At 63.1% G+C, this 49,191-nt stretch carries 51 protein-coding genes and 1 riboswitch; of the genes, 31 read left to right on the top strand and 20 right to left on the bottom strand.

The genetic code is table 11. The features are described 5' to 3' along the window. The 5 genes from ASE89_RS11225 to ASE89_RS11245 all read left to right on the top strand — a co-directional run. Positions 1 to 1,118 (top strand): type IV secretory system conjugative DNA transfer family protein (locus tag ASE89_RS11225; RefSeq protein ID WP_056677676.1); only part of this gene is annotated, 1,118 nt, incomplete at its 5' end. 702 nt (positions 1,119 to 1,820) lie between these two features. After that, a complete protein-coding gene (locus ASE89_RS11230) occupies positions 1,821 to 2,696 on the top strand; it encodes a replication initiation protein (protein ID WP_031392895.1) in 876 nt (291 codons plus the stop codon). A gap of 547 nt (positions 2,697 to 3,243) precedes the next feature. Further along, positions 3,244 to 4,329, top strand: a complete 1,086-nt coding sequence (locus ASE89_RS11235) for a sulfite oxidase (RefSeq protein WP_031392894.1) — start codon at positions 3,244 to 3,246, stop codon at positions 4,327 to 4,329. Further along, on the top strand, positions 4,329 to 4,769 hold the full coding sequence (locus tag ASE89_RS11240; protein WP_051916165.1) for a YidH family protein: 441 nt from the start codon (positions 4,329 to 4,331) through the stop codon (positions 4,767 to 4,769). Before ASE89_RS11235 ends, ASE89_RS11240 begins: the two co-directional genes overlap by 1 nt. A 239-nt stretch (positions 4,770 to 5,008) precedes the next feature. Beyond that, a riboswitch (Fluoride riboswitch) is annotated at positions 5,009 to 5,085 on the top strand. A 23-nt stretch (positions 5,086 to 5,108) separates the two neighbouring features. Then, positions 5,109 to 6,473, top strand: coding sequence for a voltage-gated chloride channel family protein (locus ASE89_RS11245; RefSeq protein ID WP_055879823.1), 1,365 nt, complete (start codon positions 5,109 to 5,111; stop codon positions 6,471 to 6,473). A 9-nt stretch (positions 6,474 to 6,482) separates the two neighbouring features. Here the strand turns inward: ASE89_RS11245 and ASE89_RS11250 are convergent, their stop codons facing one another. The 6 genes from ASE89_RS11250 to ASE89_RS11275 all read right to left on the bottom strand — a co-directional run bounded on the left by ASE89_RS11250 (position 6,483) and on the right by ASE89_RS11275 (position 12,632). Beyond that, positions 6,483 to 6,959 (bottom strand): hypothetical protein, encoded by a 477-nt coding sequence (locus tag ASE89_RS11250; RefSeq protein WP_031392891.1) that lies wholly within the window; start codon positions 6,957 to 6,959, stop codon positions 6,483 to 6,485. Between the two features lie 13 nt (positions 6,960 to 6,972). Next, entirely contained in the window at positions 6,973 to 8,217 is a 1,245-nt protein-coding gene (locus tag ASE89_RS11255; RefSeq protein WP_200910541.1) for a molybdopterin-dependent oxidoreductase, read from the bottom strand. A gap of 106 nt (positions 8,218 to 8,323) precedes the next feature. After that, the gene (locus ASE89_RS11260; RefSeq protein ID WP_056677679.1) at positions 8,324 to 9,475 is read right to left on the bottom strand and encodes a TDT family transporter; all 1,152 of its coding nucleotides are present in this window, start codon (positions 9,473 to 9,475) and stop codon (positions 8,324 to 8,326) included. After that, positions 9,472 to 10,344, bottom strand: coding sequence for a LysR family transcriptional regulator (locus ASE89_RS11265; protein ID WP_031392888.1), 873 nt, complete (start codon positions 10,342 to 10,344; stop codon positions 9,472 to 9,474). Before ASE89_RS11265 ends, ASE89_RS11260 begins: the two co-directional genes overlap by 4 nt. An 88-nt stretch (positions 10,345 to 10,432) precedes the next feature. After that, positions 10,433 to 11,416, bottom strand: coding sequence for a malate dehydrogenase (locus tag ASE89_RS11270; protein ID WP_031392887.1), 984 nt, complete (start codon positions 11,414 to 11,416; stop codon positions 10,433 to 10,435). Positions 11,417 to 11,462: 46 nt separating this feature from the next. After that, positions 11,463 to 12,632: a hypothetical protein gene (locus tag ASE89_RS11275; protein WP_051916164.1), complete on the bottom strand. Its 1,170-nt coding sequence runs from the start codon at positions 12,630 to 12,632 to the stop codon at positions 11,463 to 11,465. A 261-nt stretch (positions 12,633 to 12,893) separates the two neighbouring features. On the opposite strand from ASE89_RS11275, the gene copM reads away from it, so the two are divergent. Further along, the gene (gene copM / locus ASE89_RS11280; protein ID WP_031392885.1) at positions 12,894 to 13,274 is read left to right on the top strand and encodes a CopM family metallochaperone; all 381 of its coding nucleotides are present in this window, start codon (positions 12,894 to 12,896) and stop codon (positions 13,272 to 13,274) included. Beyond that, positions 13,271 to 14,689 carry a YncE family protein gene (locus ASE89_RS11285; RefSeq protein ID WP_056677682.1) on the top strand — a complete coding sequence of 473 codons (1,419 nt, stop codon included), beginning with the start codon at positions 13,271 to 13,273 and terminating at the stop codon, positions 14,687 to 14,689. The genes copM and ASE89_RS11285 overlap by 4 nt, the downstream gene beginning before the upstream one ends. Before the next feature lie 350 nt (positions 14,690 to 15,039). On the opposite strand, the gene ASE89_RS11290 is transcribed toward ASE89_RS11285, so the two are convergent. From ASE89_RS11290 to parA, 3 genes are all read right to left on the bottom strand, one after another. Continuing rightward, positions 15,040 to 16,389, bottom strand: a complete 1,350-nt coding sequence (locus ASE89_RS11290) for an IS1182 family transposase (RefSeq protein WP_236701726.1) — start codon at positions 16,387 to 16,389, stop codon at positions 15,040 to 15,042. 248 nt (positions 16,390 to 16,637) lie between these two features. Further along, positions 16,638 to 16,907 carry a ribbon-helix-helix domain-containing protein gene (locus ASE89_RS11295; protein ID WP_031392883.1) on the bottom strand — a complete coding sequence of 90 codons (270 nt, stop codon included), beginning with the start codon at positions 16,905 to 16,907 and terminating at the stop codon, positions 16,638 to 16,640. A gap of 1 nt (position 16,908) precedes the next feature. Continuing rightward, entirely contained in the window at positions 16,909 to 17,586 is a 678-nt protein-coding gene (gene parA, locus ASE89_RS11300; RefSeq protein ID WP_031392882.1) for a ParA family partition ATPase, read from the bottom strand. A 201-nt stretch (positions 17,587 to 17,787) separates the two neighbouring features. Here parA and ASE89_RS11305 point away from each other — a divergent pair, with 201 nt between their 5' ends. The 4 genes from ASE89_RS11305 to ASE89_RS11320 all read left to right on the top strand — a co-directional run bounded on the left by ASE89_RS11305 (position 17,788) and on the right by ASE89_RS11320 (position 20,631). Next, the gene (locus ASE89_RS11305) at positions 17,788 to 18,258 is read left to right on the top strand and encodes a hypothetical protein (RefSeq protein ID WP_031392881.1); all 471 of its coding nucleotides are present in this window, start codon (positions 17,788 to 17,790) and stop codon (positions 18,256 to 18,258) included. Positions 18,259 to 18,404: 146 nt separating this feature from the next. Further along, positions 18,405 to 18,968, top strand: coding sequence for a recombinase family protein (locus tag ASE89_RS11310; protein ID WP_056677686.1), 564 nt, complete (start codon positions 18,405 to 18,407; stop codon positions 18,966 to 18,968). Positions 18,969 to 19,576: 608 nt separating this feature from the next. Continuing rightward, positions 19,577 to 20,059 (top strand): helix-turn-helix domain-containing protein, encoded by a 483-nt coding sequence (locus ASE89_RS11315; RefSeq protein WP_056677689.1) that lies wholly within the window; start codon positions 19,577 to 19,579, stop codon positions 20,057 to 20,059. Beyond that, on the top strand, positions 20,059 to 20,631 hold the full coding sequence (locus ASE89_RS11320; RefSeq protein WP_056677692.1) for a PIN domain-containing protein: 573 nt from the start codon (positions 20,059 to 20,061) through the stop codon (positions 20,629 to 20,631). Before ASE89_RS11315 ends, ASE89_RS11320 begins: the two co-directional genes overlap by 1 nt. Positions 20,632 to 20,852: 221 nt before the next feature. Here ASE89_RS11320 and ASE89_RS11325 read toward each other — a convergent pair whose 3' ends face one another. The 4 genes from ASE89_RS11325 to copC all read right to left on the bottom strand — a co-directional run bounded on the left by ASE89_RS11325 (position 20,853) and on the right by copC (position 25,136). Continuing rightward, entirely contained in the window at positions 20,853 to 21,236 is a 384-nt protein-coding gene (locus ASE89_RS11325) for a MerR family DNA-binding protein (protein WP_055763348.1), read from the bottom strand. Further along, entirely contained in the window at positions 21,233 to 23,707 is a 2,475-nt protein-coding gene (locus ASE89_RS11330; RefSeq protein ID WP_082451432.1) for a heavy metal translocating P-type ATPase, read from the bottom strand. The genes ASE89_RS11325 and ASE89_RS11330 overlap by 4 nt, the downstream gene beginning before the upstream one ends. Positions 23,708 to 23,833: 126 nt before the next feature. Continuing rightward, the gene (gene copD / locus ASE89_RS11335) at positions 23,834 to 24,763 is read right to left on the bottom strand and encodes a copper homeostasis membrane protein CopD (RefSeq protein WP_055763342.1); all 930 of its coding nucleotides are present in this window, start codon (positions 24,761 to 24,763) and stop codon (positions 23,834 to 23,836) included. Between the two features lies 1 nt (position 24,764). Next, on the bottom strand, positions 24,765 to 25,136 hold the full coding sequence (gene copC, locus ASE89_RS11340) for a copper homeostasis periplasmic binding protein CopC (protein ID WP_055763339.1): 372 nt from the start codon (positions 25,134 to 25,136) through the stop codon (positions 24,765 to 24,767). A gap of 122 nt (positions 25,137 to 25,258) precedes the next feature. Here copC and ASE89_RS11345 point away from each other — a divergent pair, with 122 nt between their 5' ends. The 14 genes from ASE89_RS11345 to ASE89_RS11415 all read left to right on the top strand — a co-directional run bounded on the left by ASE89_RS11345 (position 25,259) and on the right by ASE89_RS11415 (position 35,364). Further along, positions 25,259 to 25,531 (top strand): hypothetical protein, encoded by a 273-nt coding sequence (locus tag ASE89_RS11345; protein WP_055763369.1) that lies wholly within the window; start codon positions 25,259 to 25,261, stop codon positions 25,529 to 25,531. Next, positions 25,528 to 25,968, top strand: coding sequence for a periplasmic heavy metal sensor (locus tag ASE89_RS11350; protein WP_055763336.1), 441 nt, complete (start codon positions 25,528 to 25,530; stop codon positions 25,966 to 25,968). The genes ASE89_RS11345 and ASE89_RS11350 overlap by 4 nt, the downstream gene beginning before the upstream one ends. Then, positions 25,965 to 26,558: an RNA polymerase sigma factor gene (locus tag ASE89_RS11355; RefSeq protein WP_055763333.1), complete on the top strand. Its 594-nt coding sequence runs from the start codon at positions 25,965 to 25,967 to the stop codon at positions 26,556 to 26,558. The genes ASE89_RS11350 and ASE89_RS11355 overlap by 4 nt, the downstream gene beginning before the upstream one ends. 43 nt (positions 26,559 to 26,601) lie before the next feature. Next, on the top strand, positions 26,602 to 28,539 hold the full coding sequence (locus tag ASE89_RS11360) for a copper resistance system multicopper oxidase (protein WP_056405756.1): 1,938 nt from the start codon (positions 26,602 to 26,604) through the stop codon (positions 28,537 to 28,539). Continuing rightward, positions 28,536 to 29,747: a copper resistance protein B gene (locus ASE89_RS11365; RefSeq protein ID WP_055763326.1), complete on the top strand. Its 1,212-nt coding sequence runs from the start codon at positions 28,536 to 28,538 to the stop codon at positions 29,745 to 29,747. Before ASE89_RS11360 ends, ASE89_RS11365 begins: the two co-directional genes overlap by 4 nt. After that, on the top strand, positions 29,744 to 30,490 hold the full coding sequence (locus tag ASE89_RS11370; protein WP_268795171.1) for a PepSY domain-containing protein: 747 nt from the start codon (positions 29,744 to 29,746) through the stop codon (positions 30,488 to 30,490). Before ASE89_RS11365 ends, ASE89_RS11370 begins: the two co-directional genes overlap by 4 nt. Positions 30,491 to 30,526: 36 nt before the next feature. Further along, a complete protein-coding gene (locus tag ASE89_RS11375; protein ID WP_235516307.1) occupies positions 30,527 to 30,916 on the top strand; it encodes a DUF305 domain-containing protein in 390 nt (129 codons plus the stop codon). Between the two features lie 54 nt (positions 30,917 to 30,970). Further along, positions 30,971 to 31,414, top strand: a complete 444-nt coding sequence (locus ASE89_RS11380; protein WP_055763320.1) for a DUF411 domain-containing protein — start codon at positions 30,971 to 30,973, stop codon at positions 31,412 to 31,414. A gap of 173 nt (positions 31,415 to 31,587) precedes the next feature. Further along, complete coding sequence (locus ASE89_RS11385) at positions 31,588 to 31,920, top strand: ArsR/SmtB family transcription factor (protein WP_055763316.1); 333 nt, start codon at positions 31,588 to 31,590, stop codon at positions 31,918 to 31,920. Between the two features lie 11 nt (positions 31,921 to 31,931). Next, positions 31,932 to 32,360, top strand: coding sequence for an arsenate reductase (glutaredoxin) (gene arsC / locus ASE89_RS11390; RefSeq protein ID WP_082446616.1), 429 nt, complete (start codon positions 31,932 to 31,934; stop codon positions 32,358 to 32,360). Continuing rightward, entirely contained in the window at positions 32,360 to 33,646 is a 1,287-nt protein-coding gene (locus tag ASE89_RS11395) for an arsenic transporter (RefSeq protein WP_055763311.1), read from the top strand. The genes arsC and ASE89_RS11395 overlap by 1 nt, the downstream gene beginning before the upstream one ends. Then, positions 33,643 to 33,966: a YnfA family protein gene (locus ASE89_RS11400; RefSeq protein ID WP_055763308.1), complete on the top strand. Its 324-nt coding sequence runs from the start codon at positions 33,643 to 33,645 to the stop codon at positions 33,964 to 33,966. The genes ASE89_RS11395 and ASE89_RS11400 overlap by 4 nt, the downstream gene beginning before the upstream one ends. Then, a complete protein-coding gene (arsH, locus tag ASE89_RS11405; RefSeq protein WP_055763304.1) occupies positions 33,966 to 34,724 on the top strand; it encodes an arsenical resistance protein ArsH in 759 nt (252 codons plus the stop codon). The genes ASE89_RS11400 and arsH overlap by 1 nt, the downstream gene beginning before the upstream one ends. A gap of 451 nt (positions 34,725 to 35,175) precedes the next feature. Then, a complete protein-coding gene (locus tag ASE89_RS11415) occupies positions 35,176 to 35,364 on the top strand; it encodes a hypothetical protein (protein WP_041394287.1) in 189 nt (62 codons plus the stop codon). A 244-nt stretch (positions 35,365 to 35,608) separates the two neighbouring features. Here ASE89_RS11415 and ASE89_RS11420 read toward each other — a convergent pair whose 3' ends face one another. The 5 genes from ASE89_RS11420 to ASE89_RS11440 form a co-directional block, all read right to left on the bottom strand. Continuing rightward, positions 35,609 to 36,295 (bottom strand): ZIP family metal transporter, encoded by a 687-nt coding sequence (locus ASE89_RS11420; protein WP_055763298.1) that lies wholly within the window; start codon positions 36,293 to 36,295, stop codon positions 35,609 to 35,611. Positions 36,296 to 36,298: 3 nt separating this feature from the next. Next, positions 36,299 to 39,532: an efflux RND transporter permease subunit gene (locus tag ASE89_RS11425; protein ID WP_056677697.1), complete on the bottom strand. Its 3,234-nt coding sequence runs from the start codon at positions 39,530 to 39,532 to the stop codon at positions 36,299 to 36,301. 3 nt (positions 39,533 to 39,535) lie between these two features. Beyond that, on the bottom strand, positions 39,536 to 40,705 hold the full coding sequence (locus ASE89_RS11430) for an efflux RND transporter periplasmic adaptor subunit (protein ID WP_055763292.1): 1,170 nt from the start codon (positions 40,703 to 40,705) through the stop codon (positions 39,536 to 39,538). Further along, on the bottom strand, positions 40,702 to 41,967 hold the full coding sequence (locus tag ASE89_RS11435; protein ID WP_055763290.1) for a TolC family protein: 1,266 nt from the start codon (positions 41,965 to 41,967) through the stop codon (positions 40,702 to 40,704). The genes ASE89_RS11430 and ASE89_RS11435 overlap by 4 nt, the downstream gene beginning before the upstream one ends. A 420-nt stretch (positions 41,968 to 42,387) precedes the next feature. After that, positions 42,388 to 43,050 (bottom strand): cation transporter, encoded by a 663-nt coding sequence (locus ASE89_RS11440; protein ID WP_055843156.1) that lies wholly within the window; start codon positions 43,048 to 43,050, stop codon positions 42,388 to 42,390. 69 nt (positions 43,051 to 43,119) lie between these two features. On the opposite strand from ASE89_RS11440, the gene ASE89_RS11445 reads away from it, so the two are divergent. Beyond that, positions 43,120 to 43,524 carry a MerR family transcriptional regulator gene (locus ASE89_RS11445; RefSeq protein ID WP_235516308.1) on the top strand — a complete coding sequence of 135 codons (405 nt, stop codon included), beginning with the start codon at positions 43,120 to 43,122 and terminating at the stop codon, positions 43,522 to 43,524. A gap of 49 nt (positions 43,525 to 43,573) precedes the next feature. On the opposite strand, the gene ASE89_RS11450 is transcribed toward ASE89_RS11445, so the two are convergent. Then, positions 43,574 to 44,302 (bottom strand): DUF6118 family protein, encoded by a 729-nt coding sequence (locus ASE89_RS11450; RefSeq protein ID WP_192143182.1) that lies wholly within the window; start codon positions 44,300 to 44,302, stop codon positions 43,574 to 43,576. A gap of 61 nt (positions 44,303 to 44,363) precedes the next feature. After that, entirely contained in the window at positions 44,364 to 47,336 is a 2,973-nt protein-coding gene (gene traA / locus ASE89_RS11455) for a Ti-type conjugative transfer relaxase TraA (RefSeq protein ID WP_056677703.1), read from the bottom strand. A 174-nt stretch (positions 47,337 to 47,510) separates the two neighbouring features. Between traA and ASE89_RS11460 the strand changes: the two genes are divergently transcribed. The 5 genes from ASE89_RS11460 to ASE89_RS20395 all read left to right on the top strand — a co-directional run. Beyond that, on the top strand, positions 47,511 to 47,840 hold the full coding sequence (locus ASE89_RS11460) for a conjugal transfer protein TraD (protein WP_056677704.1): 330 nt from the start codon (positions 47,511 to 47,513) through the stop codon (positions 47,838 to 47,840). 13 nt (positions 47,841 to 47,853) lie between these two features. Continuing rightward, positions 47,854 to 48,078, top strand: a complete 225-nt coding sequence (locus ASE89_RS11465; protein WP_056677708.1) for a conjugal transfer protein TraD — start codon at positions 47,854 to 47,856, stop codon at positions 48,076 to 48,078. Next, positions 48,078 to 48,479, top strand: coding sequence for a hypothetical protein (locus ASE89_RS11470; protein WP_056677710.1), 402 nt, complete (start codon positions 48,078 to 48,080; stop codon positions 48,477 to 48,479). Before ASE89_RS11465 ends, ASE89_RS11470 begins: the two co-directional genes overlap by 1 nt. Then, a complete protein-coding gene (locus ASE89_RS11475; RefSeq protein ID WP_056677713.1) occupies positions 48,479 to 48,760 on the top strand; it encodes a hypothetical protein in 282 nt (93 codons plus the stop codon). Before ASE89_RS11470 ends, ASE89_RS11475 begins: the two co-directional genes overlap by 1 nt. Positions 48,761 to 48,816: 56 nt before the next feature. After that, positions 48,817 to 49,191: type IV secretory system conjugative DNA transfer family protein (locus ASE89_RS20395; protein WP_236701727.1), on the top strand; the 375-nt coding region annotated here is incomplete at its 3' end.

The following is a 49,191-nucleotide window of genomic DNA, read 5'->3' on the forward strand; positions in this document are numbered from 1 at the left end:
CCTCCCGCGCGCGTGCCGCCAAGGGCCAGGTCTGGTGCCTCGATCCATTCGGCGTGTCGGGTCAGCCCCCTGCCCGCTACAATCCGCTCGACCGGCTCGATCCCGCCAGCCTCGATCTCGCGGAAGATGCCAACACCCTCGCCGACGCGCTGGTGCATGACGCGCCGGGGCAATCGGGCGAAGCCCACTGGAACGAGGAAGCCAAGGCTCTGATCGCCGGGCTGATCCTACACACCGTCATCCACGAACCTGCCGATCGCCGCGTGTTGGCGACGGTACGCGACAAGTTGACGCTCGCCCCCGCCGGCTTTGCCGCGCTGCTGGCCGATATGCAGGACAGCGTCGGCGCCGGTGGCCTGATCGCCCGCGCCGCCAACCGCCAGCTCGGCAAGTCCGATCGCGAAGCAGCAGGCGTCCTGTCTTCGGCGCAGCGCCATACCCACTTTCTCGACAGCCAACGCATCGTCGCCAGTACGGCCGCGTCCGATTTCACCTTCGCGGGGCTGAAGGACACGACAGCCACGGTGTTCCTGTGCCTGCCGCCCGATCGGCTCGATACTTATGCCCGCTGGCTGCGGCTGCTGGTGAGCCAGGCCGTCACCGACATGGCCCGGTCCACCGCCCGCCCTGCCCGGCCTGTTCTGTTCCTGCTCGATGAGTTCGCCGCGCTCGGCCGCCTCGAACCTGTCGAGCGCGCAATGGGGCTGATGGCGGGTTACGGCCTCCAGCTCTGGCCGATCCTTCAGGACATGCATCAGCTCAAAGCCACCTATGGCGAACGCGCCGGCACGTTCATGTCCAACGCCGGCGTAATCCAGACGTTCGGGGTCAACGATCATGCGACCGCCGACATGCTCTCGCGCACGATCGGCGACACGACGATCGAATACGATACCGTCAGCACGTCACGCGGTACGGGCTGGGGCGAAAATCGCGCCGGGCCTTCGGAGAGCGTCAGCGGGCACGTTTCGGCCCGCCGGCTCGCCACGCCAGACGAAATCATGCGGATGCGGCCCGATCAACTCCTGCTGCTGCGCCAGGGTGAACACCCGCTCGCAGTCGAGAAGATCCGTTATTACGATCAACGCGAGTTCACCGGCCTGTTCGATCCTGCGTGACGATGCGCGAAAGGTGAGTTTTGGGGTAGCGCCTCACCTTCCGAAGGTGACGGAGCTGGTGATCGGATTGACGATCTACGAAACCGATCGCGAAGGAGCTGATTTAAGCACCAACAGCGAGGTTCGGTGCTGCAAGGGTGCGGATCGTGGCAAAGCCCTCTTCCCTGCCCTCATGGCGCTCTTGGTCGGCTCTGGCGTAGTATCTGGTCGCCAGCTCGCCTTTCTTCTTTTTCCGCTAAGCACGCGGCGTTTGCGCCGCTCTGGTGACAGCGCAGCCGGCACGAGACGAATAGTGCATCGGCCATTAGGCCGATTCCATCTGCCTATTCTGACGGTGGTTATCCACAGGCTCGCCACCCCAAAGCTCACCTTTCGCCGTTCAGATTCTCTAATTCTTCTGATTCAAGATTCAGAGCCCTGAAAGGTCCGTATTTCTGCCGAAAAATGACTCCAACAGTGAGCGTTGGGGTCGATTCGCGTGAGTTTCGGGGTAGCATGCGGTGAGCTTTGGGGTCGGTAAAAGTGAGTGTTCGGGCAGGGTCCAGTGAGTGTTGGGGTACCCCAATGGTTGGGTTAAAAGGATCGGTGAGTTTTGGGGTATCCGCCTCTCTACTCCTCGGGGGAGCTGAAACATTTGCCTAGCTCACTTTTCGTGATTAGGGTGAGTTGGTAAGTTCCTCTAGCTCACCGTTGGTCAAGCCTATGTCGCAACCTGCCGTGGTCGATATGACATTCCGCACGCTGGCCCAGAAGGGACGTGGAAATCCTTTTGATCCCGCCAACTACGGTGAAATCGTCAAGCCCGGCGAGTTGGTCGATATTGTAGAGCTAAGCCCCCTCACCCTCGCGGATCGCCGTATCTACAACCTGCTGATCGCCAATGCCTGGGAACGCATTGGCGAGCCGATCATCCATCGCATTGCGAAATCCGGACTGAAAGGGACGCACCAAGGCAACGAGCGCATAGAGAGTTCACTGCTGCGCCTCATGGGCACCATCGCGATCGTCACGATCCGCAAGGATGGCAAGAGCTACAAGCGCCGTGTCCAGCTGCTCGGCCCAAGTGATGAAAGCCTCGAAAAGGACGGCTTCCTTCACTATCGTATCCCAGAAGAGCTGATCGAGATACTGCGGAACAGTCAGGTTTATGCCCGTCTCAAGACGCAGGTAATGTATTGCTTCGAGTCAAAATACGCACTTTGTCTCTATGAAATGATCGAGCGGCGCATTGGTCTCGAATACAAACAGAAAGAGGAGTTTACGATCGAAGAGCTGCGCGGCCTGCTTAACGTGCCTGAAGGTAAACTCGAACGCTTCGCTGATATGAACAAATATTGTCTGAAGGTGGCTGTCGAGGAAATTAACAAGCTTTGCCCCTTCTATGTCGATTTCACGCCGATCAAGAACGGGCGCAAGGTCGAACGGGTGGCACTCCACTGGTTCCCAAAAACGTCCAGCGGCAAGCGCGACGCACAGAACCTGATCGACCAGCACAGCATTGTACGACGGGCAAAGCTGCGCGGCGGAATTCCCGAACTGCCCGTGCTGGTAGATTTCAGCGCGTCGGCCCAAAGGTGAGCCGCTACCCCAAAACTCACCGATAGGCTTTGCTACCAACCTCTACATGCCAGACACGTGTTCACGTTCCATCGTGTTCTCGTGCTATCATGTTCACATGCCAACAAGTGGGCTGGCGGATTCCGGGGTGCCCGTTACAGATGCCGGGCATTCACCCAGCCCTTGCATGTTCCACTCGGGACGGATCATTCGGATCGCCCCCTCTTCGGGGTCGGTACATAGAACGGACCCAGATATACGTTAAGCGCCCTCATCCGGGTTCAGGCGGCGCAAATCACCCGTTTGTCGCGCATCTGCGATGGCGACAGGGTTTTCCGTCATCCCTAGTACCTAGCGACGACTTTTGGGACAAAGCCGTCGTAGCAAGTCCAGCCACATCGCGACGATCTACGGGAAAGGCTGTCTGGCGCTCGGCGCCTTTCGCGCGACGGCATGGTGATCGCTCCACCGCCGTCTAGAAAGGGATAGGCTATCGAAAGAGTCTGGGTGACATCGCCCAGCAAAACGATCGATTTCGCTACTGATTTCATCATGGTAGGCCGCTTGCATGACCGCATCCGATCGCGCCGAACAGAATCTGATCCTCCGCTGTCCGGAGCCGCTCAATGCGGAAACGCCCCCGGATAAACTGATCACGTCCTTCCTGACGCCGCAGGCGAACTTCTACATCCGCAGTCACGGACCAACGCCGGAACTGGCCGACGATCATCGTATAGCGCTGGACGGCTTAGTCGACCGCCCGCGCTCCTACACGGTTGCCGAACTTCAAACGGCATTTGCGACCCGGACAGTGACCGCGACCATGCAGTGCGCCGGCAATCGTCGGGCACATCTTCAAGACGTGGAAAAGACTTCGGGCGATCCCTGGGACGTGGGCGCGATTGGCAATGCGGCGTGGACCGGCGTCGCACTGTGCGACGTGCTCGCCGCAGCCGGCATCCAGGACGGCGCGTCGTTCGTCGGCACTACGGGGGCCGACAACGTGGATGTCGATGGTGAGACGGCACCGTTCGGTGCCTCGATCTCGATCGCCAAGGCGCTAGAGCCCGACGTGCTGATCGTCTGGGCCATGAATGGCGAGGCGCTGGCCCCCGAACATGGCGCACCGCTGCGGCTCGTCGTGCCGGGTTATGCGGGCGTTCGTAGCGCCAAGTGGCTGACGCGCATCGAGGTGCGCGATCGCCCGTCCGATGCGCCGATCCAGGCTAAGGACTACAAGCTCTTTCCGGCGTCGGTAGCGAAGGAGGACGCAGACTGGGATCGGGGTCTGACTATCGAGGAGATGCCGCTCAATGCTGCGATCTGCGCGCCGGTGGACGGCGCGCATGTCAGCGCCGGCGCGTGCGAAATCGCGGGTTATGCGGTCGCCTTCGGCCGAGCGGTCACCCGCGTCGAGGTCTCCGTCAATGGCGGCACCGACTGGCTGCAGGCGGAACTGACTGCAAAACCCGATGCGCCTTGGAGCTGGACGCAGTGGCACGTCACGGTCGATCTGTCTCCCGGACTCCACGTCCTGATCGTGCGCGCCGTTGACGGTGCCGGGCAGATGCAGCCCGAACGGCCCGAGCCGATCTGGAACTTCGCCGGCTATCTCTCGACTGCCTGGCATCGCATCGCCGTTACCGCTGGCTGATGGACGCGCCGCACGACGCCGATCGGGCCCATGCGAAGCTGGCGGAGAGCGCGAGCAAGCTGAAGGACAGCGCAGTCCAGCAGGTGGACAGCGCCGACCGTCGCACAGAGCTTGCCGCGGACCGCACAATCCTCGCCGGCGAACGCACCTATGCTGCCTGGGTGCGTACCGGACTGGCGGCGCTCGCTTCCGGTATCGGCGCGCGCGCGCTGCTCAAGGACGTCGTGTTCCCGTGGCTGGCGACGGCGACCGGGACCATGCTGATCTTGTTCAGCGCCTTTTGCTTCGCCGCTGCGGTGTGGCGAGAGATGGGCGCAGGCGCCCCGCCGCCACGACCGGACATCAAGCGCCTGCCAGCGACGTTGCTCCTAGTGATGAACGGGTTTCTCATGCTCGTGTCACTGGCCGCGCTCGTCGGCATCTGGACGGCACGCTCGTAGCAGCCATCCCTAGGTTTGCTGCGAACCGATCAGACCCCGCAGCGCATCCGCGGCTTTCGTGCGGTATCGCCCCCTTGTGACGAAGCCCGAAAACGACGTGGGCCAAAGCCGATCGGTCCCGCATGCAGCGTACCCGGGGTCGGTACATATAACGGGCTCAGATAGACGCTGCCGACTGGCCGGTCCGAGCATTTGCCCGACCAACATGCCCATTGACGGTTGGGGCAAACGTCTAATAGATCGACTTTGGCAATGGATTTCTGCCGGGCAATTTGGCCGAACCGCTCTGATAAGAGCTGATGATTCCTACTTGGCGCCTTCAGGCAGCAAGGAGGAATTGTGCGCGCTACCTTTCGCAATCTCGTCGGCACGCTGAACGTCGCGGCATTCATGCGCGATCGTCACGACCATGCGATCTCTGTCCTGCGCTGGGCGCTGATCTTGCTGCCCATGGCGGCACTCGTCGGGACGCTATGTGCGGCGTTCCTGCTGAGTCTCGATACCGTTACGCGACTGCGGTTTGCATCGCCTTGGCTGCTCTATCTGCTACCGGTGGGCGGGTTCGTTGTCGGATTCCTCTACCATGTCACCGGGCGCACAGTGGAAGGCGGCAACAATCTGATCGTCGAGCAGGTCCACGAGCCTGGCGGCGGGGTGCCTCTGCGGATGGCGCCGCTCATCTTCTTCGGCACAGTGGTGACGCATCTTTTCGGTGGCTCGGCCGGACGTGAGGGCACCGCCGTCCAATTGGGTGGAAGCCTTGCCAGCGGTTTCGGCCGCGCGCTCCGCCTCGATGCGGGCGGCACGCGCATCCTGTTGATGACGGGTATCGCAGCCGGGTTCGGCGCGGTCTTCGGCACGCCGATCGCAGGCGCGGTCTTCGCGCTCGAAGTGCTGGCGATCGGCCGCGTTGAATATTCCGCGCTAGTGCCTTGCCTCGTTGCAGCGCTAGTCGGCGATTGGACGTGCCTCGCCTGGGGTATCCATCACGGTGTCTACCCGATCGGTGCGTTGATACCGGTCGATGCGCTGCTCGTGACGAAGGCGGGTATTGCGGGGATCATATTCGGACTGGTCGGTTTGGCCTTCGCCGAAGCCAACCACGTGGTCGGGGGATGTCTGAAGCGGATCGTCCCCTATGGTCCGCTACGTCCAGTGATCGGCGGGGTCGTCGTTATCGCGCTCGTCTTCCTGTTCGGCACGCGCGACTATCTAGGCCTGGGTGTCCTGGCAGCGAGGCCCGAGAGCCTTACCATCGCCAGCTTCTTCGGACCAGACACGCATCCGTGGAGTTGGGCGATCAAGCTGCTGTTTACTGTCGTCACGCTCGGTGCGGGTTTCAAAGGCGGTGAAGTCACGCCGTTGTTCTTCATCGGCGCGGCGCTCGGTAACGCGCTGGCGCCTTTCTTGGACGTACCGACGGGCCTGTTCGCCGCGATCGGCTTTGTTGCGGTCTTTGCCGGGGCTGCCAATACCCCGCTCGCCTGCACCTTCATGGGGATTGAACTGTTTGGCGCCAGCTATGCGGTGCCGATCGCCGTCGCCTGTTTCGTGGCCTATCTCTGCTCGGGCCACAATGGCATCTACCTGTCGCAGCGCGTTGCGATACCCAAGGTGCCCGCGAACGGCCTCGCGCCCAATGCAACACTGCGCGAGACACGTACACGCCGCACAGCACTTCGCGCGCAGAACCGCGTGTCGTGAGTGATGGGCTTAGCCTGATCCCCCCGATACGTCGGGCGCAGCCTTCGGATCGGGGTCTTGCGCCTTGCCCTTCGCGGCGCCCGGCTGCTTTGCGCTCATGGCGGTCAGATAAGCGACGATCGCCGGCACGTCAGCCTGTGCAACAGGAGCCTTGTAGACCTCGCGCATCTTGGTGACCTCCGCGGTCCACTGATCGGAGGAGAGTGGCGGCTGGTTCAGCGCCATGCTCGCCGAATGACACGAGGTGCAGTTGGCGTTGATGACGTCGGCATGCGGGCCGGCGGGATATTGCCCTTCGTCGGTCGGGAGATCGACCGAGGTGGACGCCAGCGAGAAGCCGCGCGCCGAAACGCTTGGCGGCGGTGGTGCGGTCGGGGCGGCAGGCGGCGGGGCGATGCGGCTGTTCGGGGCACCGATCGCGAGTAGAAGAACGACGGTCGCGCCGACGAACCCGAACGACAGCGTGCCGATGGAAGGCGTTTTCATGGGGGAGCGCTCCTCAGCCGACGACGATGTTGGTGGTTTCGATGTTGCCGCGCATGAACCCGCCCGGGTTCCAGATCGGCGTCATCGGCTGCGCGATGCCGGCGGTGTTCCAGCAGCGCGACATCAGTCTGGTCGGGCCCGCATGGCTGAGCGGCACCTGCGCATCCCAGCGGCGGAAACTGTATTTGCCGTGATCGGGGCCAAGCGTCGTCTTGTACCAGCTCTTGCCGTTGTCGGTCGACACATCGACCTTGGCGACGCCGCAATCGCCGCCCATCGCGATGCCGCCCAGCGGGATTGACCGGTCAAACGCGATCACCTGCCCTTCGTCGAGGCTCGTGACCCAACTGCGCGGGATCATCTTGTTGATCGGGACGGCCGGGAAATCCTTCTGGCCAGGCCGCACGTTCGCGCCTGGAGTGTCAGGGATCTTGTACGCCTTGGCCATCCAGTAACCGTCGTCGGGCGCGGCAAGCACCTCGATGTCGTTCAGCATCTTGACCCAATAGGTCGAATACCAGCCGGGTACGATCAGCCGGACCGGGAAGCCGTTGAGGAGCGGCATCTGTTCACCGTTCATCCCGAAGGCGAGCATCACTTCGCCGTCGCGTGCGTGGTCGATCGACAGCGACTTGGCAAAATCCGGTCCACCCGCGACCACCGGCTGGTCGAGCGCACCGAACCGCACCGCGACCGCGCCCGGCTTCACGCCGGCGATATCGAGCACGTCGCGCAGGCGCACGCCGAGCCATTTGGCGTTGCCCATCGCCCCGTGACGCCACTGCGCACCGGCAACAGGGGGCTGGAACAGCGCACGCGAATTGCCCGAGCATTGGTTGATCGCCGCCAGCTCGACGCGTGGCAACTTCAGCAGTTGCGCGAGCGAGATCGACAGCGGCCGCGTGACCGCGCCGTGCACCTTGATCCGGAACGCCTCGACATCGATCGCGGTCGGAATGTCGGCCCAGTGCCAGCGGACGAAGAACTGGTCGTTCGGTGTGAAGACGTCGCCATTGAACACGCTCATCGGCGTTTCCAGCAGCGGCGGGTGGATCCGCTGGAGGATCATGCTGCCCTTGCCGGGGAACGCACTGGTTATCGGCCGTTCCGATGGGCCACCCGGAAGATGCAGGTCGACCATGCTCTGCGCCAGCGCGGGTGCGGCGATCAGCGCGCCGCTGCCGATCGCAGCCTCTGCGAGAAAGCGACGGCGGTTCGTCGCCTGCGCCAGTTTCATATCCAGGCTGTCCACCAGCATTCTCCCTTCGATGTCATGCTCTTATGCGCGATCCGTCCGACGGTCTGCCCGGTACGGGTCGATCGGATGGGCCGGTTCGATCCGGCAGGACGATCAGTTCGGCCCATCAATTGGCTTGGGCGATGCAGGGCGACACGAACAGGTTTCCGCGCCAGCCGCCTGCGACCGTCTTGGCGCCGACCAGCAGCCACATCGCTGCGAGCGCGATGGTGAGGATGGTGCCGACGATCCCGAAAAAGCCGAGCTGGAGCGTCGTGCCGAGCTTGAAGGTGGCGACAGTGTAGACGCCGAGCGGGAAGGTGTAGCCCCACCAGCCAAGGTTGAACGGGATACCCGCGCGCCAGTAGCGGATCGTGATCAGCGTCGCGAGCGCCAGCCACCACAGGCCGAAGCCCCAGAGCAACAGCCCGGCGATCGTGCCGATCCCCTGCGCTACCGCGCCGATCTGGCCGAGGCCGTTGGCGGCGAGGATCGCGGGCGCGTCGCGACCGAGCACCAGCATCCCGAGCGCACCGGTGCCGATCGGACCGAGCGCGAGCCAGCTCGAGGCGGCCATGCTCTCGTGCGGCAGCTTGTGGAGAGCCATCCGCAGGATCAGGATCGCGAGAATGCCGAACGCGACCGGCACCGAATAGGCCCACAGGACATAGGAGGTCGCCAGCACCACGAACTGATGATGGGCGTCCGCCAGATGCGGTGCGAGCAGGCCTCCGCTCGCGCCTGCGACCTCGGCCGCGACCACTGGCAGGAGCCACACCGCGGTCATGCCGTCGAGCGAATGTTCGTGCCGGGTAAACATGAGGTAGGGGATCGCTACACCGCAGGCGAGCGACATCGCGACGTCGATCCACCACAATGTCTCGGCGATCGGGATCACGCCGGCGCCGAACCGCGGCAGGCCGAACGCCAGGAACCCGTTGATGATCGTCGCGAGGCCCATCGGGATCGTACCGATGAACATCGATACGGTGTTGTGCCCGAAGATCCGCCGCGCCTCGTGCCCGAACATCGTCCAGCGCGCGGTGTAGAGCCCGGCGAACAGCGTGAAGAGCGCGATGTTGAAATACCACAATGCCTCGCCGACCGGGTGCAGCGACGTGCCGACGCCCGGCACCTGCGGTAAGGCCAGCGCCAGGATACCGGTGCCCATGGTCGCGGCGAACCAGTTGGGCGTGAACTGCCGGATCATCTCGCGCGGTGAGTCGAGCCGGCTGAGCGGCTTCAGGCCATCAAGAACGGGTTTCAGATCGGCGGTCACTTGCCAGTCTCCTTGATGAGATCGGTCAGCGCATCGGCCGCCCGGGTACGATAGCGCTCTTTGTGCCGCAGCGCGTAGAACGGACGCCGCGGCAGACCGAGCGGCAGATCGTGCAACGTTCCGGCCGCGATTGCAGGTGCGACGACATGCTGCGACAGGACCGCGACGCCTGCGCCAGCCTCGACCGCGCTACGTACCGCCTCGTTCGACGGCAGGGTCAGCGCGGTGGTGAGGTCCGACGGATCGACGCCGCGCTGGCGCAACACCTCCTCGAACGACGAGCGCGTGCCCGATCCCTGTTCGCGGACGATCCAGCGCGCGGCGCGGATCCAGTCCTCGTCGATCGTGTCGGCTGCGCGATCGCTTACCAGCACCATGCGGTCGTTCGCGACCGTCCAATGCGCGAGCGCGGGCTCGTCGATCACACCCTCGACGAAGCCGAGCTCGACCGCACCGTCGAGCACGCGCGCCGCGGCCCCCTCGGTGTTGTCGATCGCCAGTTCGATTGAGATCGCGGGGTAGCGCGCATGGAACGCCGCCAGCTGGCGGGGCAGCCAATAGCCTGCGATCGTCTGGCTTGCGACCAGCCGCAGTGTGCCGCGCTCCAGTCCTGCATATTCGGCCAGTGCAAGTTCCGCGCTGGCGGCACGGCCAAGCACTGCGCGCGCGTCGACCAGAAACATGCGGCCCGCTTCGGACAGTTCGATCCCGCGGCCGACCCGGTGGAACAGCGGCACGCCGTGCCGAGCTTCTAGCGCGGCGATGGCAGCGCTTGCGGCTGACTGCGTCACATTGAGCGCTTCGGCAGCGCGCGTCATGTGCTCGCGCTCTGCGACACCGACGAAAATCCTGAGTTGTTCGAGGGTCATGCCCGATCTCCTTGCCCCAATGATAGGGAAAGGAGATCAATCGCACCAACCAAAGATTACAGTCATTCCAATCAGATATACCGATCGTTCATTTCAGAATGTCGATAACCGCCTCACGTTCATCGACCAGTTCGGCAATCGTGCGATCGAGCATCGATCGCTGGAACGGATCGAGGGTCAGGCCTTCGATACGCGCATACCCACCGCTCATGCAGTGCACCGGCACGCCGCACACCAGTCCTTGCGGGATACCGTAGGAGCCATCTGACACCACGCCCATCGACACCCAATTATCGCCTGCGCCGTGCACCCAGTCGCGCAGATGGTCGATCGCTGCATTTGCGGCCGACGCGGCCGAGGACGCACCCCGTGCTTCGATGATCGCGGTTCCGCGCTGCGCAACGGTGGGGATCAGGGTTTCGCGGTACCAGGCCTCGTTTCCGATACGGTCGGCAAGCTTTTGGCCATCGAGTTCGGCATTCCCCCAGTCGGCAAACATCGTCGGCGAATGGTTTCCCCAGACGACGAGCTTTGTAATCGCATCGACACCTACACCCGCCTTGGCCGCAAGCTGTCCCTGCGCGCGGTTGTGATCGAGGCGGATCATCGACGTGATGTTTTCGGCAGGAAAACCCGGTGCGCTTTGCGCAAGAATCCAGGCATTTGTGTTGGCGGGATTGCCGACGACCAGGATCTTGGCGTCACGTTTGGCCACTGCGTCCAATGCTGCGCCCTGCGTCTTGAAGATCGCTGCGTTGGCAGCGAGCAAATCACGGCGCTCCATGCCCTTTGAGCGGGGACGAGACCCAACCAGCATGGCCGCATCGATGTCCTTGAAAGCCACCATCGGATCATCAGTAATGATCACACCTGCCAGTAGCGGGAACGCGCAATCCTCCAGTTCCATGACCACGCCGCGTACGGCGTCCATAGCCTGCGGCACGTCGAGCAGTTGAAGGATAACGGGCTGGTCCGGTCCGAACACGTCACCCTGCGCAACCCGGAAGAGCAGCGAATAGCAAATTTGTCCTGCGGCACCGCTGATCGCGATCCTGACGGGGGGCTTGGTCATTTCAGAAAGGGCTTTCCTTGGGAAATTACAGACGGTGTAAGACCGATCAACGCGCCGCCACGGCAAGCGCCGCATCGCGCCCGGATGGCACCAGATTGGCGAGACCTTTTCCTGATCGCACGGCACCAGGAACGTAGATCAGGCTTTGCGCATCCGTACTGATAGGGATTGTCGACACGGTGGTGTACGTCAGCGTGTCGATCCCAGCGACCTTGTTGGTTCCGGCCAGGCTGGCATAGATTCTCGTACCATCGCCCGACGGCCAAACCGCACTTGGAGCCGCTTGTAGCGGGACGGTTGCCACAGCCTCCAGGCTGTCGGTTCTATAGACCTTGATTGCAGGTTGATCGCCGCCAATGCTGACATAGGCAAAGGAATCGTCCGCGCGCTGGGCGAAGTTGACCGCGCCCGTTGCTGGACCAGTGTTTATCACTTCGCGTACCGCAAACGGCGGTTTGGCAGCAAAAACCGTGGTCGTGCCGCTCTCGCGGCGTGTTGCCCAAATCTGTTTGCCATCTGGCGAGACCGCGATTGCTCCCTCACCTGCACCGTTGCTGGCAACGTGTCCGACGACGCGCCGATGCTCGACGTCGACAACCAGGATGGACGGCCTTTCAGTAAGCGATACAAAGGCATAGCGTCCGTTTGGCGACAGGATGGTCGCGCCCGCTCCGCCACTTGCTGGTACGCGGGTGATCTCCCGCGCGGTCTTAGGATCCACGACCGCGATGGCATGTTCATCGCCGAGCGAAACCCAGAGTTCGTGCCCATTGGGCGTAAACGCGACGGCGGTAGGCGACGTCTGGAACACGGTCCGGCCTCGTTCCGTGTTCGTGGCCAGATCTACGAGCGTCACACTGTGCTGCGCTAATGCCGATACCGCCAGGGTCCGCCCGTCACGCGTTGCAGCCAGGTGCTGGACTTTGGGGCTGGAAAAGCTGGGCTCAGCTATCGCGCTTTTGGTGAGGTCGATGCGTCCCAGTTCGTTGCCCGCTGCAGGATCGATGACAACGATCTTTGTCGATGTCGGGTCAGACACATAGATCCGGTCATGATGACTAAGGTCGATATCAGCCTTCGACCACGGTGCCTGAACCGCCTTGATATCGCAGGGAAAGTCGTCCGCCGCAGGTGCAGCCCAATAGGCCTGAGCGATCGCCGGGACTGGGGCTACGGAGGCCAACATCGCGGCAACCAGAACGATCGCAGCTTTCATCGTTTGATCCTTATCGCGGATCCGGCGGGTGATCGTGCCAGTCCGATGCCGCTAGATCGACCGATATCTCCCCTGCGTCCAACGCATGGTAACGATGGTTTCAATACGAAAACGCGATCATAGATTGTCTACCGTTCTTTTTAGATGATCAGAACAACCATGCTTATGCGTTGGATCGATGGCTGAGCTGCGATCATTTACGCTGTCACGCTCGGCATTCATCGCTCGCGTGTCATAAATGGGAATACTAAAGGCATGACGATGAAATCTCGCACGGCCTTGCTAACGGCGATAGCCGTGTCCGTATCAACGGGTGCGTTAGCGCAAACGGACGGTTTCGCGTCCGCAATGGATGCGGCGATGGCGCGGATGCACGGCGCGATGATGACCGGTTATTCAAGCGATCCCGATCGCGACTTCGCAAGAATGATGATCCCGCATCATCAGGGTGCGATCGACATGGCCGAAGTCGAACTGCGGTTCGGCAAGGATGAACGCCTGCGCCGGCTCGCCCAGGGAATCATCGTCGAACAGCGTCAGGAAATCGCGGTGATGCAGGGCATCCTATCCGAAGGCGGCGCGTTGCTGCCTCACACCGAACCGACCGCGACCGGTCACCCCCATCACGGAGACCGTCCATGAAGCGTTTCACCCTAACCGCCTGCGCCGCCTTGTGTTTCTCGGGCCCTGCGTTTGCCCAGCAAGTGCCGAACGCGACCCCCGACGTCCCCGTCAGCGCGCAGGACCGGTTCTACACCTCGGACCAGTTCTCCAACACCGTGTCGGTGATCGATCCGTCGACCAACACGCTGCTCGGCATGATAAAACTCGGCGACCAGACCCCCGCGAACCTCAGCCCGCTCTACAAGGGACAGCTGCTCGTCCACGGCATGGGCTTCTCGCCTGATCGCAAGACGCTGGCGGCGATCTCGATCGGCTCGAACTCGGTGACGTTCATCGACACTGCGACCAATGCCGTGAAGCATACGACCTATGTGGGCCGATCGCCGCACGAAGCGTTCTTCCGCCCCGACGGTCGCGAAGTCTGGGTCGCGGTGCGCGGCGAGGATTATATCCAGGTGCTCGACGGCAAGACCTTCGCGCCGACTACGCGCATCCCCGTTCCTAATGGCCCCGGCATGACGATCTTCTCGCCGAACGGGAAATACGGTTACGTCTGTTCGAGCTTTTCTCCCGAGACCGTTGTGATCGACACCGCCTCGAAGAAGATCGTCGGTCGCGTCAAGCAGGCGAGCCCGTTCTGCCCCGACATCGCCGCGACGCCCGACGGCAAGCAGGTCTGGTTGACGCTGAAAGACGTCGGCAAGGTCATGGTGTTCGACGCCAAGCCACCCTTCGCAGTGCTCAAGACGTTCGACACAGGCGCGATCACCAACCACGTCAACATCGCCCGCACCAAGGCTGGCCAGTTCGCCTATGTGACGGTCGGCACCGAGAACGTCGTCAAGGTGTTCCGCACCACCGACTTCGCGCAGGTCGCGAACATCCCGGTCGGCGCGCTCCCGCACGGCCTTTGGCCGTCGGGCGACGGTACGCGGATGTATGTCGGGCTGGAGAACGCCGACGCAGTCGCGGCGATCGATACCGCCAGCAACACCGTTATCGCGACGATTCCGATCGGTCAGGGGCCCCAAGGCGTGGCCTACGTTCCCGGCGCGGTGCCGGTAGGCGATGGCCGTGCAAACCTGGTGCCGCTCGCCCAGGCCGGCATGAAGATCCAGCTGACTCTATCCGGGACTGGGCGCAGCCAGGTGACGCTGTTCGATCAGGGCCAAGTCCAGATTTTGCAGGCGGCGGTTGCGGGCCTCAGTCCAAAGATGCCCTATGTCCTTGGGCTATCCTCCCGCGCTGATGGCAGCGGCGTGATCCAGCCTCTGGCGAAGTTCATGACCAATCCGGCGGGCGGCGCGATAGTCAACACGCTCGGACCGCTCCGCCAGATCGTCAGCGACGCAAAAGGCGACATGCGCCGTTACCTCGTCATTGCTCCGGGCGACCCGATGATGCCGGGCGCCGTCGTTCAGGTGCAAAAATGAGGATTCCGGTGAAACCTGCGATCTCTTGTCCGTATCCGGTATCTTGGTCATGACGCTGGTATAGGCTGCCGCAGCGTTTTGAGACTGTCGGAAAACACACCAGACCGTCCGAGAACTCCGGGATGGCCATGCCGTTAGGCGCGCGCTGCCCTGGAGGGCGCTCGAGGCAGAATTTCTGGATTGGATCGCTCGTCGGCGGGCAAATCCCTCACATTGGGCATCGTCAGCGCGATATTCTCTTGAGAAATGGATGTCCGGCCTTTTCAGGCCTGCACGGCGCGGAGCAGGGCGGGAATGCCGAGGATGTTGATGGCTCGCCGCAGGTTGTAGGCGAGCGCCGTCAGGCTAAACTAGGCGTTGACGTTGGCGAGCCCGCGCATGAGGAACGCACCCTGGTTCATCCACTGTTTGATTGATCCAAACGGGTGCTCGACCGTCTCGCGTCGCTTGTCGAGAATATCGGGCCTCGCGACAAGTCGTTCGGCCATGCGTTCAAGCACAGCCTCGTTTTCCCAGCGATCAATAGTTCGCCGGGAGCCCGAAGTGCATTGCGGCTTTAGGGAGCAGGTTTGGCAGGCCCGCATATTGGTATAGCGGATGGCGATATGCTCGTCCTTGCGGGTGCGGGTATAAGGATCAAGGCGATCACCACTCGGGCAGACGTAACAGTCGGCCTCCGGGTCGTAGCGAAACTCGGTTCTGTTGAAATAGCCGCTTGCAACCGCCGAGCCGCGCTGCGGCCGCGCGACATAGGGCACGACGCCGATATCCTCGCAGGCAGCGATGTCCTCGCCCTTGTAGTAGCCCTTGTCAGCGACTGCATCGATACGTTCGACGCCCAGCACCTCACGCGCGGCACCGGCTGTCTGGGCCAGGAATCCAAGGTCGCTGCCCGAATTGGTGACGTTCTGCTCGACGATCAGCTTGTATCGGGCATCGACCGCGACCTGTGCGTTGTAGCCCACCCCGACCTTGGGGTGCATCGCCATCCCCCGGGCATCAGGGTCGGTAAGTGACAGCTGGCTCTCACCGCTGGCGACAAGTTCGGTGAGCATCGCCTGGTGCAGCTCACGCCGTGTTCGCACCCGCGCGAGCTTCGCCTCGAGCGTGGCCGCACGGCGCGCCGCGCCTTGCGCCTCGATTTCCGCGCGGTCGGCCCGATCAAGCCGTCCCAAATACTCTTCGATCCGCTCGTCGGCCAGCTTGATCCATCCGGCCAGCTTTTGCTGCGTGAAGTTGCGCTTGCGGCTGTTCACCGCCTTGAGGCGCGTGCCGTCCACGGCAACCAGTTCCCGCCCGAACAGATCGAGCTTGCGGCACAGCAGCACGAAGGCGCGAAACAGCGGCTTGAATGCTGGCCGGTTCACGCGCCGAAAATCCGCGATCGTGCGAAAGTCGGGACGCAGGCCGCCCAGCAGCCAGATCACTTCGAGATTGCGCCCGGCTTCCGCCGCCAGGCATCGGCTTGAGCGGACCCTATTGAGATAGCCATAGAGGTAAAGCTTCAGCAGATCCGCGGGATCGTAGCCGGGTCGGCCCGTCGCCTTTGGCCGAAAGCGGTCAAAGCCAAGTTCCCCCAGATCCAGATCGTCGACGAAGGCCGCGATGAAACGCACCGCGTTGTCTGCCGCCACATAGTCATCGACCGAGGCTGGCAGCAGCAGCATTTGATCGCGCGATTGACGTTCGATGTAGCCCATGCCCGATCATACCGGATACGAAACCTGACGGGAATCCATCACGCAGTTTTCGGACAGTCTGACATGCTTTCGGACAGGGTGCGCTCCGGCCTTGGGTCGTGGTGCCAACAGGATGGCAGAGTGTGCGACAAACCCTGTCGCTTTGGTCAGCTGTACGGAAACCCGAATCTGGGGGTTTGCTGACACCCGATCGCGTTAGCGTACATCTGGGTCCGTTCTATGTGCAGCCCCCTCTTCAAAGCTGCGCGTCACCGCTCCCCGAACGGGTGCTTGCCGTACTGGCGCATGAGAAGGTCGATTGCCTCGCCCATCAAGGCCTGAAGGGTAGTTCCGTTCTCGGCCGCCAGCACATTTAAGCCTCGGCTAACTTCCGGACTAAAGTATGCGCTGACAGCCTTCTTGCCCTGCCGCGCCGCCGATCGCACCGACGCCGAGCCCTCAATGGCTGGGGTCGAGACGCTCGGCTCCACCTTCGCGCGTTCTGCACGCTGCTGCCTCATGGCGCCAAATTTGCTCATGTCAGCCTCGCTTCTTTCTGCCCTGCTTACTTGTGGGCAAGTTCACACGTTCGCTTGTCCACGTCCATAGCGCGGCGATCTCCTCCGCCGCCTTACCGTCAGGCTCCGCCTCTATCGCGGTTTTCCCTTGCGCCGTGCTGTGGTGATAGATCGCGCGCATCGTGAGCATGACGGGCGCGACCGGCACACCCATACCCTCAACGCCTTCGCTGCCCTCAATCAGCTCCCGCGCGTCTCTGTAAGTAGTTGGCGCGCGCTGAGGACCGCCCATGAAGAGCACGAAGGCCGGCTTGCCTGCTGCCTTCACCAGCTCGGCCGTCGTTTCAACGGCTGACAAGTCGAACGCTTGGGGACGACAAGGAATAAGGATCAGGTCCGCAGCCTTGCACGCCTCGCGCGCCATGATGTCCGCGTGTGGGGGCGTATCGATAATGACTAGGTCCGCGCCTAGATCGGCTGCTTGCTGCACCTTGCGCGGAAGGAGGGTGGGGGAGGCACAATCTACGACCTCAGGGTCCGCGCCGCCTCGCCAGTGGTTCCATTGGCTAGCGGTCGCTTGCGGGTCCGCGTCGAGGATCAGCGCGGAGAGGCCCGCACTGGTGGCGGCACCGGCAAGGTGGATGGCAAGCGTGGTCTTACCCGCTCCGCCCTTCTGGCTGATGATAGATATGGTCTTCATGTAGCCCCTGCACGTGTTCGCGTGTGAACATGATGGATAGCACACAAGTGAGCAAGATAACAATCTCACTTGTGAACTGATAGCCTTCGTGGCCTGTAGCAGCGTGGTTGGGTGGTCGTAAGCTGCACCCGAGGTTCGCGGCATAAGGGAGCATACGTGACAGGAATATCAGGGGGGTCAGGATCAGGCGGCTGGACGTGGGTGCAAGGCTTCGGAACGGCCTTTGCGGGCGTGCTTGCCTACCTTGGCGCGCGTTTTGGCGCGCAGGCCGGGAAGGAGAACGCAGACAAGGCCATCTTCGTCCAGATCGTCACCAGCGAGCGCGCGGTATGGCGAGAAGCAATGCGAGGGCTGGTTGTAGAGTTAACGGCCGAGGTGCGGCGTGGTGCAGTTAGCCCTGCCAAGCCGGTGAATTGGCGAAAGGTACATGCCGCGCGCGCTGGTATCGTACTCCGCCTAAACCCGGCCTGCCGCGACGTAGGGACTGAGGACAAACATGCCCTGGATCGCGCGCTCTTCCGCGCAGTCGAGGAGCTAGTGAGTGCGCGGCATACTCCAAAGCCCGATTGGCTCAAAAAGGCGGATACGGTCGAGAAAGCAGCCCAACGGCTCATCAAGAAGGAATGGGACAAGTCGAAGAAGGAGGCTCGCACAGGCAGGCTTGAAGAATGAGGCTGTGAGGGCCGCAGGATAGCAACTGTCGACTGTCGCAAATGTTCTAAGTTTTGCGACAGCGTTCCTGAAAACTGTTTTGTCTCATTTAGCGTTGTCGCAAAAGTCTGTTGCATAATACTCACATTTCGATACAGTTATGCGACATGTTGATTGGCTACGCCCGTGTGTCCACCGATGACCAGGATCTCCGGCTGCAACGCGCCGCGTTGAAAGAGGCCGGATGCAAGCGGACGTTCGAAGAAAAAATCTCTGGCGCAAAGCGTGACCGGCCTCAGCTTGCCAAGATGATCGAGCAACTGCGTGACGAAGACACGGTGGTGGTGACGCGGCTTGATCGGTTGGCACGCTCGACCCGCGACCTGCTCGATATTGCCGAGAGACTGAAGGAGGTCGGCGCCGGTCTGCGTTCGCTGGCCGAGCCCTGGGCGGATACGACCTCGCCTGCGGGCCGCATGGTGCTGACCGTGTTCGCCGGCATCGCCGAGTTCGAGCGCGAGCTGATCCACCAGCGCACCGGCAGCGGACGGGTAGCAGCCAAGGCAAGAGGGGTGCGCTTCGGCCGTCCGCCCAAGCTCACCCCCGATCAGGTCGCGCTCGGCGAACGATTGATAGGCGAAGGCACATCGGTGCGCGAAGCCGCCAAGCTGCTCAAATGCCATCATGCCACACTCTACCGGGCGCTGACCGCAGCGACGGTGGCTCCATGATGCGGTGGGCTGAGCAACCTGACGTTTCGGCAGGGAGGGCCTGATGCCTATCCGCCCCGAGCACGTGTTCCTGTATCCGATCGACTGGGCGCAGCTCTCGCACCAGATACGCTTCGTGCGGGCGGGGGGACACTGCGAGCATTGTGGACGCCCCCACAGGCAGAAGGTCTTCCACCTGGGCGACGGACGGTGGTGGGATCGGAACCGGCAATGCTGGCGCAATGGCCGGGGCCGGCGTGTGCAACGGCCTACGGAGAACATTCTGCTACAAGGCCGGTGGACACCGGTGGTCCTGGCCTGTGCGCACCTCAATCATGATCCGAGCGACAGTGCGCTTCACCAGCTCGCAGCGCTCTGCCAGCGCTGCCACATGCTCCACGATGGACCGGAGCATCGACGCCGTCGCTGGATGAACGCGCACTATCGGCGTGCGTTGGGTGATCTGTTCTACGGCCCATACCCCAAGCTGGGAGGCGACTGGATCACACCAACCCCCCTCAGCATGCTCGACGATCACCGCAGTGGAACGTCCTCCCGTTGACACTCGTTTCACTTATTGCGTTTACAAGTCGCAATCACTAGATGGCTTCCGCTCTGGGAGACGAAACATGGCCGCCGTGGCCTTCAATATCGACGAGGCCTACGAGCCTACTGCACACGAGATCGAGGCGGCCGGTAACGCCGCGCGTGCACTGTCGAGGGTAGATTCCAGCCGCCCTATTCACCTGACTGTAGAAGGGGCAGGCGAGGACGTTATCAGCCTGCCTTCTGGTGTGTTCAACAGTATCGTCAAGATGCTGGTTGAGATCGGCAACGGTCATGCCGTCACTGTTGTGCCAGTACAGGCAGAACTTACAACCAGCCAGGCGGCCGATCTGCTCAACATGTCGCGTCCACACCTCATCAAGCTCTTAGAACGCGGTGACCTGCCGTTCCGGATGGTCGGCACGCATCGTAAGCTGCTCGGGCGCGACGTGCTGACCTACCGCAGCCGCATGGATGCGGCCCGGCATGAGGCCTTGCAGGGGATGGCGGACCTGGATCAGGAAGCTGGCCTCTTCGATGATCACGCACCCCTCGATCGTCCCTGATGCTGGTCGGCCGCTACACCGTCCTGCTTGATGCCAACGTCATGCACCCCTCCATCGTGCGGGGTGCGCTTTTGTGGTTCGCCGCCAACCGGCTGTTCCGGCCGCTCTGGAGCGAGGCGATCCTGGCCGAGTGGGAGGAAAGCCTGAGGCGGCGGTTTCCTGATTTGCCAACTGACCATTTCCAACGCCAGCGGGCCTACATGGACAGCTTCGGGGAGGCGCTGGTGGAAAGCTATGAATCGCTGATGCCTGCCCTGACGCTGCCTGATCCCAAGGACGTCCATGTTCTTGCAGCAGCGATTCACGGCAGAGCCGATGCGATCGTCACTTACAACCTCAAGGATTTTCCGGTCGAAGTGGCCGCCCGCCACGGTATCGAGGTGAAGCATCCCGACGACTTCATCGTCAATGTCATCGATCTTGATACGGCCAAGGCTCTGACCGCGATCGGTAGCCAGCGCCGTCAGTTTCGCAATCCCGCTGTAACCGCCGAAGATTACCTCGACCGCTTTCGGAAAAGCGGCTTGGTCCAAGCGAGCCACCGACTGCAACCCCTCGCCGAGCTATTTTAAATGAGGGTTCTGACACCAGCAAGCGCTTGAAAGGCGCTGACCTATCTCAAGCGTCAGAACCGTTCGGTTTTGACACAAAGCTTCCTCGAAAACGATGGTCTTTTGGGAACGATAGATCTTTCCCAAAAGCCGTTTTCACACGAGAAGGGAGAACACTAGAACCGCTTGCGAACGCCCACAGGCGGTAGAGCGCGGCACGCTAAGCGCCGCGCTCGATCGGATTATTCAGCGAGGCTTTCGATAATTGGGCACTCCGGGCGATCATCGCCGTGACAGCGCTCAACCAAGTCGATCAGCGCCAATTGCATAGCTTTCAACGCGCGCGCCTTGCGGCCCAGCTCGGCAGCGCGCGCTTTCGCCAGCGCCTTAACTTCGGCGCTCGACCGATCCCGATCCGACCACAAGCCGAGTAGCGTGCGGATCTCCTCGATTGGAAACCCAAGGTCTCGCGCGTTGGCGATGAACCGCAGCCGATGAATGTCCACTTCCGAATAATCCCGGTAGCTCCCGCGCCGGAGCGGTGCGGGCACAAGGTCGATCTTCTCGTAGTGGCGGATCATGCGTTGCGAGACGCCGCTGGCCTCCGACGCCGCCCCGATGTTCATAGTTTCACCGTGTTCAGACGCAGCGCGTTGAGCACGACGGTGAAGGAAGAGAGGGCCATCGCAGCGCCAGCCAGCATTGGTGACAGAAGGATGCCGGCAACGGGGTAGAGCACGCCGGCCGCGACGGGCACGCCGACCCCGTTGAACAGGAATGAGAAGAACAGGTTCTGCCGAATGTTCCGCATCGTCGCACGGGCGAGCTTGCGCGCGCGCACGATCGCCGAAAGATCGCCGCGTGTGAGCGTCATGCCCGCGCTTTCTATCGCTACGTCGGTTCCCGTCCCCATCGCGAGCCCAACGTCGGCAGCGGCCAGCGCCGGGGCGTCGTTGATACCGTCGCCGGCCATTGCAACCTTGGCACCATCAGCTTTCAATTCGCCGATGATCCGCGCCTTATCTTCCGGTCGCAGATCGGCGCGTACATCGTCCAGGCCGCCCACGGCGCGCGCAACCGCATCGGCCGTCCCGCGATTGTCGCCCGTCAGCATGATAACGCGCAGACCTTCCTTGCGAAGAGCCGCGATGGCGTCGCGCGCCGAAGGGCGCACCGGGTCAGCAACCGCGAGCAAGCCCGCGAGTGCGCCGTCGATCGCGATCAGGATGACGCCGGCTCCCTCGCTCCGATGGCGATCGGCCGAAGCGTCGAGTGACTGGGGATCGGCACCGACCCGGCTCATTTGTGCGGCATTGCCGATCACCACCGATCGGCCGCCAACCGTGGCACTGACACCCATGCCGGTCTGCGAAGCGAAGTCTGCGACCGTGGCGAGTTGCAATCCGCGTTCCTTGGCGGCGACGACGATCGCGTGGGCTAGCGGGTGTTCGGACTGTCCTTCGACAGCCGCAGCGAGCGCGAGCATGTCGTTCTCTCCAAAGGTGCCGGTTGCCTCGATCGCGACCAGCGACGGCTTGCCTTCCGTTAGCGTGCCCGTCTTGTCGATGACCAGCGTATCGACCTTATCGAGTGCCTGTAGGCTTTCGGCATTCTTGACGAGCACGCCGGCCTGCGCGCCGCGGCCGGTGCCAACCATAATCGACATAGGGGTCGCGAGCCCGAGCGCGCACGGGCAGGCGATCACCAGCACGGCGATCGCATTAAGAAGGGCGTGACCCATGCGTGGCTCGGGACCGACCAGCGACCACACCACGAAGGTCGCGACCGAGATCAGCACGACCAAAGGTACGAACCAGCCCGATACCCGGTCGGCGACCGCCTGGATCGGGGCACGGCTGCGCTGCGCTTCCGCGACCATGCGGACGATGCGCGCCAGCATCGTGTCCGAACCGACCGCGCCGGCTTCCATAACGAGGCTGCCCGTGCCGTTCACCGTCCCCCCCGTGACTGCGGCATCGACTTCCTTGAGGACGGGGGCCGGCTCGCCGGTGAGCATGGATTCATCGACCGAGGAGCGACCCTCGACCACCACGCCATCGACCGGGATCGCATCGCCGGGGCGGACCCGCAACCGATCTCCGGTTGCCACGTCGGCAAGGCTGACTTCTTCCTCTGACCCGTCAGACCGCAACCGTCGCGCTGTCTTGGGAGCGAGGTCCATGAGGGCGCGTATCGCGCGGCCAGTCGCCGCTCTGGCGCGCAATTCGAGAACCTGTCCGAGCAACACCAGTGTCACGACGACGCCGGCAGCTTCGTAATAGACTGGGACCATGCCCCCGTGCATCCGGAACGTCGCAGGGAAGATGCTGGGCGCGAGTGTTGCGACCAGGCTGTAGAGGAATGCCGCACCGACGCCGATCGCGATCAGCGTGAACATATTCAGATGGCGGGTGCGAAGCGACATCCACCCCCGCTCGAAAAACGGCCATCCCGCCCACAGCACAATTGGCGCAGTGAGTGCGAGTTGGACCCAAGGCGAAGCGGTAGGGCTAACAACATGGAGCCCAAACATCTCGGCGAACATCGAAACAATGAGCAGCGGAACGGTGAGCGCTCCTGCTACCCACAAACGCCGGGTGAAATCGACTAGTTCTGGATTGGGACCGTCATCGAGCGACGGCTCTTCCGGTTCGAGGGCCATGCCGCAAATGGGGCACGTTCCCGGCCCTTCCCGACGAATCTCAGGGTGCATGGGGCACGTCCACATCGCTCCCGGGGTTGCCACCGGCTCGGGCTTTGGCTTGGCCCCAAGGTAGGCATCAGGGTCAGCGACGAACTTGGTTCGACACCCTGCACTACAGAAATGATACTCGTGCCCGGCATGCTCGGCATGGTGCGCTGTTTTTGCCAGATCAACGGTCATGCCGCATACCGGGTCGGTCACTGTGGCAGAAGGTTCTCCGCCCGCTTTCCCTGAGCAGCATCCTTCCTTGGCAGCTTGTGGAACAGCCGGAGATTTGGAGGACGAGCAGCAGGACGCGCCCGCCTCGCGCTCGATCGCAGCAGCTTTATCAGCTTGCTTGTTCGAGCACCCGCAGCCCCCGGCCAAATGGGCGTGGAAATCAGGGTCGTTCATAGAAAAACTCCTTCAACCCGAGAGCATGTAGGGTCTGACACCGTGTCAGGGTCAAGCCCCCCTTCCAACGACTCACGGCACCTAATTAAATTACGTCGCAAAGCTCGATTGCCCTCAAACCAATAGCTACATGGCCGACGCAGGGGGTTCGAGCGTGCCGAGCCAACCTACCAGCACGAGGATCGCGACCACGCACGAAGCCTCGACTGCAAGACTTGTTCGCAAGGTTCGCAGCGCGCCTTTATAATCGCCTGCTGACACCGATCGTTCGAATGCCGGTGTAAAGCGGAAGCGGTTAAGCGAAGCGAGTCCGAGCATCCCACCCAACAGCACAAGCTTGGCGATCAAGAGCCTGCCGTAGACCGTCGTGCCGAGGGTCGGGAGATTGCCAAGGCCAACCAACAGCCAAGCGTTGATGAGGCCGGTGATGACGATCGTACCGACGACAATCGTGCCGGTCAGACCGAACCCGTGCAGCGCTCGATAGGTCAGTGCGAGGTGGGCGGCATCGGTGCGCCGCGCTGGTCGTGTCACCAGCAGCCCAAGCCCGAGCAGCGCTCCCACCCACGCACCAGCGCTCAGGAGATGGAGGATATCGGCCGCCAGATGCACCCACCCGGTCGCGCCTTCGTCCATCGCCCCGTGCCCCGTCCAGGCGAGCGTTGCGAGAGCGACGCCGGAAAAGATGGCGACCAAGCCAAGCGGCATCGTGCGCCGCGCCGCTATTAGGGCAGCGATAGACGCCACCAAGAGCGCGATCATGCGTACTTTCCATGCCGTGCCCGTTGCGGAGTCAGAGAGCAGCATTCCGACTGCTTCCCGATCGATCGGCCACGGAGGTGCACCTGCCATCGCGGCTGCGAGCAGCGCGACCGCTATGCCGGAGAATAGCAGGGCGAGAAGCCCGGTCCCGAACAGCCAAGGGCGGAAGGCAAGCGCGTTGCCGCGCTCACCGACCTTCAACCCGTAGAGGCCGAATGCCGAGAGGCCGAACAGCCCGCTCAGCGTCACGTAAAGCGCGAAGCGAACCGCGATCAGCGGCCAGTCGGCTTCCACCTTACTTCACCGTGAAGGCGTAGTTTCCGGTGATGCGGTGTGTGTCGGTCGAGACCACATGCCAGGCAAGCTTATAGCTACCCGCGCCGAGCGGCGACTTGGGCGTGACGACGAGGGTGCGACCGTCCGAGCCGACAGTTGCGGTCCCGACGACTTTCATTGGTGCGTGCGTCATGCCGCCATGCCCGGTCATCATCAGATCCGCACCGGAAAACTTGGGCATCAGCTTCTCGCTGAAGCGCAGTGTGACATTGGCGGGCTTCGCGACCATCGCATTCGGTGCCGGGGATGCGGATACGAGTTTGGGATGGGCCTGGGCGGCTCCGGCAAGGCCGAGAAGGACGACAGCGGTAGGAAGGAAGACGCGACGCATGGGAATACTCCGATCAGGTTCGTGCCTGTTCTACGCGGCCCGGCCGCTCGCCCCTCATGACGGAAGTCGAGGGGTGATGGGCATCGCTGCGTAACAAGTGGTAGAGGCGCGGAGTGGACAGCATGGACGATCTAGACAGAACATTGGCGAGGCTCGCGGGCGCACCCGTGCCGGCATCGCTGGACGGGATCGAAGCGCAGGTGTTCGCACGCATCGGTGCGCAGCCCGTCGCACGGTTGACCGGATTGGGCGTCGGGGGCGTGATGGTCGCAGCGCTCGCGATCGGCATGGTTGGCGCGGAACTTCCGGCGACCGCCAGCCCTGCGGTGTCGCTTTCGCCGCTCGGGGGCGCATCACCACTGGCGCCATCGGTCTTGCTGATTGGTGAGCCATGACATCGACCAAGCGGCTTATCGTCTGCGTTGTACTGGCCTTCCTCGCGGCTATCGCAGGCGTATTTCTTGCGCGCGTGTTGCTGCCCCAGCCTAAGCAACCGGGCACCGCCTTGCACGAGGTCCTGCACCATAAGCTGGCGCTTGATGGCAATCAGCAGGCCCGGCTGAAAAGCCTAGAGGACCGGTTCGCGGTGCAACGCCACGCGCTGGAATTGGAAATGCGCGCGGACAATGCACGGCTAGCCGAGGCCATTGAGACCGAGCATGGCAACGGCCCCAAGGTGACCGCCGCGGTCGATCAGAGTCATGCGGCGATGGGCGAGTTACAGAAGGCAACGTTGGCGCATATCTTCGCCATGCGGCAGCTTTTGCGCCCGGATCAGACCCCCCAATTCGATGCTGCGGTGGTGAAGGCGCTCACCGACGACCAGGGGTGAGCCTCGATTGGACCACCCTGTCCGACGGCGAACTGGCGACGCTCAGCATCGCTGGCCGACAAGCGGCATTCTCCGAAATCATGCGTCGCTATCGTCAGCCTATATTCCGGCTCGCGCGCGCCTTTGTCGGCGAGGCCGACGAAGCGCTCGATTTGGTTCAAGAGACGTTTGTCGCGGCGCATCAGGCGATGCCGCGCTACGATACACAGCGGGCGATGAAAGCATGGCTTTCTACGATCGCCGTCAACAAATGCCGGGATTGGGCAAGGAAGCGCGCGGTCCGTCGGTTTTTCTCCTTTGCCGCACCGCTCGACGAACAGGCCGAGACGATCGCGGACGATCAGGTAGCAATCGATGACGCAGCAGCCGATCGGCAGGAACTTGCCAAAGTGACGCGCGCCATCGCGACCTTGCCGATGAATCTCAAAGAACCGTTGGTGCTCCGCACGATCGAGGGTTTGAGCCAGGCGGAAACGGCCGATGTATTGGGGATCAGCCAGAAGGCGGTCGAAACCAGGCTATATCGGGCTCGCGCGCGCCTCGCCGAAAATTTGAAAGAGAACCAAGGGGTAGGCGCACGGGACGCGTAAGAGGTGAGACGGGCCGGCAGCGGCTCAATCCCAAGGAGCTACCATGTCGCGCGTTCTAGACCGCCGCCAATTGCTGCGCGGTGCCACTCTTGCAGGAGGCGGTGTTGCGCTGTCGGCATATATGCCGGCATGGGCGCAGCCTGTTTCCGCTGGTATTGTGAAGCCGCTGCCTACTGTATCGGGTGATGAAATCCGGCTCCGGGTCGCGCACCAGATGATGATGATCGACGGACGGCAGAGCCACGCCATCGGCATTAACGGCACTGTGCCCGCACCGCTGATCCGGCTGCGGGAAGGTCAGACCGTGCGGCTGCATGTCGAGAACGGTCTTGATGAGCAGACCTCGTTGCACTGGCACGGCCTGATCGTGCCGTTCCAGATGGACGGCGTGCCGGGCGTTGCCTTCCCCGGCATCGATAAGCGCACGACCTTCACCTACGAGTTCCCGATCGTGCAGGCCGGCACCTATTGGTATCACAGCCATTCCGGGTTGCAGGAGCAGATGGGGCTCTACGGCCCCATCGTGATCGACCCCAAGGGCGTTGACCCGATCCAGTCGGATCGCGAGCACGTTATCGTGCTGTCCGACCACAGCCAGCTCCACCCGCATCGCATCTTCATGAAGCTCAAGAAGCAGTCGGGCTATTTCAACCGGCAGCAGCAGACGCTCGCCGGCCTGCTCAAGGGCGAGGACCAGCCGCTCAAGGATCGCCTCGATTGGGGCAAGATGCGGATGGACCCGACCGACGTCGCCGACGTGACGGGTTCAAACTACACCTATCTCGTCAACGGGCATGGGCCGCAGGACAATTGGACGGGGCTGTTCAGGCCGGGCGAGCGGGTGCGGCTGCGTGTCATCAATGCGTCCGCGATGACGACCTTCAACGTCCGGATTCCGGGGTTGAAGCTGAGCGTTGTCCAGGCGGACGGCCTCAACGTCCGTCCCGTTGAGGTCGACGAGTTCCAGATCGGCGTGGCCGAGACCTACGACGTGATCGTCACTCCATCGGACGAGCGCGCCTACACGCTGGTCGGTGAGAGCGTGGACAGGTCCGGCATGGCGCGCGCAACGCTAAGCCCCCGCGAAGGCATGGCCGCTGAAGTCCCTCCACTTCGCAAGCGCCCTGTCGCCACCATGAAGGACATGGGGATGGACATGAACATGGATATGTCGGGCGGCGGTTCGATGCAGGGCATGGACCATAGTGGCATGCCTGGAATGGATCACGGATCAATGGCCACGGCTGAAAAGCCCGCCGCTGCGATGGACCACGCGCAGATGGACCACGGTGCTGCCGGTGCCGGCGCGGGCGGAATGGCCGGGATGGATCACGGCGCGATGCAGTCGGGTGCTACGATGCCAGGCATGGCAGGTGCGCCCGACGCCGCAGGTGGTATGGCAATGGGCGGCATGGCGGGCATGGACATGAACATGCGCGACTTTTCGAAAGCGCCGGGCGTGAAGAAGGGGCCGGGTGTCCAGACCATCTCGCCGATGCCGATGGATCGTACCGGCGACCCCGGTCAGGGTCTGGAGAATGTCGGGCATCGTGTGCTGAATTACCGCGATCTGGTCGCGGTCGATCGCAATCCCGATCTGCGCGCGCCGTCGCGCGAGGTGCAGATCCACCTTACCGGCAACATGGAACGCTACATGTGGGCGCTCGACGGTGAAAAGCTGTCCGAGGTGAAGGCACCGATCCCATTTCTTGCTGGCGAGCGCGTCCGCGTCACGCTGGTCAACGACACGATGATGGGCCACCCGATCCACTTGCACGGCCACTTCTTCGAATTGGTGACGGGGCACGGCGCGTACAGCCCGAGAAAGCATACCGTCATGGTTCAACCGGGGGGCAAGGTCAGTTGGGACGTGACCGCCAACGAGGGCGATTGGGCATTCCACTGCCACATGCTCTACCACATGCACGCGGGCATGATGCAGGTCGTCCAGGTCCGTTCGGCGAAGGGAGAGGCGGCATGAAGGCGCTGCTTCTCGCCGGGATCGGCGCGCTGGTCGCCACGGCACCTGCCACGGCGCAGACGATGGACCATTCAATGATGCCGGGCATGAGCATGCCGGGCATGAAAATGCCGGCGAAAAAACCGACCGCTAGATCGAGACCGGCCACAAAGCGGGCCCCTGCCAAGAAGGCAGCGACTAGGAAGGTCCCGGCAAAGCGTCCCTCCAAGCCTGCAGCCGATCCACATGCCGAACACACGATGCCCGGCATGGACATGAGCGGTGCGAACGCGGCCGATCCGCACGCCGGCCACGACATGTCCCAAATGTCAGGCATGAACCCTGCTCCGGCTACCGCAACAGGCGAGCACACCGGCCATGATATGTCGGCGATGCCCGGCATGGATATGGCACCCGGCCAGCCAACGCAGCATGACATGTCTTCAATGCCGGGAATGGCGACCGTGCCTGTCGGTACAGACCTGAAGCCGGGCAATGCGCCCGCGCCTGCACCATCTCCGGTGCTGGCAGCGTCTCGCTATTACGGCGAGGCAGCCATGAGCGATGCCAACCGCGACCTGCGCCGCGAGCATGGCGGAATGACCTACTACCAAGTGCTCTTCAACCTTGCCGAGTATCAGGCGCGCAAAGGCGGGGACGGCTATCGATGGGATGGCGAGGCTTGGATCGGGGGAGACATCAACCGTCTCACCCTGAAGAGCGAAGGCGAGGGCACATTTGGCAAACCGCTCGAAGCGGCCGAGGTGCAGGCGCTCTACAGCCGTGCGCTCGATCCCTATTGGAACCTTCAGGCGGGCGTCCGCTACGACTTCAAGCCGAACCCTTCTCGCACCTACGCGACGGTCGGGATCGAGGGGCTTGCGCCCTATTGGTTCGACGTCGAGGGGGCACTGTTCCTTTCTGACAAGGGCGACGTGCTTGGCCGAGCCGAGGCATGGTACGACGAGCGAGTGACACAATTCTTCGTCCTTCAGCCTCGCGTGGAAGCCAACTTTGCAGCCCAAGACGTGCGCCAGGACGGCATCGGATCGGGGCTTACGGACCTCGAACTCGGGCTCAGGCTGCGCTACGAAAAGTCGCGTGAGTTTGCGCCCTACATCGGCGTGTCGTGGGAAAGGCAATTCGGCGACACGGCACGCTTCACGAGAGCACGCGGTGATGACACGGGCGGCTTCAGCTTCGTTGCCGGCGTGAGGACCTGGTTCTGAGGAGCGGCAGGCTCCGCCTTCATGTCGGTGCCAGCAAGCTTCATCGCTGGCTGGCACTGATTATCGGGGTGCAGCTACTGCTCTGGTTCTCCAGCGGCTTGTTGATGAGCATCCTGCCGATCGAGCGGGTACGAGGAGAACACCTCGTTGCACGCGAGAACACGGCGACGATCGATCCGGCTCAGGAGTTTGCTTCCCCGGCATCGGTGTTGGGCGCTGCCCCCGGCCCGGTGCGCGAACTGCGCTACACGACCTTGTTCGGACAACCCGTCGCCGAGTTGACGATGGCTAACGGCACGGTCCGGATGCACGACGCCCGGACCGGTTTGCCGATGCAGCGTATCGATGCGCCCTTTGCGCTACGAGTTGCACGCGCGGCATATCGCGGCCCCGGTGTCCCTGTTGCGTCCGTCATGTTTGCTCGAACAGCGAGCACGGAGTTTCGTGGCAAACTGCCGGTCTGGCGTGTGGAGTTCGAGGACGCCGAGACGACGCGCGTGTTCGTGTCACCGGAGAACGGTAGGATTGTCGGTGTCCGAACGGGTACGTGGCGGCTCTATGATTTTTTCTGGGGCCTCCACATCATGGACTGGAAAAACCATGAGAACTTCAACACCCCTTGGATGATGGCATTTGCAGCTGGGGGGCTAGCCCTTGCGGTGGCAGGCGTGGTGCTGCTCTACATGCGCTGGCCGCGCCGCAGGCAAAGAAAAGTCCAAGGGGTGCACGACGTTGCCGCGTAACTCTCTCTAGGTGGGGGATACCTCGGGAGAACGACTATGAAGACCATTACCACGATCGGCATGTTAGCCGCAGCGCTCGCCGCCAGTCCGCTTGCCGCACAGAGCAGCATGGCGGGCATGGATCATAGCCAGATGCAGGGAATGGATCATTCCAAGATGATGAATGATCCGGGCAATCCTTACGCCGCATCCGAGATGGACATGCATCAGAAGATGATGGCCGCGAAGCAGGGAGACGCATCGGAGATGTGGACCCGCAAGATGATCGAACATCATCGTGGAGCCGTTACCATGTCGCGCGTGGCGCTTCGGGACGCGAAGGATGCCGACACGAAGCGGATGGCGCAGATGACCATTACGAAGCAGGAAAAGGACATCGCCGAGCTTCAGGGCTGGCTCAAGTCGCATGGCAAGCGCGCCCAATAAGGCCGCTGGCAGGAACCCCGCCCCCGGGCGGGGCTTCACCAAAGGAGTTTAGCAATGAAGTTTACGATCCGGAGTGCGATCGTCGCCGCAGCGATGATGACCCCGGCTGTGGCCTTAGCGGCGAACAGCATTGCCATGCACCGCGATCCAGGGTGCGGCTGTTGCGAGCAGTGGGCCAAGCAGGTCCGTCAGCAGTTCGGGCGCAACGTGCAGATCATCGATGACGCTCACCGCGATGTGCTTCAGCGCAAGATGGGTGTCCCCGCCGACCTCAGTTCATGTCACACCGCGGTAGTCGACGGTATGGCATTTGAGGGCCATGTACCGATTGCCGACATGAAACGGGTGCTTGCCCAGCATCCCAAAGGCGTAAACGGGCTTGCCGTGCCGGGTATGCCGGTGGGATCACCTGGCATGGAAATGCCGGGCATGAACGCACAGCCCTATGAGGTGATCGCGTTCGGACCAACCGGACGCAAGGTGTTCGCCCGCCATTAAAAGAGGGAGGCGCGGACGCCTCCCTCCCATTTACTTTTCATGCCCGACATGTCGTGGCCGGCATGGTCTTTACGCCTGCCGCTTTCATGTCGGTGCAGGGCGTTGTCGGAATCGATAGTGGTTTGAAGATCGTGAGAGCTTTCATAACTTAACATATCCGCTATGCCGGATGCATGGATAACGATTCGGCTATCATTGCGCTTGGTGCGCTCGCGCAAGGCACACGCCTCGACGTGTTTCGCCTGCTGGTTCGCCACGAACCGGACGGCATGGCGGCGGGTGAAATTGCCCGTCAGCTCGACGTGCCGCAGAACACCATGTCCGCGCACCTCGGCATTCTCGCGCGCGCCGGCATCGTGCGCTCGGAACGGCATAGCCGGTCGATTATTTACCGTGCCGATCTAGACGGGCTGCGCGCGCTAACGCTGTTCCTCGTCAAGGATTGCTGTGCCGGCTCGCCTGAACTGTGTGCGCCGCTCCTGGCCGAACTCACCCCCTGCTGCTGAAAGGACGCCCCGTGGCCGTCGATATCGTGATCTATCACAACCCCGAGTGCGGCACGTCGCGCAACACGCTGGCGATGATCCGCAATGCTGGCATCGAGCCGCACGTCATCGAATATCTGAAAACCCCACCCTCGCGCGCGTTGCTGGTCGAGCTGATCGACCGCGCCGGGATCACGCCCCGCGATCTGCTACGCGAGAAGGGGACGCCCTATGCGGAGCTGGGCCTTGGTGACGATGCGCTGTCAGACGACACGCTGGTGGACGCGATGATGGCGCATCCGGTCCTCATTAACCGGCCGCTGGTCGTCTCGCCGCTCGGCGTGAAGCTGTGCCGACCGTCCGAAGCGGTCCTCGATCTGCTGCCTGATGCCCAACAGGGCGCGTTTGCCAAGGAAGACGGCGAACAGGTTGTGGATGCTTCGGGCCAGCGCATCGCCTGATGCTGCTCGCGTTCGCTATCTTCGTCGTCACGATCGCGCTCGTCATCTGGCAGCCCAAGGGCCTGGGCATCGGCTGGAGCGCGCTAGGCGGCGCGGCCGTCGCGCTACTCGTCGGGGTCGTTTCGCTCTCTGACGTGCCGGTGGTGTGGGGCATCGTCTGGAACGCGACCGCGACGTTCGTCGCGATCATCATCGTCAGCCTGTTGCTCGATGAAGCCGGGTTCTTCGAATGGGCGGCGCTCCACGTTGCGCGCTGGGGCGGGGGGCATGGTCGTCGGCTGTTCGTGCTGATCGTCCTGCTCGGGGCGGCGGTGTCGGCGCTGTTCGCCAATGACGGCGCCGCGCTGATCCTGACGCCGATCGTCATCGCGATGCTGAGGGCCCTGGGATACAAGGACAAGGCGACGCTGGCGTTCGTCATGGCGGCGGGGTTCATTGCCGATACCGCAAGCCTGCCGCTGATCGTCTCCAACCTCGTCAACATCGTGTCGGCCGACTTCTTCCGGATCGGCTTTGCCGATTATGCCTCGGTGATGGTGCCGGTCGATCTGGCGTCGATCGCCGCGACGCTGGTCGTGCTGCTGCTGTTCTTCCGGCGCGACATACCCGCCAGCTACGATGTGGCGCAGCTCCGCGCGCCCGCTGATGCGATCCGTGACCATGCCACATTCAAGGCGGGCTGGGTCGTCCTCGCCCTGCTGCTCGCCGGCTTCTTCTTGCTCGAACCTATCGGCGTGCCGGTCAGCGCCGTCGCTGCTGCCGGTGCCGTGCTCTTGCTGGTCATCGCCGCGCGCGGCCATGTCATCCAGACGCGCAAGGTGCTGGCCGGCGCGCCGTGGCAGGTCGTGATCTTCTCGCTCGGCATGTACCTGGTCGTCTATGGCCTGCGGAATGCCGGACTGACCGACCATCTTGCCGGCCTGCTCGATCGCACCGCGCAAGGCGGCGTTTGGGGTGCGGCGTTCGGCACCGGGATCATTGCCGCGCTGCTGTCGTCGGTGATGAACAACATGCCGACCGTTCTGGTGGGTGCGCTGTCGATCGACGCGACGCACGCCACGGGCGCGATCAAGGAAGCCATGATTTACGCCAACGTGATCGGGTGCGACCTTGGCCCGAAAATCACACCGATTGGCTCGCTCGCGACGCTGCTCTGGCTGCACGTCCTCGGGCAAAAGGGCATTCGGATCGGCTGGGGCTATTACTTCAAGGTCGGCGCGACGCTAACGATTCCGGTGCTGCTGGTAACGCTCGCGGCACTCGCGATCAGGATCAGCATGGGATGACGGCACTCGTATATCTGGCCGCGTCGCTCGCGGAAATCGCAGGCTGCTTTGCCTTTTGGGCATGGTTGCGGCTGGGCAAATCGCCCCTGTGGCTGGCTCCGGGCGTGGTATCGCTTGTGCTGTTCGCCTGGCTGCTGACACGCGTGGACAGCGATGCAGCAGGGCGGGCCTATGCAGCCTATGGCGGCGTCTACATCTGTGCATCGCTGATCTGGCTGTGGGCTGTCGAAGGGGTGAGGCCCGACCGCTGGGACGCTGGTGGAGCGACACTCTGCCTGATCGGCACCTGTATCATTCTGCTTGGCCCAAGGACCGCCTGATGCCGCTTCGCGCCCTCTCTGACCCCGATCATCTACCCGCCCTTGATCGGCGCTATGCGCTCGATCGTCCTGCCCTTGGGCTGGGCGCTGGTGATCCACCTCCGCGCATACTGTTGCTCTACGGCTCTTTGCGGGAGCGGTCCTTTTCGCGGTTGTGCGTTGAGGAAGCCGCTCGCCTGCTGCAATTCTTCGGCTGCGAAACGCGAATCTTCGATCCTTCGACGTTGCCGCTGCCCGATCAGGTGACGGGGGACGATCACCTGGCCGTCCACGAGCTACGCGAACTGTCGATGTGGTCGGAGGGGCATGTGTGGTGCAGCCCCGAGCGCCACGGCCAGATCACCGGCATCATGAAGCTGCAAGTCGATCACCTGCCGCTGTCGATGGGTGGGATGCGCCCGACGCAGGGCCGCACGCTTGCCGTCATGCAGGTGTCGGCCGGATCGCAGTCGTTCAACAGCGTGAACACCCTGCGCGTCCTCGGCCGTTGGATGCGAATGGTGACGATCCCAAACCAATCGAGCGTCGCGAAGGCGTTTGCGGAGTTCGACGAAAGCGACCGAATGAAGCCTTCGGCCTACTATGATCGGATCGTGGATGTGATGGAGGAGCTGGTGCGCTTCACGGTCCTTCTACGCCCGCACACCACGCAGCTTGTTGATCGCTATTCCGAGCGAAAGGAGGCAGATGTGCCGATCGATAGCGCCACGGACCTTTCGAGCATCGCAACCTCGCCAACGTACCGGAAAGGCGAGTAAAGTTCTCTTAGTGTGGCGAACCGCTCCTCCGACATTGTGCATCACTGAGTGTGCTTCTAGATGCATCCAATGAAACGCCGGGCTCGCCCATTCTCCAAGATATTGCGTTCCATGGCGTTTTTCGTCCTGGCAGTGATGTTGCTGGTCCGGCTTGGCCCGCTCTGCGAGACGATGGCGATGGCCGCGCCTCCGGCTGCGTCCGCGATGATGGACTGCGCCAGCAAATCAGCAGGCGCTCCCATCAAAAAGGCACCTGCGTCGGCCTGCGCCATACCGTGCGTTGCGGTTGCCGGCGAAACCGTCGAGCATATCGGGCTGGTTCCGTCCTCCCATCTATCGCCTTGGCCAGCTCCACAGACGGGCCTTTTGGGCATGGCATACGCTCCGGCCACGCCCCCTCCGCAAACCGTGTGACGTCGAACACCATCACACGTAAATTTCGGAGAATATCATGACCAAGTTCAAGCTCATCAGCGCTGCCTTCGCCCTCACCCTGTCGACTGGCGCATTCGCCGCTGTCGCCAATTGCTGCGCCGACATGGCGTGCTGCAAGGACGGTGCGGACTGCTGCAAGGATGGCGCAAAAGCCAAGGCCGCGGACTGCTGCGATCATGCCAAGGGCGGCATGAAGCACGGCTAAAAGCTGGATAGGGGCGGGCAGCCGCCCCTATTTTCCTAGTCTACATCTACCCGCCGCGGCACGCCGTCGCGCCATGGTCGCTGTGACGAGCGGAGAGTTACCCGTAGGGTTGAGGCTCTTCCCCGAACCGCATCCATCGTTCGGCCCATCTCGCGTGCGATTACCGCCAGAGTCTGCTTGGCCTCGATACGCCGACGAAGCTCGACGTCATCATCATTGGTCCAAGACGTTCCACGTCGAGCGGTCAGCCCAAAAACTCCTCGATCAGGAGCAATCCCAAAAAGCCGATGAAAAACATGGCGCTGATAAGCGGGGTATCGGGCTTCTCGTGCGCCTCCACCAATAGCTCTTCCGTCACAAGGTAGAGCAGCGCCATCAAACCGAAACTGAGAAACCCGGCGATGACGACGGGCGGAAACGTCGCAACGGGAGTCGCTATCGCCGCACCGATCGGCAGCAACAACGCGATCCCCATCGTAATCGCGATGATCCGCGCCTTGGACTTGATCGTCTCGCCCAACTCGGTGGTCACGGTCAGTCCGAGAAACAGCACCTCCAACGTCAACGCGATCGTCAGCAACACGCCGGCCTTCCCGCCAGCGACGAACGCCAACCCGAGAACAAGCCCGTCGATCAGGATGTCGACCGCGACCGCACCGAGCATGGCGATCGGTCCACTGGCGCGACCCTCAAGGGCTTTGAGCGACAGCATCACGAGAATGCCAAGCGCGCCGCCTGTGAATGTCGCGATCGGTGAACCTTCGTGCATCACCTGGGGCAGGATCTCGGCTGCCGCTGCGGCGAACACGACGCCTGCCGCCAAGTGCTGCATGGCGCTTACGAAGGCATCACTTGGCCGTCTCGATACCGCGAATAGCGAGCCGATCAGTACGGCGACGACGGGAATGAGCGTGAAGGCAACGGCCTGCATAGCTTAAGCCCTCACGCTGTCATGACTCAAAGGCGGCAGTTCGATGTGTCCCCCTGATGGGGCTGGCAGCTCGCGCCGTCCGAAACGAGCGTAGAGCGTCGGCAGCACGAACAAGGTGAGCAAGGTTGCGGATATCAGGCCACCAATGACGACGGTCGCCAGCGGCTTTTGCACCTCGGCTCCAGCACCATGACCAAGTGCCATCGGCACGAAGCCAAGCGACGCAACGAGCGCCGTCATCGCAACTGGCCGGAGCCGCGCCAGAGCGCCTTGATGCGCCGCTACCGCACGACCCATGCCTTGCCGCATCAGATCATGGATGGACGACACCATGACCAGCCCGTTGAGAACCGCGACACCTGATAGCGCGATGAAGCCGACTGCCGCTGAAATGGAGAACGGCATGCCTCTTAGCACCAGCGCAAGGATGCCTCCGACCAGCGCCAGCGGAACGCCGGTAAACACGATCAACGCATCCCTGACGGAGCCAAGCGCGCCGTAGAGCAGGAACATGATGACCACGAAGCAGATCGGCACCACAACGCTAAGCCTATCGCGGGCAGATGCCAGGTTCTCGAACTGACCGCCCCATTCGAGATACGTGCCAGGCGGCAATTTCACCTGAGCGTCGATGGCTGACCGGGCATCAGCCACGACACCGGCCACGTCTCGATCGCGCACGTTGGCCTGCACCACGACACGCCGCTTGCCGTTCTCGCGGCTGATCTGGTTGGGACCATCGACCACGGCGATATCCGCCACTGTCGATAGCGGTACGAAGCCGCCACTGCCGGTCGGCACCGGCACCTGAGCAACCGCCGTCAGATCGGATCGTGAGCTTTCGGCCATCCGGATCACGACGGGGAAGCGACGATCGCCTTCAAAGATCACGCCAGCCTGTCGGCCGCCAATGGCTGCGGCAACCGTGTCCTGCACGTCACCCGCCGTCACCCCGACGCGGGACATGGCAGTGCGGTTCGGCCGGATATCGAGCATCGGCAAGCCTTCGGTTTGTTCAACCCGCACGTCTGCTGCACCCCGCGTCTTTCGAAGGATGCCGGCTATCCGATCTGCGGTCGCGTTCATCTCGCCAAAGTCGTCGCCAAAGACCTTGATCGCGATGTCGCCGCGCACGCCTGCAATCAGCTCGTTGAACCGCATCTGGATCGGCTGAGTGATCTCATAGGCGTTGCCGGGCAGAGTGGAGAGCCGCTTTTCCAGCCGCTCGACCAGCTCTTCCTTGGACAGGCCGGGGTCGGGCCACTCCTTCTTCGGCTTCAGGATGACGAAGGTGTCGGTCGCGTTAGGCGGCATCGGGTCCGATGCGATTTCGGACGTGCCGGTGCGCGAGAAGGCGAAGCGGACCTCAGGGGCCTTGGCGAGTGCCTTTTCCACCTGGAATTGCATCGCCTGGCTCTGATCGACCGATGTGCCCGGGATGCGGACCGCCTGCACGAGGATGTTGCCCTCATCGAGCTGCGGCAAGAACTCCTGCCCCAATGTCGTAAAAGCGGCCCCGGCGAGTGCCAGCGCACCGATCGCGACGCCGATGGTGAGGGTGGGTCGGCGCATTGCCGCATCAAGTCCCGGCTCATAACGTTTCCGGAGGAAGGTGACGACGCGGCTTTCCTTCTCCTCGACCCGCTTGCTGAGACAGATCGCAATCGCTGCCGGTATGAAGGTCAGCGATAGGATGAAGGCGAACACCAGAGCGATGATGACCGTGAGCGCCATCGGCTCGAACATCTTGCCTTCGACACCCGTGAAGGTGAGCAACGGCGCATAGACAAGGATGATGATAGCCTGCCCGTACACCGATGGCCGGATCATCTCGCGCGCCGACGCCGCGACAATCCCGAGACGTTGCTCGATGGTCAGCACGTCATCACGACCATGCTGCGCCTCGCCCAAACGCCGTAATGCGTTCTCCACAATAATGACCGCGCCATCTACGATCAGACCAAAGTCGAGCGCACCAAGGCTCATCAGATTTGCGGAAACGCCCGCCTCCAACATGCCGATGCTGGTCAGCAGCATCGTGATCGGAATGACGCAGGCCGCGATCAGCGCCGCGCGGAAATTGCCAAGCAGCGCAAACAGAACGACGATTACCAGCACCGCACCTTCGGCGAGGTTGCGGGCAACCGTCGAAATTGTGGAGTTCACCAGCTCGGTCCGGTTCATGACCGGCTTCACGACAACATCGACCGGCAAAGAGCGGCCGATCTGCGTCAGCCGTTCGGCAACGCCGGTCGATACCGTGCGGCTATTCTCCCCGATCCGCATAACCGCGGTGCCGACGACAACTTCATGGCCGTTTTCTGACGCCGATCCCATGCGTAGCGCCTGCCCGGTGCGAACGGTCGCGATCTGGTTAAGCAGGATCGGAACGCTCTCGCGGGTGGCAACGACGGTACGTGCCAGCTCGTCGGCGTTGCGAACACGCCCATCCGATCGAACCGCCAGCCCTTCTCCGTTGCGGTTGACCACGCCAGCGCCCGCGCTGGTATTGCTGCGCTGAAGGGCGGTGGTGAGATCCTGAAGCGTTAGCCGCATTGCCGCCATGCGCTGTATGTCCGGAATAACGAGATATTCCTTGGTGTAGCCACCAAGGGAGTCGACGCCAGCAAGCCCGGCCGTGCTTTTGAGCTGCGGCGTGACGATCCAATCCTGTACGGTGCGCAGATAGGTCGCCTTGTCGGCGTCGCTGACAAGGTGATCCCCCTCGGGGGTGATATAGCTGGCATCGCGCTGCAAGCCGGGTTCGCCGTTGCGGTGGTGAACTTGGTCCAGCTCGCGATATTCGACCGTCCACATGAAGATATCGCCGAGGCCCGTAGCGATCGGCCCCATCTCGGGGTTCACACCTTCGGGAAGGTCTTCCTCAGCGGTTCGCAGACGTTCCGCGACCTGCGCTCGCGCAAAGTAGATATCGGTCTTTTCACCGAAAACCGCTGTGATCTGGGCAAAGCCATTGCGACTTAGCGAGCGGGTATATTCAAGGCCAGGAATGCCCGCGAGCGCGGTTTCGACCGTGAACGCAACCTGCTTCTCGATCTGATCGGGGGAGAGGGCAGGAGCAACGACATTGATCTGCACCTGGTTATTGGTGATGTCGGGTACGGCGTCGATCGGAAGCTGACGCAGCGCGCCAATCCCGAGCAATGCAGCCGCGATGGTGAGAAGCAGGACGAGCCAGCGCTTCTCGACGGAGAGGGTGACGATGCGACCGATCATGGCTCAGTCCTCATCCCCGCCTGCACCCTTGCCGAGTTCGGCCTTGAGCGTGAAGCTGTTGGTGGAAGCGATGCGCTCCGAGCCGGTAAGGCCTGCCGTTACGGTGACTTGCCCGCCGTTGGTGCGACCAAGCGTCACGGGAATTGCCCGGAATCCTGTCGCAGTGCGGACGAACACGAACGACTTGTCCTCGATCATCTGCACTGCGGCCGATGGCACGGCGACGGTGCGGTCCCCGGTCGCAGGAACGAGGATCGATACGTTGACCGTTTCGCCGACGCGCCATGTGCTGCCGGCGTTGTCGAGGGTAGCGATCACCGGCACCAATCGGGTCGTCTCGTCCAGAATGGGGGATACGAACGTGACGCGCCCCTCCTGACGCCGCCCCGGTGCCGTCACTTCGACACGCACGCCGGGTTTCACCCGACCGGCATCGGTGGGGACGAGTGAGGTGGTTACAGTGACCTTCGACAGGTTGGCGACGCGGAACAGCTCTGCATCGGCCGCGACCGCCTGCCCGAGTGTAGCGGATCTCGCGATGACCTGGCCGGCGATCGGCGAGCGAACCGCGATGCGGTTGAGCGCGCCGCCTCCGCTGCCCGTCGCTGACAATTGCTGCTGCGCGAGGCGAAGGGCAATGCTGGCCTCCGTCGCTGCCGTCCGCGCTGCGACCAGATCCTGCTCTGGCGAAACACGTTCAGCGAACAGGCGCTGTTCGCGGCGAAGGTTTGATTGGGCGAGTGCGGAACGCGCGCGCGCGGCTTCTACCTCCGCTTTCAGTGATGCCGCTTCCCGGCTTTCGATGATAGCCAGCGGGTCTCCCCGGCTGACTGACTGCCCGAGATTGCTGGTGAGGGAAACGAGCCGACCGCCTACGGAGGTGGACACAACCTGCACACCCTGAGGATCGCCCTCGATCGTTGCCGATAGCTCGATCGCTCCGGCCACGCCGCCTACTGTAGGACGCGTAACCTCTATCCCGGCATCCGCAATCTGCTGCGCGGACAGGGTGACGATATCCTTTGGACCCTCCTTGGCTTCGCTGGCCTCGGCACCTTCGGTCTTCTCGGCTCCGGCTTTCTCACCGGCCTCGCCGTTGCCACCCCCGCCGCATCCGGCAAGGAGGACAGCCAGGGTCACAGGCGCGAGCGCCCGCATGATGGTCTTCGTCATTGATTGGTTTCCTCGGTCGAGGGCGCTGCGGCAACGAGCCGTTCGAGGCGTGCCTTGGCGTCGTGATAGGTGGCGAGCGCATCGATCGCGGCGGTTCGTGTTTCGGACAGGGTACGTTCGGCATCGAGCAAATCGAGCTGACCGAACTTGCCCTCCCGGTAGCCGATCCGGGCGATCCGAGCGGCTTCGCTTGCCGACGCCAATGCCGGCCCGCTGGCGTTGCGAGCGGTCGTCGCGGCATTCGCGACGTTCGCCTGTGCGCTTGCGATATCCTGCGCGGTATCCAGCTCGGCCGCGCGACGTAGCGCCTGCGCCTGATCAGTCTGCGCCCGCGCCTGCGCCACTGCCGCCTTGCCGTTGTTGAACAGTGGGAACGGGATCGACAGCCCGAACACCGCTGCCACGTCGTTCGTAGCCTCAAGCCGTCGTGCGCTGGCGCTGAGTGTCACGTCGGGAATGCGCTGCGACCTAGCAAGCCGCACCTGTGCCTCTGCCGTTGTCACGTCCGCGCGTGTCGCCGCCAATGCCAGCGTCCCGGCGGTCTCGATCGGCCGCGCTGGACCAAAGCCCTCGACACGGCCGAACCACACCAAGTCCAACGGTCCCGTGAGGGGTTGGCCGATCCGTCGGGCAAGATTGCTTCGGGCGACCTCGGCAAGCCGCTCTGCGCGCTCCACAGCCGTCTCCGCGTTGATCCGCAATACATCGGCGCGCTGCTGTTCGAGCGGTGATGCTCGCCCCGCTTGAACGCGGACGCCGGCTGCGCGCGATGCTTCGCGGGCGATACCGGCCTGCTCGCGCGCGGTCACCAGTCGGCGTTCCGCTGCGGTCGCCTCGATGTAGAGCTGCGTGATGGCAAGCCGTAGATCAGCCTCGGCCAACGCCGTGCCTATCCTCGCTCGATTACCAATCGCATCTGCGACAGCGATCCGTGCCGATCGTTTGCCACCCAACTCGATCGGTAGTGCCAGACCTGCCGTTGTCTCGGCGCTTCGAAGACCGCGATATTGGCCGCTGCCGGCAATGTTCTCGGTCTCGGCGACGATCGACGGGTTCGGGCGGTAGCCGGCAACCGTGCGGCCTGCTTGTGCTGCCCGGACGCCAGCCGTGGCAGCCTCAAGGCTGGGGGCGCTGGCTCCGGCAAGCGAAAGCGCCTGCTCAAGGGTGAGCGGGGGACTGGTCGATGTTGGATCGGCTGACTGCGCCTGTGCGATCGACGCGCACGACGCCACGGCCAATAAGGCCGCAATAAAACGGTGCATGGGTAACGGACTCCTGACGAACCTTGGGCATCCGCACGGGCTTTCCCGGCGGAATTAGGCGTTGGTCAGGCTTGGGGAGGACGTAGGGCTGGGTCCGACGCTACCGGGGCCTTGGGCGCATTGCGCCACATCGATGCAGTCATACGAACGCTGCTGGCTGGTCCGGTTGAATCGGACGCGATCGGCACGCCGACATGATGGCCGTGGCAACCACCATGATGGTGAGGATAAGCCTTGTCGGCGTCTGCCGGCACTTGGTCGGCATCGCCGTCGCAATGATCGAGGGAGCTGACCGCTGTGGTATCAACGCACGTCACGCCTTCGGTCGCATGCGCGACTGATCCAAGCCCGAGCATAAGCACGAGCATGAAACTGAGGAACAGGGCGGAGAGGCGGTGCATCGGCCCGCGCCTTAGCAGCTTACCGACTGCCATGTAACGACTGCTGGTAAGTAGCGGGGGCGGGTGAGGGCTCGCTACGCATTTCGGCGCGTGCCTGCCGCATGATCTGAACACCGCCCGATATTCCCAACACAGCCATCAAGGTGGCGACGGCGAGATCAGGCCACGCGCTGTTGAGGCCGAACACTCCGCCTGCGGCCAGTACGACGGCGATGTTGCCAATCGCGTCGTTACGCGAGCAAATCCACACTGACCGCATGTTCGCATCACCGCTTCGAAAGCGGTACAGCATGACCGCGACTACAAGGTTCGCGATCAACGCGGCGATGCCGACCACGCCCATAATTTCGGCATGGGGCGTTGCTTCGTGGAGCGCCCCCCATCCCGCCGCGAACAAGACATAGACGCCTAGCAAAGCAAGCGTCGCCCCCTTCAACATCGCAGCGCGTGCGCGCCAGGCTATCGCCATTCCGGCAACGCCAAGGCTGATTGCGTAGTTCGCAGTATCCCCAAAAAAGTCGAGCGCGTCGGCTTGCAGCGCCTTCGATCCACCCGTGATGCCGGCAACGATCTCGATAACGAACATGCCGCCATTGATGGCGAGCGCAATCCATAGCGCGCGCCGCCACTTAGGGTCGTTGAGAGTGTCCGCCTTGTCGGACGCGCAGCTTGTGCAGGCCATATTCGCCACCTCGATAGAATCGATCTGACAGCCTATATGCACCCTCTAGTCGCTAGAGGGTCAAGCGCTGTGTCTGAGAAACTGACGATCGGAAAACTGGCTGGTGCGACCGGCACGAAAGTCGAGACGATCCGCTACTATGAGCAGATTGGCTTGCTGCCGGCTCCTGAGCGATCGGCGGGGAACTATCGGACCTATGAGGGCGCGCATCTACGCCGCCTGTCCTTCATCCGTCGCGCGCGTGATCTTGGCTTTTCAATCGATCAGGTGCGCGAGCTTATGGGGCTTGCCGATCGGCGCGATCAGTCCTGCATCGCCGTCGATGTCGTTGCCAACCAACACCGCGACGCGATTAGACGCAAAATTGCAGACCTCACCGCGCTTGCTGGTGAACTCGACGCGCTAATAGATTCCTGTAGCCGCAACACCGTCGCCGACTGCCGGATCATCGAAGCACTTGCCCCTTCCGCATAGCGCATCGCTGCTGTCCGGTGGAATGATCGGCTTGCACCGCTTGGGCACTTCAATCCGTGGAGCTGACGATCGCACTTCTTGCCGCCACGTCATCCCGACTGATCTCGATGGTACAGCGCACCGTCTTCTTAGTCCTCACAGCTATCTTGTAGCAGGCTTGCACAGCCTTGCGATTTGCGGTGATGATCCGATCGGCTGCCGCGATGTTGGCGAAAGCATCCGGCCCAGCAGCTCGCATGAGGCGCTGCCCGGCTTCCCATTTCGGTAGGTCAAGCGTGCGCGCTGCCATCCACTCGGGCACCTGCCACTTCCCCGGGAGCTCGCGCGCGATGATCCCCGGCACGATCGTCCATAGCAGCGCCCCGCCCAGGCACGCTCCCGCACCGACCTGCCACAAGGTACGGCGCTGCTCGTCCGCACGGCGGGCAGAACCGCCGATACCGTGCAAAGCGGTCGTCGCCTTGTCCATCTTCTCACCGGCGGTCGCGATCATGCGCCGATCCTCGTCGCGGGCATGGCCGCCAGCCGCGACGATCCGGTCGGCGACATAGCGCGGCGCGACATTGTCCTCGGCCGTTTTCGCCAGCACGCCGACATTTTGCATGGTCGCGTTGAGCGCCTTCGCCATTTTCCCCAGCGTCTCGCTGTAATCGGGTATCTCCGGCACCTCGGCGCGCTCCGCGGACAGCCGCTCGACGGCGCGGCGCAACAGCGCAAGCTCACCGCGGACACCTTCAAACGCCTCCGCTGCGGCGTCCGGTTCGTGATCGTCACTCATGCACTTCTTCCCCTTTACTGCATGAAACCACAAACCGGATCGTACCCGAAAGCACGAACCGTCACCGGCTCATCCCCCGATCCCGGTCGCGCCCACGATCGAGCGACGACGACAGCGCATCGCCGATCGACCGCTCGCTTTCCTGCTTCAGCGCCAGGTCGGGTGCATGGCGACGCAGTGCGGATTCGAGCTGCGGGTCACGGTGCAGCCCGCCCGCCGCCTTCTCCATCCGCTCGCGCAACCGCTCGGCACCGGCACTGTCGCCGGCCCGCTCCATGCCTGCCCGCGCCTGCTGCATTTTCTGCCAGCCTTCCACGAACCGCTCGGCACGCGCGTCCGGGTCTAGCCGCACACGCTTCTCGTCGGCCATCGCGCGTGCCGCGCCAACTGTATTGCCGCCCGACACCTGCTCGATAAGCTTCGGATCACGCGCAAGCGCCGATGCAAGGTCGCGCGCGGCATGGGGACGGGTCGCGTCCAGCCTCTCGCCAGCCTTCTGCAAAGCGCTCTCCTGATGCGGCAGCACGGGCAGACCCTTGTTGCGCATCCGGCCGATATCGCCCGCGGCACGTGCATAGCGTTCGATCGCCTTGGCCTGAGAGACGTCCAAGGTGGTGTTAATCGGACCCCCCTGGCTGCGATCACGGGCGGTGTTAATCGGACCCCCCTGCCCGTGATCGCGGGCAGTGTTAATCGCCCCCTCTTTCGCGACAGCCGGCTTTGGCCGGAAACCGGCAAACATGCCCTTGGCCTTGTCGCGCACCTTCTCGACCATCTGGCGTGCGAGTTCCGGGAACCGGATCTCGCGCCGATCGGCGAACGCCCGCGCCTGATCCTGCTCGGGCTTAGCGTAATCGCCCGCCATGTCCTTGCCGCGTTCGCGCGACAGAGCGCGAACAAGCTGGCGCTGGTCGGTGAAGTCGTCGCGGCCATAGTGAAGCTGCACGTCGTCGCGGTGCCGCGACATGCCGACATAGGCGCTGTGGCGGTCCATGCCCGGAGTGGCGAGGACATGGGCGCGATCGACCGTCACGCCTTGGGATTTGTGGAACGTCGCCGCATAGCCGTGATCGACATGGGCATAATCCTTGGTGTCGAACGCGACCCCGCGCCCGTCATCGAGGCGCACCGCCATGCCCTCGGGCGATACCCGCTCGATCGTCGCCAGCGTGCCGTTCTTGACCCCCATGCCGCGCTCGTTGCGAAGGAACATGATGCGGTCGCCGGTCGCGAACTGCCGCTCGCCGCGCTCGGCCTTCACCGTCACGTCATCGCCAAGGTCGCCGCTCGCGCGCAACCGGTCGCGCGCCTCGCCATTGAGGCTCTGCACCTCGGCGTTGGTGTGGGTGAGGATGATGCGGCTCTTGCCCGGCTCGGTCTGGCGCGCGCGATCCCAACCATCGACCAGCGCGCCCCGCGCCGCCTCGCGCGTGTCGGCCGCGTGGACCGTGCCCTTGCCGTCATAGGCGTGGATCGCCTCGCCGGTGCGCCCGGTCGCCAGCGCACGTGTGGCGTCGCGCTGCCAGTCCTCGCGCTGCCGGCGTATCTCGGTGATCTCGGCCGCGCCGTGCCGCTCGGTGACGCTGCGGAACGCCGCGCCCGCCTCGATCGCCTGCAACTGCTCAGGATCGCCGACCATCACGACCTTGGCCCCAGCATCGCGTGCCTGGGACAGCACCCGCTCCATCTGGCGCGAGCCGATCATGCCAGCCTCGTCCACTACCAGCACGTCCTTGGGGCCTAGCTGCTCGCGGCCCTGCCCCCATGCGTGTTCCAGGCTAGCGATGGTGCGGGACTGGATGCCCGATCCGCCCTCAAGGTTCTCGGCCGCAATGCCCGACAACGCCGCGCCGCGAACCGTGTAACCCTGCCCCTCCCATGCCTCGCGCGCCACGCCAAGCATCGCCGACTTGCCGCTGCCGGCATAGCCGACGACGGACGCCAGCCCCGCGTCGCCGGTCACATGATCGAAGGCGTCGCGCTGCTCGCCCGACAGGACAAGGCCACGCCCCTCGGCCGCGCCGATCGCGACGTCACGATGCCGATCGGCGACGCCATGCTCGCCCCGGCCCGCCAGATCGTCGCCGGCACGCTCAAGCCGGTTCTCCACCGCAATCATGTCGCGCGACGTGAACCGCTCCTGGTCGCGTCCATCCTTCCCCAATGCGACCAGCTCAGGGCTGGCGCGCACCGCCCCCATCACCTGGTCGAACTGCTCCTTGCCGTCGCTGTGCCGGAACGCGAACGTCGCAAGGTCACGGACGGTGAACGTGGCCTGCTGCCGCGTGAGGGCGTCCAGCGCGACATTGGGATCGGCGATGATCTTCTCGCCGTTCTCACGAGCGATGCGCGTGTGATCCTCGATCCGCTCCGCCTCAAGCCCCTGCTCCGGACGACGCGATGCGGCCGGGCCGATCTTGTGCTGCGGCTCCAGCCCGATCCCCTGCGCCTCGTAACTGCGGTGGTCGATGCGACCCTCAATCCCCAGCTCGGCCATGCGCTCGTTAACGTGAGCGCTCCACGCCTCGCGCCAGTCCTTCAAAAGCTCGGTCGAGTTCCAGTCGCGGTTCTTCTTCCCGAACCCCTCCAGCCCCACGTCGCGCATCGCAAGCATGACATGCGCGTGCGGCTTGGGCGTGCCGTCCTTCGCCTTGTCCCAATGCACGTTCAGATCAGCGACCATCCCGCGATCGACAAACTGCTTCTTCACGAAATCGCGTGCGAGCTGGACGCCCTGCTTCTCGTTCATCTCACGCGGAATCGAGAACTCCACCTCACGGGCAAGCTGCGCGTCCTTGCGCTTCTCGCCTGCCTCAACCTCGTTCCACAGCGTCGTGCGATCGTTTAAACGCTCTGGTGCGCCCTCCGGCAACATCACCTCGGAGTGAATCACGCCCGCCTTGTTGCTGAAGTCGTGATCGCGGTTCAACCGATCGTCGTGCAGCTCAGATGCGGAACGATAGGCGGCGCTCGCGACGGCGCTCGATCCGTTTGCGCGGCTCACAACTTTGGCGGAGAAATGATAGATCGCCATGACGCTCCGCACACTGCCCTACTTAGCGCACGTCGGCAACGACGTATAAGCGCGCACTCACAATCTGCTTCGCATCTTCTGACTGACCTGCTGTACCTTCCTGCTCGTTCTGACTTTACCCTCACGCTGGGTGCGCTAAGATGCTGCTGACCGATACGCGGAAGGGCGATAGTGATGCGGAAGGTTCGCGATTACGATGCCGAGCTGAAGGCGCTGGGTGACAAGGCCCGTGCGCTCAAGGCTAAACGGGTCGAACAGCTCGGCCAGCTCGTTGCCGCCACAGGTGCCGATGCACTCGATGCGGAAACCCTCGCCGGTGTTCTGCTCGATGCGATCGGATCGAAGGATACGGATGCGAAGGAGGCATGGCGTGCGAAGGGCGCTGCCTTCTTTCAGCGGCGCGGGCGCAAGGGTAGTGGCGCTGCTCCAATCAACGGATCGGGCGCTGCGACTGAACCGGGCGGCGACGCTACGGACGGAAGCGGCGGAACGGCGAACGGATAGCAGGGGCTGGGTCGTGCAACGTCGCGAACGAACGCGTCACCTGATTGAGCTGGGCGGGCTGGTTCAGAAAGCCGGGCTGGTCGATCTGACCGACGACGATCGCGCCACCCTCTACGGCGCGCTGCTCGATCTCGCCGGGCGTGGTCGTGGCGATGATGCCGGCGACGTGCTGGCACTGTGGAAAAGACGCGGAAAACGCGCGTTCGATGCGGAAAGCGAAACGACGGAGACGAGCTGATGGCAGGCGATGATAACTCGGAATGGCTGATGCGCGGGTCTGCGGCTGCGACGATCATCTATAACGATCCTGTCTGGGCAGAACAGGAATACGCCATGCAGCGTGGGGAGCGTATGCGAGGTGATTTCGATCCCCCTGTCTCCACACACCTGGTCGATGCGCTACGCGCCCGTTGGGCCGAAGCGAGCGCGCTCTGCGGCCGCATCGCGACCGAGGGATGCGACACACTCCCCGTGAATGCCAATCCTGACGCTTGGGACGCGATCGACGGCGACATGCTCATCGCCGGGCGTTACGCCCGCGATCACGGTATCCGGTGGGTGCCGCGGGCGCTGCTGGCCGATTATCAGGTGCTGCTCGCCACACCGCTGCCCGGCTCGGCCGACCTGAAAGCCGCGTGATGGCGGATTTTGATATCGAGGCGATCCGCCGCCAGGTCCGCGCGATGGATTTTGTACGCGGCACGCCAACGGAAATCGCGATGTGGCATGAGGACATGGCGGACTCGCGCGCCAACCTGATCATTGAGGACATGATCCCGACGCCCAACGACGATGCGTTTTTCGCGATGATGCTGGACGAGGGCGTGCCCCCTCCCCTGGTCTCGCAAATCCTGCTCCGGCTGCTCGATCATCCCGACGCCGACCGGTCCCTGCCGGTCACGCCGATGGCGGCGCACTGATGCCCCGGCGACGGATCAGCCCACTACTCGCGGTCTTCGTCGCCTTCGTGGTGCTGATGGCGAGCAACGCCTGGCTCAAGGGCATCTTCGGTTATGGCGAGATCGCGACCGACATTCCGTTCCTGCTGGCCGGAGCGATCCTATTCCTGGCTTGGCGCTTCAACCGGCGTGCCGCCAACCAGCACAACGATCTGCTCGGCTCCGCACGTTTCGGTGACCGTGCCGACGTGCGGAAGCTGGAAGCGAACGGAGATCTTCTGATCGGCCGCTCGGCGAAGTCGGGAAAGCTGCTGCATTACGACGGCGCGGCGCATCTCCTGACGATGGCACCCACCCGCTCGGGCAAAGGCGTGGGTACGATCATTCCCAACCTGCTGCTGCTCGACCGCTCGGTGATCTGCATCGACCCCAAGGGCGAGAACGCCCGTGTC

Source organism: Sphingomonas sp. Leaf30, assembly GCF_001422525.1.
Lineage (GTDB): Bacteria > Pseudomonadota > Alphaproteobacteria > Sphingomonadales > Sphingomonadaceae > Sphingomonas > Sphingomonas aerolata.

What these genes read in the sequence shown, in the direction of transcription:
- copM (WP_031392885.1), top strand. Translation starts at nt 12,894, where the DNA reads ATGAAATCTCGCACGGCCTTGCTAACGGCGATAGCCGTGTCCGTATCA.
- ASE89_RS11420 (WP_055763298.1), bottom strand. Translation starts at nt 36,295, where the DNA reads ATGCAGGCCGTTGCCTTCACGCTCATTCCCGTCGTCGCCGTACTGATC.
- ASE89_RS11230 (WP_031392895.1), top strand. Translation starts at nt 1,821, where the DNA reads ATGTCGCAACCTGCCGTGGTCGATATGACATTCCGCACGCTGGCCCAG.
- ASE89_RS11425 (WP_056677697.1), bottom strand. Translation starts at nt 39,532, where the DNA reads ATGATCGGTCGCATCGTCACCCTCTCCGTCGAGAAGCGCTGGCTCGTC.
- ASE89_RS11365 (WP_055763326.1), top strand. Translation starts at nt 28,536, where the DNA reads ATGAAGGCGCTGCTTCTCGCCGGGATCGGCGCGCTGGTCGCCACGGCA.
- ASE89_RS11275 (WP_051916164.1), bottom strand. Translation starts at nt 12,632, where the DNA reads ATGAAAGCTGCGATCGTTCTGGTTGCCGCGATGTTGGCCTCCGTAGCC.
- ASE89_RS11285 (WP_056677682.1), top strand. Translation starts at nt 13,271, where the DNA reads ATGAAGCGTTTCACCCTAACCGCCTGCGCCGCCTTGTGTTTCTCGGGC.
- ASE89_RS11435 (WP_055763290.1), bottom strand. Translation starts at nt 41,967, where the DNA reads ATGCACCGTTTTATTGCGGCCTTATTGGCCGTGGCGTCGTGCGCGTCG.
- ASE89_RS11470 (WP_056677710.1), top strand. Translation starts at nt 48,078, where the DNA reads ATGGCAGGCGATGATAACTCGGAATGGCTGATGCGCGGGTCTGCGGCT.
- ASE89_RS11430 (WP_055763292.1), bottom strand. Translation starts at nt 40,705, where the DNA reads ATGACGAAGACCATCATGCGGGCGCTCGCGCCTGTGACCCTGGCTGTC.
- ASE89_RS11360 (WP_056405756.1), top strand. Translation starts at nt 26,602, where the DNA reads ATGTCGCGCGTTCTAGACCGCCGCCAATTGCTGCGCGGTGCCACTCTT.
- ASE89_RS11395 (WP_055763311.1), top strand. Translation starts at nt 32,360, where the DNA reads ATGCTGCTCGCGTTCGCTATCTTCGTCGTCACGATCGCGCTCGTCATC.
- ASE89_RS11380 (WP_055763320.1), top strand. Translation starts at nt 30,971, where the DNA reads ATGAAGTTTACGATCCGGAGTGCGATCGTCGCCGCAGCGATGATGACC.
- ASE89_RS11240 (WP_051916165.1), top strand. Translation starts at nt 4,329, where the DNA reads ATGGACGCGCCGCACGACGCCGATCGGGCCCATGCGAAGCTGGCGGAG.
- copC (WP_055763339.1), bottom strand. Translation starts at nt 25,136, where the DNA reads ATGCGTCGCGTCTTCCTTCCTACCGCTGTCGTCCTTCTCGGCCTTGCC.
- ASE89_RS11415 (WP_041394287.1), top strand. Translation starts at nt 35,176, where the DNA reads ATGACCAAGTTCAAGCTCATCAGCGCTGCCTTCGCCCTCACCCTGTCG.
- ASE89_RS11350 (WP_055763336.1), top strand. Translation starts at nt 25,528, where the DNA reads ATGACATCGACCAAGCGGCTTATCGTCTGCGTTGTACTGGCCTTCCTC.
- ASE89_RS11250 (WP_031392891.1), bottom strand. Translation starts at nt 6,959, where the DNA reads ATGAAAACGCCTTCCATCGGCACGCTGTCGTTCGGGTTCGTCGGCGCG.
- ASE89_RS11325 (WP_055763348.1), bottom strand. Translation starts at nt 21,236, where the DNA reads ATGAACATCGGGGCGGCGTCGGAGGCCAGCGGCGTCTCGCAACGCATG.
- ASE89_RS11310 (WP_056677686.1), top strand. Translation starts at nt 18,405, where the DNA reads ATGTTGATTGGCTACGCCCGTGTGTCCACCGATGACCAGGATCTCCGG.
- ASE89_RS11320 (WP_056677692.1), top strand. Translation starts at nt 20,059, where the DNA reads ATGCTGGTCGGCCGCTACACCGTCCTGCTTGATGCCAACGTCATGCAC.
- ASE89_RS11385 (WP_055763316.1), top strand. Translation starts at nt 31,588, where the DNA reads ATGGATAACGATTCGGCTATCATTGCGCTTGGTGCGCTCGCGCAAGGC.
- ASE89_RS11475 (WP_056677713.1), top strand. Translation starts at nt 48,479, where the DNA reads ATGGCGGATTTTGATATCGAGGCGATCCGCCGCCAGGTCCGCGCGATG.
- ASE89_RS11345 (WP_055763369.1), top strand. Translation starts at nt 25,259, where the DNA reads ATGGACGATCTAGACAGAACATTGGCGAGGCTCGCGGGCGCACCCGTG.
- parA (WP_031392882.1), bottom strand. Translation starts at nt 17,586, where the DNA reads ATGAAGACCATATCTATCATCAGCCAGAAGGGCGGAGCGGGTAAGACC.
- traA (WP_056677703.1), bottom strand. Translation starts at nt 47,336, where the DNA reads ATGGCGATCTATCATTTCTCCGCCAAAGTTGTGAGCCGCGCAAACGGA.
- ASE89_RS11460 (WP_056677704.1), top strand. Translation starts at nt 47,511, where the DNA reads ATGCGGAAGGTTCGCGATTACGATGCCGAGCTGAAGGCGCTGGGTGAC.
- ASE89_RS11295 (WP_031392883.1), bottom strand. Translation starts at nt 16,907, where the DNA reads ATGAGCAAATTTGGCGCCATGAGGCAGCAGCGTGCAGAACGCGCGAAG.
- ASE89_RS11255 (WP_200910541.1), bottom strand. Translation starts at nt 8,217, where the DNA reads ATGCTGGTGGACAGCCTGGATATGAAACTGGCGCAGGCGACGAACCGC.
- ASE89_RS11290 (WP_236701726.1), bottom strand. Translation starts at nt 16,389, where the DNA reads ATGGGCTACATCGAACGTCAATCGCGCGATCAAATGCTGCTGCTGCCA.
- ASE89_RS11400 (WP_055763308.1), top strand. Translation starts at nt 33,643, where the DNA reads ATGACGGCACTCGTATATCTGGCCGCGTCGCTCGCGGAAATCGCAGGC.
- arsH (WP_055763304.1), top strand. Translation starts at nt 33,966, where the DNA reads ATGCCGCTTCGCGCCCTCTCTGACCCCGATCATCTACCCGCCCTTGAT.
- ASE89_RS11330 (WP_082451432.1), bottom strand. Translation starts at nt 23,707, where the DNA reads ATGAACGACCCTGATTTCCACGCCCATTTGGCCGGGGGCTGCGGGTGC.
- ASE89_RS11235 (WP_031392894.1), top strand. Translation starts at nt 3,244, where the DNA reads ATGACCGCATCCGATCGCGCCGAACAGAATCTGATCCTCCGCTGTCCG.
- ASE89_RS11265 (WP_031392888.1), bottom strand. Translation starts at nt 10,344, where the DNA reads ATGACCCTCGAACAACTCAGGATTTTCGTCGGTGTCGCAGAGCGCGAG.
- ASE89_RS11270 (WP_031392887.1), bottom strand. Translation starts at nt 11,416, where the DNA reads ATGACCAAGCCCCCCGTCAGGATCGCGATCAGCGGTGCCGCAGGACAA.
- ASE89_RS11375 (WP_235516307.1), top strand. Translation starts at nt 30,527, where the DNA reads ATGAAGACCATTACCACGATCGGCATGTTAGCCGCAGCGCTCGCCGCC.
- ASE89_RS11440 (WP_055843156.1), bottom strand. Translation starts at nt 43,050, where the DNA reads ATGGCCTGCACAAGCTGCGCGTCCGACAAGGCGGACACTCTCAACGAC.
- ASE89_RS11315 (WP_056677689.1), top strand. Translation starts at nt 19,577, where the DNA reads ATGGCCGCCGTGGCCTTCAATATCGACGAGGCCTACGAGCCTACTGCA.
- ASE89_RS11450 (WP_192143182.1), bottom strand. Translation starts at nt 44,302, where the DNA reads ATGAGTGACGATCACGAACCGGACGCCGCAGCGGAGGCGTTTGAAGGT.